At 43.5% G+C, this 57,671-nt stretch carries 58 protein-coding genes, 1 pseudogene and 1 other annotated feature; of the genes and pseudogenes, 4 read left to right on the plus strand and 55 right to left on the minus strand.

The features are described 5' to 3' along the window. Window positions 1-20 precede the first annotated feature (20 nt). The 26 genes from A6K76_RS16690 to hemW form a co-directional block, all read right to left on the minus strand. Complete coding sequence (locus tag A6K76_RS16690; RefSeq protein WP_169817967.1) at window positions 21-185, minus strand: hypothetical protein; 165 nt, start codon at window positions 183-185, stop codon at window positions 21-23. A gap of 229 nt (window positions 186-414) precedes the next feature. Then, window positions 415-1,002 (minus strand): anthranilate synthase component II, encoded by a 588-nt coding sequence (locus A6K76_RS00005; RefSeq protein ID WP_066460884.1) that lies wholly within the window; start codon window positions 1,000-1,002, stop codon window positions 415-417. Further along, window positions 999-2,381 carry an anthranilate synthase component I gene (trpE, locus tag A6K76_RS00010; protein WP_066460885.1) on the minus strand — a complete coding sequence of 461 codons (1,383 nt, stop codon included), beginning with the start codon at window positions 2,379-2,381 and terminating at the stop codon, window positions 999-1,001. The genes A6K76_RS00005 and trpE overlap by 4 nt, the downstream gene beginning before the upstream one ends. Window positions 2,382-2,434: 53 nt before the next feature. Next, window positions 2,435-2,643, minus strand: a binding site (T-box leader). 70 nt (window positions 2,644-2,713) lie between these two features. Further along, window positions 2,714-3,484, minus strand: coding sequence for a DNA repair protein RecO (gene recO / locus A6K76_RS00015; protein ID WP_066460887.1), 771 nt, complete (start codon window positions 3,482-3,484; stop codon window positions 2,714-2,716). Window positions 3,485-3,715: 231 nt separating this feature from the next. Continuing rightward, window positions 3,716-4,633: a GTPase Era gene (era, locus tag A6K76_RS00020; RefSeq protein WP_066460888.1), complete on the minus strand. Its 918-nt coding sequence runs from the start codon at window positions 4,631-4,633 to the stop codon at window positions 3,716-3,718. Then, window positions 4,633-5,028, minus strand: coding sequence for a cytidine deaminase (locus A6K76_RS00025; RefSeq protein ID WP_066460893.1), 396 nt, complete (start codon window positions 5,026-5,028; stop codon window positions 4,633-4,635). The genes era and A6K76_RS00025 overlap by 1 nt, the downstream gene beginning before the upstream one ends. A 14-nt stretch (window positions 5,029-5,042) precedes the next feature. Next, on the minus strand, window positions 5,043-5,393 hold the full coding sequence (locus A6K76_RS00030) for a diacylglycerol kinase family protein (RefSeq protein ID WP_066460894.1): 351 nt from the start codon (window positions 5,391-5,393) through the stop codon (window positions 5,043-5,045). Beyond that, window positions 5,380-5,865, minus strand: coding sequence for an rRNA maturation RNase YbeY (gene ybeY / locus A6K76_RS00035; RefSeq protein ID WP_066460895.1), 486 nt, complete (start codon window positions 5,863-5,865; stop codon window positions 5,380-5,382). The genes A6K76_RS00030 and ybeY overlap by 14 nt, the downstream gene beginning before the upstream one ends. 13 nt (window positions 5,866-5,878) lie before the next feature. Further along, the gene (locus A6K76_RS00040; protein ID WP_066460897.1) at window positions 5,879-7,981 is read right to left on the minus strand and encodes an HD family phosphohydrolase; all 2,103 of its coding nucleotides are present in this window, start codon (window positions 7,979-7,981) and stop codon (window positions 5,879-5,881) included. Between the two features lie 125 nt (window positions 7,982-8,106). Continuing rightward, a complete protein-coding gene (locus A6K76_RS00045; protein WP_066460899.1) occupies window positions 8,107-9,066 on the minus strand; it encodes a PhoH family protein in 960 nt (319 codons plus the stop codon). 492 nt (window positions 9,067-9,558) lie between these two features. Further along, complete coding sequence (locus A6K76_RS00050; protein WP_066460904.1) at window positions 9,559-10,002, minus strand: hypothetical protein; 444 nt, start codon at window positions 10,000-10,002, stop codon at window positions 9,559-9,561. Between the two features lie 30 nt (window positions 10,003-10,032). Beyond that, a complete protein-coding gene (gene floA, locus A6K76_RS00055; RefSeq protein WP_066460906.1) occupies window positions 10,033-11,016 on the minus strand; it encodes a flotillin-like protein FloA in 984 nt (327 codons plus the stop codon). 15 nt (window positions 11,017-11,031) lie between these two features. Then, window positions 11,032-12,345, minus strand: coding sequence for an NfeD family protein (locus tag A6K76_RS00060; protein WP_066460909.1), 1,314 nt, complete (start codon window positions 12,343-12,345; stop codon window positions 11,032-11,034). A gap of 241 nt (window positions 12,346-12,586) precedes the next feature. Beyond that, complete coding sequence (gene trpB, locus A6K76_RS00065; protein ID WP_066460910.1) at window positions 12,587-13,744, minus strand: tryptophan synthase subunit beta; 1,158 nt, start codon at window positions 13,742-13,744, stop codon at window positions 12,587-12,589. A 319-nt stretch (window positions 13,745-14,063) separates the two neighbouring features. Beyond that, window positions 14,064-14,237, minus strand: a complete 174-nt coding sequence (gene rpsU, locus A6K76_RS00070) for a 30S ribosomal protein S21 (protein WP_004227078.1) — start codon at window positions 14,235-14,237, stop codon at window positions 14,064-14,066. A 116-nt stretch (window positions 14,238-14,353) separates the two neighbouring features. After that, window positions 14,354-15,019, minus strand: coding sequence for a deoxyribose-phosphate aldolase (deoC, locus tag A6K76_RS00075; RefSeq protein WP_066460912.1), 666 nt, complete (start codon window positions 15,017-15,019; stop codon window positions 14,354-14,356). Window positions 15,020-15,111: 92 nt separating this feature from the next. Continuing rightward, the gene (locus tag A6K76_RS00080) at window positions 15,112-15,576 is read right to left on the minus strand and encodes a hypothetical protein (protein ID WP_066460914.1); all 465 of its coding nucleotides are present in this window, start codon (window positions 15,574-15,576) and stop codon (window positions 15,112-15,114) included. Window positions 15,577-16,033: 457 nt separating this feature from the next. Beyond that, complete coding sequence (mtaB, locus tag A6K76_RS00085; protein ID WP_066460915.1) at window positions 16,034-17,371, minus strand: tRNA (N(6)-L-threonylcarbamoyladenosine(37)-C(2))-methylthiotransferase MtaB; 1,338 nt, start codon at window positions 17,369-17,371, stop codon at window positions 16,034-16,036. A gap of 161 nt (window positions 17,372-17,532) precedes the next feature. Beyond that, window positions 17,533-18,270: a 16S rRNA (uracil(1498)-N(3))-methyltransferase gene (locus A6K76_RS00090; protein WP_066460916.1), complete on the minus strand. Its 738-nt coding sequence runs from the start codon at window positions 18,268-18,270 to the stop codon at window positions 17,533-17,535. Between the two features lie 60 nt (window positions 18,271-18,330). Continuing rightward, window positions 18,331-19,269, minus strand: coding sequence for a 50S ribosomal protein L11 methyltransferase (prmA, locus tag A6K76_RS00095; protein ID WP_066460918.1), 939 nt, complete (start codon window positions 19,267-19,269; stop codon window positions 18,331-18,333). Window positions 19,270-19,494: 225 nt separating this feature from the next. Next, window positions 19,495-20,412: a DnaJ C-terminal domain-containing protein gene (locus A6K76_RS00100; RefSeq protein WP_066460920.1), complete on the minus strand. Its 918-nt coding sequence runs from the start codon at window positions 20,410-20,412 to the stop codon at window positions 19,495-19,497. A 219-nt stretch (window positions 20,413-20,631) separates the two neighbouring features. After that, a complete protein-coding gene (gene dnaJ / locus A6K76_RS00105) occupies window positions 20,632-21,741 on the minus strand; it encodes a molecular chaperone DnaJ (protein WP_066460922.1) in 1,110 nt (369 codons plus the stop codon). 365 nt (window positions 21,742-22,106) lie between these two features. Continuing rightward, the gene (gene dnaK, locus A6K76_RS00110; RefSeq protein WP_066460923.1) at window positions 22,107-23,951 is read right to left on the minus strand and encodes a molecular chaperone DnaK; all 1,845 of its coding nucleotides are present in this window, start codon (window positions 23,949-23,951) and stop codon (window positions 22,107-22,109) included. A 188-nt stretch (window positions 23,952-24,139) separates the two neighbouring features. Beyond that, complete coding sequence (gene grpE / locus A6K76_RS00115; protein ID WP_245671925.1) at window positions 24,140-24,712, minus strand: nucleotide exchange factor GrpE; 573 nt, start codon at window positions 24,710-24,712, stop codon at window positions 24,140-24,142. A gap of 14 nt (window positions 24,713-24,726) precedes the next feature. Continuing rightward, window positions 24,727-25,755, minus strand: coding sequence for a heat-inducible transcriptional repressor HrcA (hrcA, locus tag A6K76_RS00120; RefSeq protein ID WP_066460925.1), 1,029 nt, complete (start codon window positions 25,753-25,755; stop codon window positions 24,727-24,729). 97 nt (window positions 25,756-25,852) lie between these two features. Further along, a complete protein-coding gene (hemW, locus tag A6K76_RS00125) occupies window positions 25,853-26,995 on the minus strand; it encodes a radical SAM family heme chaperone HemW (protein WP_066460926.1) in 1,143 nt (380 codons plus the stop codon). A 474-nt stretch (window positions 26,996-27,469) separates the two neighbouring features. Here hemW and A6K76_RS00130 point away from each other — a divergent pair, with 474 nt between their 5' ends. Continuing rightward, window positions 27,470-28,921: a tetratricopeptide repeat-containing diguanylate cyclase gene (locus tag A6K76_RS00130; RefSeq protein WP_066460928.1), complete on the plus strand. Its 1,452-nt coding sequence runs from the start codon at window positions 27,470-27,472 to the stop codon at window positions 28,919-28,921. A gap of 28 nt (window positions 28,922-28,949) precedes the next feature. On the opposite strand, the gene lepA is transcribed toward A6K76_RS00130, so the two are convergent. Continuing rightward, a complete protein-coding gene (gene lepA, locus A6K76_RS00135) occupies window positions 28,950-30,776 on the minus strand; it encodes a translation elongation factor 4 (RefSeq protein ID WP_066460929.1) in 1,827 nt (608 codons plus the stop codon). Between the two features lie 432 nt (window positions 30,777-31,208). Here lepA and rpsT point away from each other — a divergent pair, with 432 nt between their 5' ends. Continuing rightward, window positions 31,209-31,454: a 30S ribosomal protein S20 gene (gene rpsT / locus A6K76_RS00140; protein WP_066460931.1), complete on the plus strand. Its 246-nt coding sequence runs from the start codon at window positions 31,209-31,211 to the stop codon at window positions 31,452-31,454. A 370-nt stretch (window positions 31,455-31,824) separates the two neighbouring features. Here the strand turns inward: rpsT and holA are convergent, their stop codons facing one another. After that, entirely contained in the window at window positions 31,825-32,829 is a 1,005-nt protein-coding gene (gene holA, locus A6K76_RS00145; protein ID WP_066460934.1) for a DNA polymerase III subunit delta, read from the minus strand. Between the two features lie 178 nt (window positions 32,830-33,007). On the opposite strand from holA, the gene A6K76_RS16375 reads away from it, so the two are divergent. Beyond that, window positions 33,008-33,178, plus strand: coding sequence for a YqzM family protein (locus A6K76_RS16375; RefSeq protein ID WP_083995148.1), 171 nt, complete (start codon window positions 33,008-33,010; stop codon window positions 33,176-33,178). 44 nt (window positions 33,179-33,222) lie between these two features. Here A6K76_RS16375 and A6K76_RS00150 read toward each other — a convergent pair whose 3' ends face one another. The 12 genes from A6K76_RS00150 to A6K76_RS00205 form a co-directional block, all read right to left on the minus strand. Beyond that, window positions 33,223-35,502, minus strand: a complete 2,280-nt coding sequence (locus A6K76_RS00150; protein ID WP_083995150.1) for a DNA internalization-related competence protein ComEC/Rec2 — start codon at window positions 35,500-35,502, stop codon at window positions 33,223-33,225. Beyond that, entirely contained in the window at window positions 35,480-36,055 is a 576-nt protein-coding gene (locus A6K76_RS00155; protein WP_066460937.1) for a ComE operon protein 2, read from the minus strand. The genes A6K76_RS00150 and A6K76_RS00155 overlap by 23 nt, the downstream gene beginning before the upstream one ends. Window positions 36,056-36,117: 62 nt before the next feature. Beyond that, window positions 36,118-36,729 (minus strand): ComEA family DNA-binding protein, encoded by a 612-nt coding sequence (locus A6K76_RS00160; protein ID WP_066460939.1) that lies wholly within the window; start codon window positions 36,727-36,729, stop codon window positions 36,118-36,120. Between the two features lie 82 nt (window positions 36,730-36,811). Then, on the minus strand, window positions 36,812-37,549 hold the full coding sequence (locus A6K76_RS00165; RefSeq protein WP_066460941.1) for a class I SAM-dependent DNA methyltransferase: 738 nt from the start codon (window positions 37,547-37,549) through the stop codon (window positions 36,812-36,814). Window position 37,550: 1 nt separating this feature from the next. After that, window positions 37,551-37,898, minus strand: a complete 348-nt coding sequence (gene rsfS, locus A6K76_RS00170) for a ribosome silencing factor (protein ID WP_066460942.1) — start codon at window positions 37,896-37,898, stop codon at window positions 37,551-37,553. 3 nt (window positions 37,899-37,901) lie between these two features. Then, window positions 37,902-38,468, minus strand: coding sequence for a bis(5'-nucleosyl)-tetraphosphatase (symmetrical) YqeK (gene yqeK / locus A6K76_RS00175; protein WP_066460944.1), 567 nt, complete (start codon window positions 38,466-38,468; stop codon window positions 37,902-37,904). Then, complete coding sequence (locus A6K76_RS00180; protein ID WP_066460945.1) at window positions 38,455-39,027, minus strand: nicotinate-nucleotide adenylyltransferase; 573 nt, start codon at window positions 39,025-39,027, stop codon at window positions 38,455-38,457. The genes yqeK and A6K76_RS00180 overlap by 14 nt, the downstream gene beginning before the upstream one ends. An 18-nt stretch (window positions 39,028-39,045) precedes the next feature. Beyond that, window positions 39,046-39,348, minus strand: a complete 303-nt coding sequence (yhbY, locus tag A6K76_RS00185) for a ribosome assembly RNA-binding protein YhbY (RefSeq protein ID WP_066460946.1) — start codon at window positions 39,346-39,348, stop codon at window positions 39,046-39,048. Further along, window positions 39,349-40,179 (minus strand): shikimate dehydrogenase, encoded by an 831-nt coding sequence (aroE, locus tag A6K76_RS00190; RefSeq protein WP_066460948.1) that lies wholly within the window; start codon window positions 40,177-40,179, stop codon window positions 39,349-39,351. It abuts the gene before it with no gap. Between the two features lie 75 nt (window positions 40,180-40,254). Then, window positions 40,255-41,358, minus strand: a complete 1,104-nt coding sequence (yqeH, locus tag A6K76_RS00195; RefSeq protein ID WP_066460950.1) for a ribosome biogenesis GTPase YqeH — start codon at window positions 41,356-41,358, stop codon at window positions 40,255-40,257. Beyond that, window positions 41,355-41,876: a YqeG family HAD IIIA-type phosphatase gene (locus A6K76_RS00200; protein ID WP_066460951.1), complete on the minus strand. Its 522-nt coding sequence runs from the start codon at window positions 41,874-41,876 to the stop codon at window positions 41,355-41,357. Before A6K76_RS00200 ends, yqeH begins: the two co-directional genes overlap by 4 nt. A gap of 395 nt (window positions 41,877-42,271) precedes the next feature. Beyond that, on the minus strand, window positions 42,272-43,051 hold the full coding sequence (locus A6K76_RS00205; RefSeq protein ID WP_066460952.1) for a phosphatidylserine decarboxylase: 780 nt from the start codon (window positions 43,049-43,051) through the stop codon (window positions 42,272-42,274). A 188-nt stretch (window positions 43,052-43,239) separates the two neighbouring features. Between A6K76_RS00205 and pssA the strand changes: the two genes are divergently transcribed. Beyond that, complete coding sequence (gene pssA / locus A6K76_RS00210; protein WP_066460953.1) at window positions 43,240-43,779, plus strand: CDP-diacylglycerol--serine O-phosphatidyltransferase; 540 nt, start codon at window positions 43,240-43,242, stop codon at window positions 43,777-43,779. Between the two features lie 202 nt (window positions 43,780-43,981). Here pssA and mtnN read toward each other — a convergent pair whose 3' ends face one another. The 15 genes and pseudogenes from mtnN to A6K76_RS00280 form a co-directional block, all read right to left on the minus strand. Next, window positions 43,982-44,674 carry a 5'-methylthioadenosine/S-adenosylhomocysteine nucleosidase gene (mtnN, locus tag A6K76_RS00215; RefSeq protein WP_066460956.1) on the minus strand — a complete coding sequence of 231 codons (693 nt, stop codon included), beginning with the start codon at window positions 44,672-44,674 and terminating at the stop codon, window positions 43,982-43,984. A gap of 76 nt (window positions 44,675-44,750) precedes the next feature. Next, window positions 44,751-45,221, minus strand: coding sequence for a GreA/GreB family elongation factor (locus A6K76_RS00220; RefSeq protein ID WP_066461079.1), 471 nt, complete (start codon window positions 45,219-45,221; stop codon window positions 44,751-44,753). After that, window positions 45,213-45,437 (minus strand): annotated as a pseudogene (locus tag A6K76_RS17245) (GreA/GreB family elongation factor); the annotation flags it as partial. The pseudogene A6K76_RS17245 and the gene A6K76_RS00220, both read right to left, overlap by 9 nt. Before the next feature lie 199 nt (window positions 45,438-45,636). After that, complete coding sequence (udk, locus tag A6K76_RS00225) at window positions 45,637-46,260, minus strand: uridine kinase (RefSeq protein ID WP_066460958.1); 624 nt, start codon at window positions 46,258-46,260, stop codon at window positions 45,637-45,639. Continuing rightward, the gene (locus A6K76_RS00230) at window positions 46,257-47,546 is read right to left on the minus strand and encodes a peptidase U32 family protein (RefSeq protein ID WP_066460961.1); all 1,290 of its coding nucleotides are present in this window, start codon (window positions 47,544-47,546) and stop codon (window positions 46,257-46,259) included. Before A6K76_RS00230 ends, udk begins: the two co-directional genes overlap by 4 nt. Window positions 47,547-47,566: 20 nt before the next feature. Further along, entirely contained in the window at window positions 47,567-48,499 is a 933-nt protein-coding gene (locus tag A6K76_RS00235; protein ID WP_066460962.1) for a peptidase U32 family protein, read from the minus strand. Window positions 48,500-48,504: 5 nt separating this feature from the next. Beyond that, on the minus strand, window positions 48,505-49,137 hold the full coding sequence (locus A6K76_RS00240) for an O-methyltransferase (protein ID WP_066460963.1): 633 nt from the start codon (window positions 49,135-49,137) through the stop codon (window positions 48,505-48,507). Window positions 49,138-49,442: 305 nt separating this feature from the next. Then, the gene (gene mltG / locus A6K76_RS00245; RefSeq protein WP_211271711.1) at window positions 49,443-50,579 is read right to left on the minus strand and encodes an endolytic transglycosylase MltG; all 1,137 of its coding nucleotides are present in this window, start codon (window positions 50,577-50,579) and stop codon (window positions 49,443-49,445) included. Window positions 50,580-50,758: 179 nt separating this feature from the next. Further along, window positions 50,759-51,094, minus strand: a complete 336-nt coding sequence (locus A6K76_RS00250; RefSeq protein WP_066460966.1) for a zinc ribbon domain-containing protein YjdM — start codon at window positions 51,092-51,094, stop codon at window positions 50,759-50,761. Window positions 51,095-51,107: 13 nt separating this feature from the next. Then, window positions 51,108-51,626 carry a DUF1292 domain-containing protein gene (locus A6K76_RS00255; RefSeq protein ID WP_066460967.1) on the minus strand — a complete coding sequence of 173 codons (519 nt, stop codon included), beginning with the start codon at window positions 51,624-51,626 and terminating at the stop codon, window positions 51,108-51,110. A gap of 83 nt (window positions 51,627-51,709) precedes the next feature. Further along, the gene (locus A6K76_RS00260; protein WP_066460968.1) at window positions 51,710-52,048 is read right to left on the minus strand and encodes a DUF1292 domain-containing protein; all 339 of its coding nucleotides are present in this window, start codon (window positions 52,046-52,048) and stop codon (window positions 51,710-51,712) included. A 134-nt stretch (window positions 52,049-52,182) separates the two neighbouring features. Further along, complete coding sequence (gene ruvX / locus A6K76_RS00265; RefSeq protein WP_066460970.1) at window positions 52,183-52,599, minus strand: Holliday junction resolvase RuvX; 417 nt, start codon at window positions 52,597-52,599, stop codon at window positions 52,183-52,185. Beyond that, the gene (locus A6K76_RS00270; RefSeq protein ID WP_066461081.1) at window positions 52,596-52,865 is read right to left on the minus strand and encodes an IreB family regulatory phosphoprotein; all 270 of its coding nucleotides are present in this window, start codon (window positions 52,863-52,865) and stop codon (window positions 52,596-52,598) included. The genes ruvX and A6K76_RS00270 overlap by 4 nt, the downstream gene beginning before the upstream one ends. Before the next feature lie 241 nt (window positions 52,866-53,106). Further along, window positions 53,107-55,764 (minus strand): alanine--tRNA ligase, encoded by a 2,658-nt coding sequence (gene alaS / locus A6K76_RS00275; RefSeq protein ID WP_066460972.1) that lies wholly within the window; start codon window positions 55,762-55,764, stop codon window positions 53,107-53,109. Window positions 55,765-56,222: 458 nt separating this feature from the next. Further along, on the minus strand, window positions 56,223-57,434 hold the full coding sequence (locus A6K76_RS00280; RefSeq protein ID WP_066460974.1) for a NupC/NupG family nucleoside CNT transporter: 1,212 nt from the start codon (window positions 57,432-57,434) through the stop codon (window positions 56,223-56,225). Window positions 57,435-57,671 lie beyond the last annotated feature (237 nt).

A 57,671-nucleotide genomic window follows, 5' to 3' on the forward strand; every position in this document is an offset into this window, starting at 1 on the left:
ATAGTCTTTTTTCAAAGTGTCTATCGTATAGGGTACATTTTAAAGCTCGAAATGCCAATGCCTGTTTTTTTATGCAGCTTCGTCAACGTTAACCGCGGCTCGTCCTCGCTAAATGCGCGCAAAATAACGCCTACTTTATGTACTGATTGCATCGTGTAATTTTTTTGAAACGTTGCCTCATCCATTTGTCCACCACCTGTCTTCCTTCACCATGATACGTCCATTGTAATAATTAACCGCATCAAAATCAACCACTTTATTTATTAAAAATACGCATTTTCGATAAATTATTTTACACAAAGTAGAAAACAACTCGATGTCACGACATGCTACTGAAGGCGTTACACCGTTATTTCATCCAAAAAAAATGACGCTAGCAAATGAAATTGCTAACGTCAATTTAATTAAATTACATTATACTACTATTTTTTGTGCCGCCGCTTGTAGGAAGTTTTCAATCATTTTACTGCCGTCTGGTGTGCCGATTGACTCTGGGTGGAACTGTAAGCCAAATAACAAATGATCGCGATGTCGAATCGCCATAATTTCACCATCATCAGTCGTCTTCGCTTGCACAACGAACTCGACTGGCAACGTATCCTCTGCAATAACGAGCGAATGGTAACGCATAATTTCGACGTCCTCTGGCAGTGACACAAATAAATCCGTGCCGCTATGAGCGATGTTTGACATTTTGCCGTGCACGATGTTTTCTGCGCGCACGACCGATGCACCGAACGCTTCACCGATTGCCTGATGCCCTAAGCAAATGCCGAGAATCGGGTATTTCGTGTGCAGCTGCTGAATAATCGCAACCGTATTCCCTGCATCGCGCGGATGACCTGGACCAGGTGATAAAATAATTGCTTCTGGTGCAAGCGCATCAATTTGTTCAATCGTTAACGCATCATTGCGCACAACTTGCACGTCTTTTCCTAATGCCCCAACTTGTTGGTATAAGTTATACGTAAATGAATCGTAATTATCAATTAATAAAATCATACGCGCACCTCCAGTAATGCTTTTGCTTTATTTAATGTTTCCTCATATTCGCTCTCTGGCACCGAATCATATACGACACCAGCACCTGCTTGCACGTGCGCTTTGCCATCTTTTACGACCATCGTGCGAATTGCTAGCGCTAAGTCCATATCGCCGCTTACTGAAATGTAACCGACCGCACCTGCATATACGCCGCGCTTTACGTGCTCTTGCTCATTAATAATTTGCATCGCACGAATTTTCGGCGCACCAGATACCGTCCCTGCTGGCAATGCAGAAATGAGCGCATCAATTGCATTGTATTCGCTACGCAGCTTACCAGTTACTTCTGAAACGATGTGCATCACATGCTTGTAATACTCAATCGTCATATATTTCGTCACTTCAACCGAACCGATTTCTGAAATTTTGCCGATGTCGTTACGTCCTAAATCAACGAGCATGCGATGTTCCGCGATTTCCTTCTCGTCTGCTAGTAACGCCTTTGCAGTTTGCTCGTCCTCTTCCTTCGTCTTGCCGCGCTTTTTCGTCCCAGCAATCGGGTTCGTCGTCACAAAGCCGTCCTTTACTTTAATTAAGCTCTCTGGTGACGTCCCTAAAATTGTGTAGTCATCGTACGCCATGTAAAACATGTACGGTGATGCATTTGACGTACGCAGCTTGCGATATAGCGAAAACGGATTGCCGCTAAAGTCCGACGTAAAGCGCTGCGATAAAACAACTTGGAAAATATCGCCGTTACGAATATGTTCCTTCGCTTCCTCAACCATGTCAATAAAGCGTGATTTCTCAATCGTCGGTGCGAATTGTACGTGCGCATCACTTTCTTCTGTAAACGCCTTGCCGCTATGAATGTGCTGCTCCATTTGCGCCACTTGTGCTTGTAGCTGCTCGTTCGTCTTATCGTCGAATAAGTCAATTGCTGCAAGTGTTACGGTTTGATGTAAATGGTCAAAAATGATAAACGTATCATAAAAGAAGACGTTCACATCTGGCATGTTTAGCTCATCATGTAAAGACTCACCAATGTTTTCAAAGTAAAACGCTGTATCGTACGCGAAGTGACCGATCGCCCCGCCGAAAAAGCTAAACGGTAAATGTTCATGCGTTGCTGGCATGATGCTGCGTAAATACGTAATCGCATTTTCGTTATGCGTCGTCGCCTCGCCACCTTTTGTGAACGTGCACGACTGCCCTGTCCCAACTAGCTGTGCGACTGGGTTAATAGCGATAAATGAATAACGACCGCTTTCTTCATGCTTTGCTGAAGATTCAAACAGCATTTTATTGTTGCCTTCTAGTGCGCTATAAAGTGAAATCGGTGTTAATGTGTCGCCTGCTAATTGCTTTGTTACATATTGTCTCGTCTGAACTGTCATCTAATCTCCTCTTTCTCTGCTCGTCTCGTAACACAAAAAAGGCCCCCCGTCACAAAAAGGACGAGAGACCGTGGTGCCACCTTTATTGATTACAAAATGTAATCGTCTACTAGCTTGCGTAACGTGCGCTACCCCGCCTTAGCATTATCCGCATAAGGAGCTCCAAAGTCCATTCACAACTGCACTTATGCTGATTCGCACCGACCATCAGCTCTCTACAATAAGCGATTCAATTGCTACTACTCTTTTTCACAGCTTCATTTATTACGTTTATTATAAATTAAATTTTTCGAATATTCAATTCTTATTTCAAAAAAACAATTGTAAACATATTACGGCTGTTGCACGCGCGGCTGAAGTTGTGGCGTGCGCTCGAGCTGCTCAATAAACGAGCGCGTCTTAAAGCGCAGCCCTCCCTGCTCCTCATATAGCGTCGACACAATTTTACGAATAAAATATTTCGTTTCCTTCTTTAGCTCGAGCTTGCCAACTTGCTCAATCGGCATTTCGTAAAACATGCGAATGAGCTTCAGCTGCGTCGGCGTTAAGCGAATGATGTACGGATCGACATGGAAGCAGCGATGACAAATGAAGCCACCCTCCCCAAACGAAAATGCAAACTCGCCTTCTGTTGCACCACATGCAGCACATTCATGTAAAATCGGTTGCACCCCGATAAGCGGCAACATTTTCCATTCAACGAACAAGCTAATTGCCTCTGGGTCATATTCTTCCTCAATCGCTTGCATCGCCTGGTGTAATACCTCGTACACGTACGGCTGCGTCTGCCCTTCTTCGACGACGCGGTCAATAAGCTCTAAAATAAAGCTCGCATGCGCAGTCGCCACGATATCTTGATGAATGTGACGCATCGTTTGAATGTGCTCACCTTGTTGAAGTGTACCCATACCAGACGTATGATGCACCATGAAGCTACCGATTGTAAATGGTTGCGTCACCGCTGCTAAACGGCTGCGCGGCTTTTTCGCACCACGCGCCATGACCGCTACTTTCCCTGCCTCGCGTGTCATGAGTATGACGATTTTATTTGATTCTCCGTATGCTCGAACTTTTATGACAATGCCTTCCCATTTATGAAGCATGCGGAACGACACATCCTCTCATTTTGAATGATTCACAAATTTATTGATCTACTTGAACATATGTGTTGATTAGCTAATAATTGACTGTTCCCCTAGGAGTCTCGTCGCCCACGCTCAACCATGATAATGTTGTACTTGATTAAAGTTAGGCAACAGAACAACCGTTTAGCTGTATCTATACACAACAAAGGGCTATGCGAACGTGTCGCATAGCCCTTTTATTATACCATATTAATACTCGTCTTCACGGAATCCGAAATCGCGTAAATGCGTCGATTTGTTGCGCCAATCTTTTTGCACTTTCACCCAAAGCTCTAAGTATACTTTTGAACCTAAAAGCATTTCGATATCTTTACGTGCACGTGTGCCGACTTCTTTTAATAAAGCACCGCGCTTACCGATGACGATTCCTTTTTGTGAATCGCGCTCAACCATAATTGTCGCCTGTACGCGAATCATATTTTCTTTCTCTTCGTCTGGTTTAATTTTATCGATCACTACAGCGATTGAATGTGGAATCTCCTCGCGTGTTAAGTGCAGTACCTTTTCACGAATAAGCTCAGAAATGATGAAACGCTCTGGATGATCCGTCACCTGGTCCGCTGGGTAATATTGCGGTCCTTCTGGTAAATACTTTTCAATCGTTTCTAGCAAACTTTCTACATTGTTACCTTGTAGCGCAGAGATTGGCATAATTTCTGCAAACTCATAGCGCTCTTTATAGCCTTCGATAATTGATAACAATGAGTCTGGGTGCACTTGGTCGATTTTATTAATGACTAAAAAGACAGGCGTTTTCGTACCTTCAAGTAGCTCCATAATGAATTCGTCGCCTTTACCTAGCTGCTGCTCAGCGTTGACCATAAACATAATTAAGTCGACTTCACGCAGCGTATTTTTCGCTGTTTTTAACATGAACTCGCCTAGCTTATGCTTTGGCTTATGAATACCTGGTGTGTCAATGAAAATCATTTGGCTTTCCGGGTTCGTTAATACACCTTGTACTTTGTTACGCGTCGTTTGCGGTTTGTCTGACATGATCGCAATTTTTTGTCCGATGACACGGTTTAACAATGTCGATTTCCCTACGTTTGGACGTCCAATAATTGAAATGAAGCCCGATTTAAATCCTTGTCGTTGTTCTAACATTATAATAAATCCTCCGGTGTGAAGGCGCCTGGTAGTAGCTGTTCAACTGTCGTTTCTACTACGTCGCCTTTTAAATTTGTTAAATAAACTGGCATTGTCGGTGCGCAAAATTCTGCGATGACTTGACGGCATGCTCCACATGGCGCACACGGACCTTCCGTATCTGCCACGATTGCAATGGCCGCGAATTCACGCACGTTTTGTGATACTGCTTTAAAAATGGCTGTACGCTCTGCGCAGTTCGTTAAGCCGTAGCTTGCATTTTCGATGTTACAGCCGTCATACACTGTGCCGTCCTTTGCAAGCAGTGCAGCACCAACTTTAAATTTTGAATACGGTACGTACGCATTTTCGCGTGCAACTTTTGACTGCGCTAATAGTTGTTCTTTATTCATAATGATGTGCTCCCTTATAGCCATTTTGGTAAAAAAATGAGTACTCCGATTATAACACTCGCAATCGAAAATACCAACACAGCGCCTGCTGCGATATCTTTTGCCGCTTTTGCGAGTTCGTGATGCTCCGGTGATGCTAAATCAACAACGCGCTCGATCGCACTGTTGATCATCTCAACTGTAAACATGCCGAACACGACGAGCACAATGATGCACCATTCCATTATGCTTACTTTTGTGAGCATACTAGCTATAAAGACAACAAGAGCCGCTAGCACGTGAAAGCGCAAATTTTGCTCCTTCAGTGCAGCGACAATTCCTTCTGTAGCATAGCCAAATGAGCGCAGCAGTTTACGCGCGTTCATTACGGTCACGCTCTAAGCCGTATGACAGTAAAATTTCGTCTTGCTTGCCGAACATTTTTTTCTCATCGACGTCATTCATATGATCGTAGCCGAGTAAATGTAGAAAGCCGTGCACCGCTAAAAATCCTAGCTCGCGCTCAAATGTATGTCCGAAATCGTCCGCTTGCTCGCGCGTGCGGTCAATCGAAATGATGATGTCACCGAGCATGCGTGGCATTCCTTCGATCACGACTTCCATTTCGCCGTCACCAAGCTCTTCCATTGCAAATGAAATAACATCTGTCGGCTGGTCTTTATCGCGGTATTCGCGGTTAATTTCTTGAATCGCGTCGTTCGTCACAAACGTCACTGATACTTCTGTGCCGTCTTCAATGCTTTCAATTGTTGCGGCGTGCTGTAGTAACGACTCAACAAGCTCAACATGCGCCTGCTGTACTTCATTCGTTTCATCTAAAAAATCAATGTGTAACATATTGTCCCTACTTTCAATCTTTTGGATACTCAATACGTGAGTGAAAAATGCCATTTAACGTTTCACAAAATGCTAGTTCCATTTGCTTTAATTCTTTCACCGAAATGTCACACTCATCAAATTGATGGTCGAGTAAACGATCTTTCGTAATACTTTGAATGAGCGTGCGAATTTTTTCCGGCGTTGGATCTTTTAACGAGCGTACCGCAGCTTCTACGCTGTCCGCTACACTAATAATAGCAGCTTCTTTCGTTTGCGGCTTCGATCCGGGGTAACGGAATTGTCCATCTGCTACTTCTATACCCAATTCCTTCGCCTTATGCACAAAAAATTTCAACTCGCTCGTGCCGTGATGCTGCAACGCGATGTCGATAATTTCCTGTGGCATTTTATATTCCGCTAATAGCTGTGCCCCGTAAGTCGTATGCTCAATAATAATACGTGCGCTTTCGTCTGGTGGCAAGTCGTCGTGCGGGTTTTTCCCCATTTGATTTTCAATAAAATACGCTGGGCGCTTCGTTTTTCCAATATCGTGATAATAGCAGCCAACGCGCGCGAGCAATCCGTCCGCACCAATCGCTTCACAGGCCGTCTCCGCTAAGTTCGCCACCATAATGCTATGATGATAAGTCCCCGGCGTTTCCGTTAAAATTTTCTTTAATAACGGATGATTCGGATTTGATAGTTCGATCAAACGCATCGTTGACAAAATGCCAAATCCTGACTCAAAAAACGGCAATAGTCCAAGCGTTAGCATCCCAGAAAGCATACCTGACACGAGCGCTGCCGATGCGTAAAAAACAAGCTCCTCTACTGTGTACGTCGTTTGTGTCATAATGATGTAAAAGAAAATATACAGCGCATTCATCGTTGACACGAGCGCGCATGCTTTTAAAACGTGCGATGTTTTTTCACCTGTTCGTAAATATAATAGCGCCGTCACACTACCAAATAGCACGTACAGTACAACTTCTGCACTCATGACCGCTCCGTACTGCGTATTCATCATCACACCTGCTGTAGCCGCCATTAAAACACTCGTAATCAGTGCGACTTTTTCGTTAATCAGTAGACGTAACAACATTGCCGTCAATGCCGTTGGAAATAAAAACGCAATATGCACGGTAAATTCATCTGCTACGAAGCTTAAAATTTTAAGCAATGCAAGCCCTAGTACATAAACGAAAAACACCATCGTCACCGCATTTTGCTTGCGGGCATTCGTCGCGCCCCACTGATTAAATAGCATATATAACACACACATTTGCAAAATCGTCACAACACTTAAACCGATCCCCATACGAATGTTTGACTCATCATTTAACAAACCGAGCAATTCGAGTTGACGATAAATATCTTTCGTTACACGCTCTCCCTCTTGCACAATAATTTGCCCTTGCAAAATACGCGTTTCCTCGACTAAATTCTTCGCCTGCTGCCTGCGTGCATCGGTCATATCCTCGTTGTATGTTTCCGTCTCAACAATCGAGCTGCGTGCCATCACAACGATAATATTTACAAGCTCTGCTGGAAACACGCTTTGCATACGCACCGTTTGCTCAATGCGACTTTGAATCGATGCAATATCGTCCTCACGAATCGCCTTCGTTAACATTTGCCCTACCGTTTTTGATAATAACGCACGCGATGCCTCTAAATCGGTCACTTGCTGGCTAAGCAGTAGCTTTAACTGCTCATCGGTAAAGCGAAATGGAAACTGCTTCTCATCGATGCTACTTAAACGCTTTTTGAGCTGCTCAAGCTTGTCGTCTAGCGTATCTCCATCTTTACTACTTGTTAGCGTATCGGTCACATAACCAAAAAACGAATCAATCATCGCTGCTTGATTTTTTGCCATGCTTTCATTAAATGTATACACCGGCTCAACTTGCTCAGCTGCAAGCAAACGATCCTGCTCGGTTTTTGCTTCGTCGACAATCGTTTTTGGTGAACGAATCGTCTCCGGTGCGAGTTGCAACTCCTCTACTGTATATGTATATTCTTGAATATTACTATGCATGAATAAAAATTGAACGAGTCCTGTTAACGCTAATACAATTAATAAAAAGTAACGAAATCCAATATAATCGCTAATTTTTTTCACTTTCTTTTGCAATACGCCACCTCCACATCTGCCCTTCTATCATATCAACTAGCAATAAAAACATCGAGCTGAAATATTTTTCTCCAAAAACAAAAGGTGACTTCTGCGCTTGCGCTTCCATCACCTTGCTCGCCCATTTATTTCGCTTCTGCGTTTGAGTATGCCTCAATGACTTTTGCGACGATTGGATGGCGCACAACATCGCCTTGCTCGAAGTATAAAAAGCGAATATCTTCTACGTGACGTAACGTGCGCTCTGCAATAATTAAGCCACTTTCCGTATTTTTCGGTAAATCGATTTGTGTTTTATCGCCTGTAATGACCATTTTCGAACCGAAGCCTAATCGCGTTAAAAACATTTTCATTTGCTGATGCGTCGTATTTTGTGCTTCGTCTAAAATAACGAATGCATCATCTAACGTACGTCCACGCATATATGCAAGCGGCGCAATTTCAATTGTGCCACGCTCGATTAAACGCTCCGTTTGCTCAGCTCCGTACATGTCGTTTAACGCGTCATATAACGGGCGTAAATACGGGTCGACCTTTTCCTTCAAATCCCCTGGTAAAAAGCCGAGCGACTCGCCTGCTTCAACAGCTGGACGCGTCAGTACAATGCGCTTTACTTGACCCGTTTTTAATGCTTGCGTTGCCATGACGACCGCTAAATAAGTCTTCCCTGTACCAGCTGGGCCGATACCAAATACTAAATCATTATGGCGAATTGCTTGAATGTATGCACGTTGCCCCATCGTTTTTGCACGAATCGGCTTGCCCTTCGTCGTACGTGCGATTTCTACATCATATAGCTCCGCAAAATATTCAATCGTTCCTTTATTCGTCATTTCAATAGCCGTTGCAACGTCGCGCGTGTCGATGTTAATGCCTTTACGCACAACTTGTAACAACGCCAGTAGCAGCTCGGTTACTTGGCTACGCGCATCTTCTTCTCCAACAAGGTGAATCGTTTCACCACGCGTGATCATTTGCACGTGAAATGCTTCTTCAATCAACTTTAAATTTTGGTCAGACATGCCAAGTAACATGACTGCTTCTGCTGGGTTATCTAATAATAACGGCGAAATATTTTCTGTCATTCACTCAATCTCCCTTACATGTTCACAAAATGTTATGTATCCTCTAACTGTATCATAATTCTTTTCGATACGTCGTTCTCTTATTGTAACGTTTTTGTATCATTTACGCTATCGACACGTCGCTTTCGTTTGTTTTTAACAAAAGAAAAGAGGCTATATACATTGAACTGAATATTGTACCATTCTTTTGTTTCGGCGGACGCTTTTCGCGAAGGGCAACATGATGTTGGTCACAAAGGTTCACGCCACGCCCGCGGAAAGCCTGCCTCGATGTGAAGAGCCGACTAACACATTCACCGTCTATATAAGTTCGAAACTAGCACTGTAGCTAAACAGCCGAGTAACACAACTCGAAAATGTATTCACTGCTTATATAAAATAGAAAACAAAAAAAAGCGTTATCGGAAAAGTTCATTTTCCGATAACGCTCTTTTGCTGTTTAACTACACTTCGTTTCGCGAACGCTTGACGTTCACTTCTGTTCCAAACTAGTTATGCACGCTGCTTTGCTTTCGGTTTGCCTAGCACCTCTGCCATAATGATCGCCTGCTGCATTTGCGTATAACTTGTTGGAAATTCAAGTGCATCGCTACGTGCTTCAACGGCGCGTACCGCTTGCTGACGATCTTTCATCCGCTCTTCAAGTGACTGGCGCAATTCCATCGTATCCGTCTGCTTTGGAGCTAGCGGTGCTGCTTGCTCCTTCGTTGACAGCTGTGTCATGACATCACGGGCGAAATCATCTAGCGACTTCGTTTCGATTTTTGGACGCGCTGACTTACGAGGTGCTAATTTCCCTTGCGCCTGTGTCGTCTCAACTGGTGGCAACTCTTTTTGTGGTATGAACGGCTTCGTCGGGCTTGCTTTTTTATCTTCCTTTTTGTTCATGAACGATGTCAAAACCCCGATTAAAAGCGCTATTAATAATCCTTCCACGTCAGCGTCACATCCTTTCTACGCGTTCACTTACTTTTTGTCCTTTTCAATCGATACATTCGCAATTGAATCGCGCATTGACGTGTCTGCCTCTAAGTTGCGGTAGTTCATATAATCCATAATACCAAGATTGCCTGAACGTAGTGCCTCTGCCATCGCCATTGGAACTTCCGCTTCTGCTTCAACTACTTTTGCTTTCATTTCCTGTACTTTTGCAATCATTTCCTGCTCGCTTGCTACGGCCATCGCACGGCGTTCCTCTGCCTTTGCTTGCGCGATGTTTTTATCCGCTTCTGCTTGCTCGATTTGTAGTTCAGCACCGATATTTTTACCGACATCTACATCCGCGATATCAATCGATAAAATTTCAAACGCTGTACCAGAATCTAACCCTTTTGCAAGCACTGTTTGTGAAATCATATCTGGATTTTCCAACACCTTTGCATGCGAGTCAACCGAACCGATCGTTGAGACAATCCCCTCACCGACACGGGCCACAATTGTTTCCTCACCAGCACCACCGACTAAGCGGTCAAGGTTTGCACGCACCGTAATACGCGCCTTCGCTTTTACTTCAATCCCGTTCATCGCAACACCGGCAATAAATGGCGTTTCGATTACTTTTGGGTTTACCGACATTTGTACCGCTTCTAATACGTCACGACCGGCTAAATCGATTGCAGCTGCACGCTCAAACGTTAATTCGATGTTTGCGCGCTGTGCAGCGATTAACGCGTTCACAACGCGGTCTACGTTACCACCTGCTAAATAATGTGACTCTAAATGATTAATACGTGCATCTACCCCTGCTTTATGCGCTTTAATTAATGGGTTCACGATGCGGTTCGGAATAACGCGACGTAAGCGCATTCCGATTAACGTCATAATGCTTACTTTTACACCCGCTGCGATTGCACTAATCCATAGCGCTACTGGGACGAATGTGAAGAAAATCGCCAGCACGATAAAAACAAGTACAATGGCAAAAATTAAGCCAACTGAAGCAATTTCCATGTGTAAATCCCCCTTTTAGTCTACCTCTCGCACAACAATGCGTGAGCCTTCTACTTTCATAATTTCAACTTCTCGCCCTTTTTCAATAAAGCGTCCGTCCGATACGACATCGAGACGCTCCTTTTCAATATCCATCACACCAGCTGGTCGAAGTGGTGTCTCAGTAATACCACGACGTCCAATTAAATCGATGCGATTAATATTAGAAACGTAGCCTTCCTCTGTCGTCGTTGCATCATGCAGCACAAGCTTGTTTAACATGTGCAGCTTTTTGCCAAAAAATTTCATTGTAATCACCATTCCAATCGCTGCAACGAACATTGCAACTAAAATAGAATATGCCATATGCGTCACGTTTGCACCAGCTCCTAACAAGCCGGTAATAACGAGCCCTCCTCCGACAATTCCAACAATGCCTCCGGGTAGGAACATTTCAGCAATAAGGAGGATAAAACCAATGACGAACAATAAAATCGATTCATATCCGGCAAAGCCTGCCACCGTATGTCCAAAGAAAAATAAAACGAGGGCGGTAATTCCGACAGCACCTGGTACGCCGAAGCCTGGTGAATACAACTCCATTACTAACCCTAAGCTCGCAAGCGATAATAAAAGCGGCACGATAATTGGATTTGTAATAAAGCGTGCTAAATCTTCTGCAAATGTCGTTTGCATCGACACAATTGTCGGATCGCTGTAGCCTTTTTGCGCTAATATACTATCGATGTTTGGTGCAATCCCTTCCGCATAACCAACTTTTATCGCCTCTTTTGCCGATAACGTTAACAGCGCATTTTCACCTGCACGATATTCCGGCAAATTAAGCGTCACATCTGCCATCGCTTGTGCATATTGTGGGTCGCGGTCATGAAGCTCTGCGGCACTACGCATTTGCGCAATCCATGCACTGTTCACCTTTTGCGCCGCCGCATTTCCCGCTTGATCAATAACAGCTGCTGCGCCCATTGTGCCGTCACCTGTCATATAAATTTCATCTGCATGTAACGCAATTAGTGCTCCTGCTGAATGCGCTTTCGTATTGACGTACGCAACTGTTTCAATCGGCTGCGCATCAATCAATTTCGCAATATCCGCAGCAGCTGCAATTTCGCCACCTGGTGTATGCACATCAAGAACAATTAAATTCGCTTCTTTTTGCTGTGCCTCTTCAAATGCTCGCTCTAAAAAGGCATATAACCCTCGTTCAACATTATCATGAATCGGTATAGTATACACAATTTCATTCGACGTCGCAGTAAAGGAAGGGACAAAAAACAAGCTAGAAATGAACAACACCCATATATAGCTAATGAGCTTTACGTTTCGCATTGCTTTCCTCCTCTCTCATTTCTATTGTATACCGTTTTTACGTACACAATTGCAAAAAGTTTCATTTTCTTCAAACGTTTTATAAAAAATGTAGCTCCTCATTGCTGCGTCGCGTTTATACTATGTCAAATGCCGTACGTTTTCCATTAACGTACGCCTCTCACTTCGAGCAACCTTTAATTCCAGCACGCAAAAAAAACTGTGCTACAAGTCCCTTCACTTGTAACACAGCTTTTTCATTTTATGCTTTTTTTAATAGCTCAAATACTTGCTCTACGTCTTTGTCACCGCGACCTGATACAGTAACAATGATTGACTCATCTGCCGGTAATGTTGCCGCTAGCTCCATCGCGTATGATACGGCATGCGCACTTTCTAACGCTGGAATAATTCCTTCTGATTTACTTAATAGTTGGAATGCCGCTAGCGCCTGCTCTGCCGTGACATTCACATATTCAGCGCGACCTGTATGCTTTAAGTAACTATGCTCTGGACCAACACCCGGATAATCAAGACCCGCTGCGATTGAGTAAGTTGGCTGCGGATTACCCTCTTCATCTAGTAACACGTAACATTTGAAGCCGTGTAATTCTGCTGGCACACCGTCACGCATTGTCGGTGCTTCATGTGGCTCAACGCCGATCAAGCGCACACCTTCATCTGTAATGTAATTCGCGAACGAGCCGATTGCATTACTACCACCACCGATGCACGCGACAACCGCTGCCGGAAGCTTGCCTTCTTTTTGTAAAATTTGCTCGCGACTTTCCTCGCTAATAACTGATTGGAAATGCTTGACGATTGTTGGGAATGGATGTGGTCCTACTGCTGAGCCGAGTAAGTAAAACGTCGTCTCATAGTTTTCTACTAAATCTGCAAACGCCTCGTCTACTGCATCTTTTAAACGACCTTGCCCTTTATCGACTGCGACAACTTTCGCACCGAGTAGCTCCATACGGAATACGTTTAACGCCTGACGCTTCGTATCCTCTAAGCCCATGTAAACGACGCACTCCATACCGAACATCGCACATGCTGTCGCCGTCGCAACACCGTGCTGCCCTGCACCTGTTTCTGCGATGACACGTTTTGCGCCCATATGCTTTGCAAGTAAAATTTGCCCAAGCACATTATTAATTTTATGTGAGCCTGTATGGTTTAAATCTTCACGCTTTAAGTAAATTTTTGCACCGCCTGCTTGCTTCGTTAAATTTTCAGCGAAATAAAGTGGTGATTGACGCCCGATGTACTCCTTGTAGTAGTACGCTAACTCCGCTTTAAACGCTGCGTCATCTTTTAAACGTTCAAACTCTTCGTCTAAACGTGTTAATACTTGTTGTAATGCTGGGGGCACGAAACTACCACCAAATTGTCCGAAATAGCCTTTTGTTTCTGTCATACTATTCTCTCCTCTGCTCTACTACATAAACATGCCACCATTTTACTTGCTTTTGTCAGAAAACACAATGAACTTTTTCTCGGTGCTCTCCACTTCCGAGGCACGCTTTTCCCGCTGGAGTCCGCCTCTCGTTACGAGCAACAAAGATTTTCTTTTCCTAACACGCGCTTCTGAAATATAAAAATCGTTATTTGGCGACTATTTTAAAAAATCCACAAACAAAAACAAGGCTAGTGCAAGTTGCACTAGCCTTGTGTTCATTTGTCTGTTCAGTGAATCATAGAATTGCGTGTTTTGAACGTAGGGATGATTTAGGAAATTACCACTTACGTTTACGTGCAGCTTCTGATTTCTTCTTACGTTTTACGCTAGGTTTCTCGTAGAACTCGCGCTTTCTAACTTCTTGAATTGTACCTGATTTTGATACAGTACGTTTGAAGCGGCGAAGAGCATCTTCAAGCGATTCGTTTTTGCGAACAACAGTTTTTGACATCTCTCTTTCCCTCCCTCCGAACACACGTCAGTACTCGATATTAGCGTTTCCAATATCGTGTACTAAAACAGTATAACGTATGATGCTGTATAGGTCAACTATCTCATACAAAATATTTAATAATTTGATTCAGATGTTAAGCCGTTCATAATCGCTACACCTGATGATGCGCCAATGCGTGTTGCGCCGTTATCAATCATCGCTTGCATATCCTCTAAGCTGCGCACGCCACCTGATGCTTTTACGCCAATATTTGGACCAACTGTTTGACGCATTAACGCGATATCTTCCTTCGTCGCACCGCCTGTTGAGAAGCCAGTTGACGTCTTTACGAAGTCCGCGCCCGCTGCTACTGCTAACTCACACGCTTTTACTTTTTCGTCGTCTGTTAATAAGCACGTTTCGATAATAACTTTTACTAATGTGCCGTTAGCTGCGTTTACAACCGCCTCGATATCTTTTTGTACGTAGTCAAAGTTGCCGTCCTTTAATTCACCTACGTTAATGACCATATCGATTTCTGTTGCGCCTTTTTCGATCGCATCGCGCGTTTCGAATGCTTTTACCGCTGAAGTTGATGCACCTAATGGGAAGCCGATTACTGTACATACTTTTACGTCTGTTCCTTGTAGTAAAGAAGCAGCTAGTTCAATCCATGTCGGGTTTACACATACGGATGCGAATACGTACTGCTTTGCCTCCGCACAAATTTGTTCGATTTGCGCCTTCGTTGCGTCTTGCTTTAATAATGTATGATCAATCATTGCTGCGTAGTTTGTCATGAAAATCTTCCTTTACTTTTTAGTTGTCCGTACATCTGTTTATAATAGCATTTTTTCAATTGCAATTCTATTTATCAGAATTAACAAAATAATTATGGATACTGTATTTGCCCTAGCTGTGCATTCGTTTCCACATCGATATATTCAAACGTGATAGATGGTGTCAATCCTTTATAAAGCTGATAGTACATCGCATCAATAACAAGCTCCGTTTCGTTAATCGCTAAAAAGCCACAATTAAAATATTGCTCTGCGGTTACGTAACAACGAATGATGCGATAATGCTCATCGTAGTCAATTTTCTCATACGCACCATATAACAAATCGATTTCCCCTACATCTACCTGCTGCTGAAATAATGTTAAGTATGATTCAAACTCGGCAATTGCTTGTTCTCGATGTTCCTTTGTCATATACAAATGCACTTCATCACCGATAATTTCGACGTGCTGAATCCGCTTTGGATCATGATTTTTATATTGTGCAGACGTTCCGAAAATGCCATTTGGAATCGTCACCGTAACATATAGTAATGTCATCTGTTCATTTTTGCCCATGTTTTCCACCTCAACTTTACTTCATTACTTTTTTATACCCACTCTCAAACGAACTATTCGTGTACAATATTAATTCAATCCGTTAGGCGCACCGTTTTCTTTATTCACACACTTAAAACGCAAAATCAATACTATATACCTAAAAAAATTCTATTGTTGCGCAACATCTATTCCAGAATCGGCGCTTGCTATATGTGAATGTGTTTCTGAAATGGAGGCGGTGACTTCTGCGGGACAAGCAAAAATCTTTTCTGTCTCGAGTAACCGCAGAGGCCGCGGAACAAAGGCTACGTTCGTCGCGTCCATGCGACAACGCCTTCGTAACAGACATCGTGTCACCCTCCGCGAAAAGCGTCTGCCGAAATGAAAGAACAATGAAGAACAGATTTTGGTCGAAAGCCGTTGCGCAAAAAAAATGGACAATCACTTCTATGTGACTGTCCATTCGTTCATCATTTTACGCTTGCACTTCGTCAAGTACACGCACAAATTGACCTTCGTTATAAGGGTAACCTGCTTTTGTAATTTTTACTTTCGTTAACTGTCCAATCATGTCTTCTGTACCTTCAAACACGATTTTTAAGTAGTTTGATGTGTAACCAACATATAAGTTTTCGTTATCCGCATCTTTAAAGCGCTCTTCTGGAATCACTTCTAATACGTCGCCTTCAAAGCGAGATGCATATTGCTTCGCTAATTGATCATTTAATGAAATGAGGCGGTGCACGCGTTCATTTTTCACATCTTCTGCAACAAAAATATCCTCCATACGTGCAGCTGGTGTACCTGTACGTGGTGAGAATGGGAAAACGTGTAGCTCTGAGAACTGATGATCTTTAATGAAGTTGTACGTTTCCATAAACTCCTCTTCTGTCTCACCTGGGAAGCCAACGATAACGTCCGACGTTACCGCTAAATCTGGCAGCGCATCCTCTAGCTTACGTAGACGCTCTGAGAAAAATTCCATCGTATATTTACGACGCATGCGCTTTAACACCGTATCTGATCCTGATTGAATTGGAATGTGTAAATGGTTTACGACGATGTTTGATTCCTTTAACACTTCAATGACTTCATCTGTTAATTGAGACGCCTCAATTGATGAAATACGTAAACGCTTTAGCCCTTTTACTTGCGCTTCCATATCGCGAAGTAATTGCGCTAAATTGTAATCTTTAAAGTCTTGTCCGTAGCCGCCTGTATGAATACCTGTTAAGACGATTTCTAAGTATCCTGCATCAACTAGCTGCTGCGCTTGGCGAATTACTTCTTGCGGATCACGTGAACGCATTAAACCACGTGCCCAAGGAATGATACAAAACGTACAGAAGTTGTTGCAGCCTTCTTGAATTTTCAGCGATGCACGCGTACGGTCTGTAAACGCTGGTACGTCTAGCTCCTCATATACGCGGTTTTTCATAATGTTACGCACCGCATTAATCGGCTCGCGCTCTTCTTTATATTGCTCGATTAAGCCAAGTAATTTCGTGCGGTCTTGCGTGCCGACAACGATATCTACACCTGGAATGGCCATAATTTCTGCTGGTGACGTTTGCGCATAGCACCCTGTTACACAAATAACCGCGTCTGGATTTTGACGCACAGCTCGACGAATAACTTGACGCGACTTCTTATCGCCCGTATTCGTTACAGTACATGTATTAATGACATATACATCGGTTTGCTGATCAAACTCTTTACGCTCATAGCCATCCTCTTTAAACAATTGCCAAATCGCTTCTGTTTCATAATGGTTTACTTTACAACCTAATGTGTGAAAGCTCACGGTTTTCAATCTATTTCATCCTTTCAACTGTTACCCTATATAAATTCAACGTTCTTTATAATAGCATAAACTCATGCATTAATCCTACCATTTCACTTTATTTCAGCGCGTGAAATTTCGGTAAAAAACAAGCATCAGCTAAACATGTTGCCACCTTCAGCTGATGCCGTTTATTCAAACTCGTACGAAATAGCTGCTAATGCGTAAAGTGGTGCTGTTTCAGCGCGTAAAATACGCGGACCGAGCGACATCGTTTGTGCACCTGCTGCAAGTAACGCCTCGGATTCCGAACGGGCAATGCCACCTTCTGGACCGAAAATGCATAAAATCGACGTCGCCTCACCTGCTAGTGCGCGCAGCTTATCGGCAAATTTCGTGCGCTCGCTTTGCTTTGCATCTTCCTCGTCTGCGATAAATACCGCATCGTAATGACTAATCGTTGCGACGAGCTGCTTAAACGAAATCGGATTTTCAATGACCGGTACGTGCGTGCGATGCGACTGCTCTGCCGCTTCGAGTGCAATTTTTTGGAGGCGCTCCGTCTTTTTCTCGCCTTTTTTATCGTCCCACTTCACAATCGAGCGCTCCGCCTTGAACGGTTGCAAGCTAAACATACCGAGCTCCGTCCCTTTTTGTGTAATGAGCTCAAGCTTATCACCTTTTGGTAAGCCACACGCAATTGTGACGCGTACTGGCATTTCAGGTGATGCGACAGTGCGACCTGTTTGTGCGACTGTCACGTCCTGCTCGATGTTTGTAATAGTGCAAATATGTGCTACCCCTTCGCTCACGACGATCACTTCATCGCCAACGTTCATGCGCATTACTTTTGCAATATGCTTCGCGCTGTCTCCTGTTAATGTCGCCTGCTCGTTCGTAAATGGTTGTTCATTAAAATAACGCTGCATGTCGTTTTCTCCTTTATGACAAAAAGGTGCCCAACAAACGGACACCTTCGTACTTTATTGTTACGCTTTACGTGCAATGATCGCAACCCAGTCTTCCATTTCAAGCACTTCTTCAATTGTGAAGCCTGATGCTTGTAATGCCGCTTTTACTTGGTCACGTTTTGCACCGATAATACCAGACGTTACGAATACGCCACCGTCTTTTACGATTGAGTACGCATCGTCTGTAAACGTCATAATAATTTCAGCTAAAATGTTTGCGACTACTACGTCTGCCGGTGCTTTTACTGTATCAAGTAAGTTGCCGTGATGCACATCGACAATATGATTTACTTTATTTAACTCAATGTTCTCGCGTGCCGAACGAACCGCCACCTCATCTAAGTCAAGCGCATGTACTGCTTTTGCGCCAAGAAGTGCCGCACCAATTGATAGCACGCCTGAGCCTGTTCCAACATCGACTACATCATCGCCCGCCTTTACAACTTTCTCAAGCGCCTGTAAACACATGACCGTCGTCGGATGCGTCCCTGTACCGAACGCCATACCTGGGTCAAGCTCGATAATTAGCTCGTCTGTTGCCACTGGTTTGTAATCTTCCCACGTTGGCACAACTGTAAAACGATTTGAAATTTTTACTGGGTGGTAATATTGCTTCCACGCTGTCGCCCAATCTTCTTCGTTTACTTCTGCCATCGTCACTGTATTGTCGCCGATATCGATGTTGAAATCTTTTAATGCGTCAATTGATAAGCGAATGCCTTCTACCGTTTCCGCAATAAAGCTTGATTCGGATAAATATGCTTTAATGATAACGCCTTGCATCGGGAAATCCTCTTGCTTTAATGCGTAAATTTCGCCAAATTGATCGGCGCGCTCTTTATCGAAATCGATTGAATCTTCAATCACGACACCACTTGCACCTGCTTCATGTAAAATATTTGATACAGCCTCAACTGCTTCGTTTGTTGTGTGGATTGATACTTCTGTCCATTTCACGATTCCCACTCCTATTCTATTGTTTCATGTGTGATCTATTTTACATACGTTGCTCTCCACATTGAGGCAAGCTTTCCATCGACGCAAATGCGTTATCAAAATGAAGATGATGCTGCAGCGCTGACCACCTTCCTTGAACGTCTTTACGACTAACTATTCCGACTGGAGTCCGCCTCTTGTTTCAAGCGGCAATGTCGAACAAAAATGATTGATCACTACATCGATTTATCCTTCTAATTGTGCAAGCTGTTCAAATAATTCGCGTTGTTTGGCACTAAGTTTGTCAGGCGTTTTCACTTGAATGACGACGTAATGGTCACCAATTTCTTGCTTTTTCGCAATGCCTTTTTGCTTTAATCGTAGCTTTGCGCCACTTTGCACACCGGCTGGTACGTTTAATGTGACTTCGCCCGTTAGTGTTTTCACCTTAATTTTCGTGCCGAGCGCCGCCTGTGAAAACGTCAGCGGTGCATCTGTATAAATGTCGAGCCCTTCACGACGAAACGTAGCGTGTGGACGAATGCTGCACGTAATCATAACGTCACCTCTCGCTCCACCATTTGTACCTTCGTAGCCTTGGTTCGCTAGACGTATTTTTTGTCCATCCTCAATACCTGCTGGAATGCTCACTTGCAATTGCTTACCGTTAATCGCAATCGTCGTTTTTTTACCAAGTGCGGCGTCTAAAAAGTCGATTACAAGCGTGTATGCATAATCGCGCCCTTTTTTTGGACGTGGCTGCGTGCGTGCATTGCCACCACCGAAGCTTGCATTATTGCCGAAAAATTGGCTAAAAATATCGCCCATCATATCGTCCATATTGCCAAAGCCGCCAAAATCATCGGCATCGTCAAACGTTGTACTGCGACCGAAGCCACCGCCAAATCCACCACCAAAATCAGAGCCTGCGCTAGAGCGACGGCCGAATGGAGATTCCTGCGTATAATCGTATTGCTCACGTTTTTTTGGATCACTTAATGTGTCGTACGCTTCGTTAATTTCTTTAAACTTGTCATTTGCGTCTGCTGCTTTATTTACATCAGGATGATATTTTTTAGATAGCTTACGAAATGCACTTTTAATTTCATCAGCCGTCGCTGTTTTCGATACACCTAATACGTCATAATAGTTTCGTTTTGCCATACATGTACGCCTCGCTTTGTCGTTGGAATCGTTACATTTTAAGCATGTTGGTTAACCAGTAAGGCTGCACGCGCTCTGCCTCTACAATACAGCATCGATTTCCTTTTTGCAGTTAAAGAACAAATGATTCAGCTATATAAAATGGCTAATCAACAGACCTGTTATCATACATTTCTTCGCGCTCTTTACAGGCTTTCAACAGGCATCATATTCGTCTTTTTACTCACCTTTAATGCGCTTTTTAATGCGGTCAAACAATGAGCTGCCGTGTTCTTCTGGAATGTCACCGCTAATTTCGGCAAACTCGCGCAGTAGCTCTTTTTGACGCTCGCTTAAATCTTGAGGTGTTTGCACTTTAATGATGACGTGTTGATCGCCTTGACCGTAGCCGTGTACGTTTTTAACCCCTTTGCCTTTTAAGCGCATTTGTGTATTTGATTGCGTACCTGCTGGAATGCGTAGCTTCACTTTGCCGTGTACAGTTGGCACTTCTAGCTCATCACCGAGTGCAGCTTGCGCAAACGTAATGTGTAGCTCGTAGTAAATATCGTCGCCGTCACGCTCGAAATGCTCGTGATTGCTTACGCGGAACACGATGTATAAATCACCTGATGGGCCACCGTTAAAGCCTGGCTCCCCTTGTCCTGATACGCGTAATTGTTGCCCATCATCGACACCAGCTGGAATCGATACTTTAATTTTTTTGCGCACTTTTACTTTACCAGCGCCGTGACATGTCGTACATTTGTCTTTAATAATTTTTCCTTCACCGCGACAAGTGCGACACGTCGTACGGTTCATCATGCGCCCAAATGGCGTATCAACAGCTTGGTTTACTTCACCAACACCGCCGCACGTACCACATGTCGTTACGTCTGAGCCAGGTTTTGCGCCTGTTCCGCTACATGTTGTACAGTTTTCTTCTTTTGGAATTTCAATTTCTGTTTCTTTACCGAATACTGCGTCCATGAAGCTAATGTTCATGCGGTATTGTAGGTCATCCCCTTTACGTGGTGCATTCGGGTCACGTCGACCACCGCCGCCAAAGAACGAGCTGAAAATATCGTCGAAGCCGCCAAATCCGCCTCCACCACCGAAGCCGCCAGCACCTGGGTCTTGATGTCCGAATTGGTCATAGCGCGATTTCTTTTGTGGGTCTGATAATACTTCATATGCTTCTGCAATTTCTTTAAACTTTTCATCCGCACCCGCTTCTTTATTAATGTCTGGGTGGTATTGCTTTGATAGCTTACGATAAGCTTTTTTAATTTCGTCGGCTGACGCTGATTTTGTTACGCCAAGCACTTCATAATAATCACGTTTACTCATTGTTCACTCTCCGCCTCTTTAACATAAAGGTTATTGTATCATGTACGCGTCGTTACAACACGCATTTTATCTGGAAATTGCTGTACTCAAAGCGAATACTATACTACGTTCGTTTTACATAGATGGTGAATGAAGGGCTTGCGAAATGAAACGGCTCTCCATCTGTATAAACACCTCACGAAAAAGCCAAAGCCGTTAATACCGGTCTTTGGCTTTCGTGTCGTGCATTATTTAACGATTTTCGCCTTGCTTTCTAAGGTCGAGGCAGTCTTTTCCGCGGGCGTGGTGCGAGCCTCCTCGCTACGCTGTCGGGTCTTTCACTCACGCTTTTCCCGCTGGAGTCCGCCTCTTGTTTCAAGCAACGATTACTTGTCGTCTTTTACTTCCTCAAACTCAGCGTCTACAATGCCGTCGTCTTTTTTATCAGCTTCTTGTGCGCCGTTGAAACCTTCGCCGCCTTGTGCTGCTTGTTGAGCTGCTGCTGCTTGCTCATACATTTTTACGATTAATGGCTGTAAAATGCCTTCTAATTTTTCTTTGCCAGCTTTAATTGCTTCGATGTCGTCGCCTTCTAACGCTTTTTTCAGCTCATCGCGTGCATCTTCTACTGATTTTTTCTCTTCTTCGTTAATGTTTTCGCCTAAGTCAGCAACTGTTTTGTCCACTTGGAATGCAAGTTGGTCTGCTTCGTTGCGCACTTCTGCTTCTTCTTTACGCTTCGCATCTGCTTCTGCGTTTGCTTCTGCGTCTTTTACCATTTTTTCGATCTCTTCTTCTGTTAAACCAGAATCAGATTGGATGACGATCGTTTGCTCTTTGTTTGTACCTAAGTCTTTTGCTTTAACTGATACGATACCGTTTTTGTCGATGTCGAACGTTACTTCGATTTGTGGTACGCCACGTGGTGCTGGTGGAATATCAGATAATTGGAAGCGACCTAATGTTTTGTTGTCTGCTGACATCGGACGCTCACCTTGTAATACGTGAATGTCTACTGCTGGTTGGTTATCCGCTGCTGTAGAGAATACTTGTGATTTAGACGTTGGGATCGTTGTGTTGCGCTCGATTAATTTCGTGAACACGCCGCCCATTGTCTCAATACCAAGTGATAACGGTGTTACGTCAAGTAATACGACACCTTCTACGTCACCAGTTAATACGCCACCTTGTACTGCTGCACCCATCGCTACTACTTCGTCTGGGTTTACGCCGCGGTGTGGGTCTTGGTTTGTTTCTTTTTTGATTGCTTCTTGTACTGCTGGAATACGAGTAGAACCACCAACTAAAATCACTTTGTCTAAGTCAGAAGCTGAAAGACCAGCATCTTTTAATGCTTGGCGAGTTGGGATGATTGTACGCTCTACAAGATCGCGTGTAATGTCATCGAATTTCGCACGAGATAAAGTTGTTTCTAGGTGTAATGGACCTGCTTCTCCAGCTGTGATGAACGGTAATGAAATTTGAGTTGTCGTTACACCTGATAAGTCTTTTTTCGCTTTTTCAGCTGCATCTTTTAAACGTTGCATCGCCATTTTGTCTTTTGATAAGTCGATGCCGTTTTCTTTTTTGAATTCTTCTACTAAGAAATCGATAATTTTCGCGTCGAAGTCGTCACCACCAAGTTTGTTGTCACCTGCTGTTGCTAATACTTCGAATACGCCATCACCTAATTCAAGAATTGATACGTCGAACGTACCGCCACCTAAGTCGAATACTAAGATTTTTTGGTCAACGTCTTGTTTATCTAAACCGTATGCTAACGCTGCTGCTGTTGGTTCGTTAATGATACGCTCTACTTCAAGACCTGCGATTTTACCAGCGTCTTTTGTTGCTTGACGTTGTGCATCGTTGAAGTAAGCTGGTACAGTAATGACTGCTTTCGTTACTTTTTCGCCTAAGTAATCTTCAGCGTAGCCTTTTAAGTATTGTAAAATCATTGCTGATACTTCTTGTGGTGTGTACTCTTTATCTTCAGCTTTCACTTTTTCAGAAGTACCCATTAATGATTTAACTGAAATGATTGTGTTTGGGTTTGTTACTGCTTGACGCTTTGCTACTTCCCCGACTTGTTTTTCACCGTTTTTGAATGCTACAACAGATGGCGTTGTACGGTTACCTTCTGGGTTTGGAATTACGACTGGCTCGCCGCCTTCTAATACAGATACACAAGAGTTTGTTGTCCCTAAGTCAATACCGATAATTTTGCTCATAATTGAAAAATCCTCCTAAGTTTGTGTGTTAATCTATTCGTTTCACTGTCAGCTGTTCACATCGTGCGGCTCGCGTTCCTGGGGCTCGGCTCAAGCCTCCTCACCGCGAGCGGTTGCGGGGTCTTGAGTCACGAGCTTTTCCCCTAGGAGTCTCGCCGCACGCTCACAGCCTTTACTTTACTAAACAATTACTCATTTACAGATACCATTGACGGGCGTAATACGCGGTCTTTTAGTTGGTAGCCTTTTTGTAACTCTTTTAAGACGATGCCAGAAGCTTGCTCTGGATCGCTTTCTTGCATCACTGCTTGGTGTACATTTGGATCGAATTCTGCGCCAACCGCCGGGATAATGCTTAATCCTTCTTGTTCGGTTGCGGCGATTAACGTTTTGTAAACCATTTCGACACCTTTATATAAAGCTTGTGCATCTTCAGAAGATACGTCTACTTGCATTGCACGCTCAAAGTTATCTAATACTGGAAGAAGCTCTGTTAATAACGCTTGTGCGCGGTATTTTTCAGCCGCTTGACGGTCTTGTACAGCGCGGCGACGTTGATTGTCGAAATCTGCTCGTAAACGTAAGTAGCGGTTTTCTTCTTCTTCTAGTTTTGCTTTTAATTCATCAATTTCAGCTTGAAGTTTTTGCTCCTCTGTAAGCTCGACTGCTTCTTCTGTTGCCTGTTCTTCAGCTGCTGGCGCTACATCTTCTGCTACTTGTGCTTCTTGATTTTGCGCTTCATTTTTCATTTCCTCTGACACAGTTCATCCTCCTCTTATACATTTGGCCCTAAATAATTTCTTGAAAGCTCTTGTCTCATAAAATCAAGTAGTGCCACAACACGTTGGTAATCCATCCGTGTAGGACCGATAATAGCAATCGCTCCTTCTTCATGCTCACCTGTCATAAACGACGCGGTGATGATGCTGCAATCCTCCATCGCAAAATGATTATTTTCTGTACCGATGCGAATTTCGATATTGCTGTTTGCTGGACGAATGATCGATGGCACTTCATTGCTTGCTTCATCCATCATGTCCATTAAGGAACGAATTTTTTCTAAATCATGAAACTCCGGCTGATTTAAAATATTCAACTTGCCACCATATACGAGTTTACCGTTTGACACATCATCCGACTGCTTAAAGAAACTACGAATGAAATGCTCGATATTTCCTACATGCTTGCTTACTAAATGCATCACTTCAGTTTCCATTTTTTTATGCACGTCCGAAAGCGGAATGCCGACGAGACGTTCATTTAAAATATTGACCATTTTCTCAAGCTCATGTGCTGCGAGCTCTGCTGGTAACGACACAAGTCGATTTTCAACATGCCCGTTGTCCGTCACAATAATTGCAACTCCATTTGTTGCTGTGAGCGGTACGAGTGAGAATTTTTTTACGCGATGCGAGCTACTTGATGGTCCAAGCAATATCGATGTATATGACGTCAACTCCGATAAAATCGTGGCAGTTTTACGAATGACCTGTTCCATTTCCATCATCTGGTCTGAAAAGATTGATTGGATTTGGCGAATGTCTTCTGCTGTAATTACTTGTGGCTTCAACAGATGGTCGACATAAAAGCGATACCCTTTTTGAGAAGGTACACGACCTGAAGACGTATGTGTTTTTTCTAAAAACCCGAGTTCTTCAAGGTCTGCCATTTCATTTCGAATTGTAGCAGGACTAAATGTAATGTCTGCACGCTTCGAGATTTGTCGAGAGCCAACTGGCTGAGCTGACGTAATAAAATCATCTACAATTACTTGCAAAATCTGTAACTGTCGACTTGATAGCATATTCATCACCTCTGTTAGCACTCATCTATATGGAGTGCTAATACTGTTTTTAATTTACCAAAGGGATGTGAAACTGTCAACGAAATCGACACACTTTTTATAATAAAAATTGTTGGAATACTTCATTGCCGATAAAACGACCACGTCTCGTTAAACGCACACCGTCTTCATCGTGAATTAAACGCTCCAACTCCACTTCCGACGCGATGACGTCACCGAACACGTCGATCATCGGCACGCCAAACTTTCGCATAAATTCGTCATGTGTCACGCCGTCCGTTTTGCGCAGCCCTAAAAACATTTGCTCCTCTAAACGTTCGTCACGCGTCACCGTATGCTCGTGAATCACTGGCTTTTGTCCGCTAGCAACAGCATCCATATATTTTTTGATTGGGCCATGATTCGAATAGCGCACGCCGTCTACATAACCGTGAGCCCCTGCGCCAAAGCCTGCGTATTCATCGTTGTCCCAATAAATTTTATTATGAACCGATGCGTAGCCGTCCTTAGCGAAGTTGCTAATTTCGTACTGCTTTAAGCCGTGGCGCTCCATCTCGTCAATTAAATGCCCATACATCGTCGCCTCTAAATCCTCTGTCGGCAGCGCGAGCTTTCCTTTATTGTATTGAATGTAAAATACCGTCTTTGGCTCGACAAGTAGCGAGTACGCCGAAAAATGCGGCAAATTGAGCGTCATCGCCGTTTGTAGCGTATGTTGCCACTGTTCAAGCGTTTGGTTTGGCAAGCCGTACATTAAATCGATGCTAATGTTTGTAAAGCCTACTTCTTTTGCAAGCGCCACTGTTTGAAACACGTGCTCGTTGCTATGTGTGCGCCCAATTTTTTTTAGCAACCCTTCATCAAATGACTGCACGCCCATGCTTAAACGATTGACGCCGCCAGCAAAGAGCGCCTCTAGCTTGTCTCGGCTTAGCTCATCTGGATTAGCTTCTGACGTAAACTCGACGACTGTCTGTTGCGGAATGTACGTACGCACAAGCTCAAGCAGTCGCGTAATTTGCGCTGCTGTTAATGCAGTCGGTGTGCCACCACCTAAAAAGATCGTCTCGACATCGTTAAAGCGACCTGGCTGCTCCGTCGCATACAGGCGCAGCTCCTCGCCGACACTCTCAATATATGCATCAACCGGTTGATTTTTAAAAAACACTTTATTGAAGTCACAATAATTACAAATTTGATGACAAAATGGTATATGGATGTATACTCCACGAATCCCCATATGTTGTTTCCCTACTTTCTTTCACACATTGCTCTAAGTTTAACATTGTCGCTTCGTTTCAGCACGAAATGCCTCTTGTAGACTTTTTTACTACCATTTGTTCCTTTTACATAATTATAAACATCTACTATACTGAAAATAGCTGAAAAGTTTCGTCCTTTTTAAGATTATGCATAGTCTTTTTCGGGCATTAATACAATAAGTTTTATCAGGTCTGTTGATTAGCTATTTTTATACAGCTGAATTGCTTGTTTTTAGTAGCAAGACGGAGATGAACGCTGCATTTTTGTGGCATGGAGCGGGTGGCGAGACTCCTTGGGGAATAGCTCGTGCCTCAAGACCCCGTAAGCCTCGACATAGGAGAGGCGCGGAGGCTTGAGCCGAGCCCCAGGAAAGCGAGCCACCATACGCGAAATGCCAGTTGAACGGCTAATCAACACGCTTGAAGTTTTATTTTAGTAAAGGAGGTGTGGTATGGACGCGACGTCAATTCCATCACCGTATGAGCAAATAAAAAAAACGGTCGACACTGCACATTTATTATCCAATGAAGGACGCTATGAGGAGAGTATTCCAATGCTGCGAGTAGCAAAGATGGATTTCGAGGCAATAGGCTGCTATATCGACGTATTGCATTGCCATATCATGCTTGCAAAAGATTTTTTTCATATCGGTGATTTAAAAAGTGCTTTTCAGCTTGTCAATGAGTACGAGCCGCTTTGTGCTCGACACCAAGTAACACCAGATTACGCAAAGCTTTATCCGATGCTCGGACTACTTTATGCCAATCGCCAGCAATACGAAAAAGCTAAAAACTATTTCCGCGAGTCGTATTTGCTTGGTTTTAAAGAGCAGGACTATGCAACAGCGGCGCATAGCTTAAATTTATACGCAAGCTTAACGTTTAACGAAAAGCAATTCGACGAAACACTCGCGGCTGTAGATTTAGCAATTGAATGCATTGATCGTGCAACCTTATCGCTGCCAGTTGAACTTTGCTGTGCGAAAAATTTAAAAATTCGTGCACTTCTTGCTCAGCATCGACTGGCTGATGCAAAGCATGTGTTTGATTCGATTAACGGGCGCGACTTTTATCACTCCGCCGCAAAGGAGCTTGCAAACACGTATAATTTATATGCGTTGTATTACACGCTTTTAGAAGAATTTGAACAAGCTTTCCGTATGCAAAAGCAGGCGGTGCGACTATTCCGTGAGCATCAAATTAAAGACTACCAGCTGCTAGCGACGATGCTTGAGCAGCAGCTAACGATTGCGAAAAAACTAAACAATATCGACAAAGTGCTCATTACGTATGAAGAATATGTCGAGGCATTAAAAGCACTTATCGAATATAACGCCAATGAGGAATTTGCACTCGCCTCAGCGAATCAGCAAATGGTCGAAATTAAAGAGCAAGCGGAGCGCGATTCGTTAACAGGCATTTACAACCGCCGCTATTTAGAAGATACTGCGAGCCAGTGGATTGAAAAAGCGCATGAAACGAACGACAACGTGACGATTGCGCTATTTGATATCGATAAGTTCAAGCGTATTAATGATACGTACGGGCATTTAGCGGGCGATCACGTCATTCAATATTTAGCGATGAAATGCAAAAAAAATGTCGTAGAAGAAACGACGATTGTAGCACGCTACGGCGGCGATGAATTTGTCGTCGTCTTCAAACAGCTCACACCGCTTGAAGGGCTAGAGCGCGCAGAAAATTTATTTACTTTGCTATCGTCACTCGTCGTCGATTTTGAAAAAATCAAAATTCCGATTTCTGTTAGTATGGGAGTTGCCCATACGCAAGTGCATAACGTGCATACGTTTAAACAAGCGTTACAAGCAGCTGATGAAGCGCTCTATGCTTCGAAGCAAAACGGACGCGGTCGCTTAACGGTGGCGCAAAAAAAAGAGGTGTAACGAAAATTCGTTACACCTCTTTCAACATTTATTTTGAATCGTCCATTTTCAGCACTGCCATGAATGCTTCCTGTGGTACTTCTACTGAGCCGACTTGCTTCATACGCTTCTTACCTGCTTTTTGCTTATCAAGTAATTTACGCTTACGTGAAATGTCACCGCCGTAACATTTTGCAAGTACGTTTTTACCCATCGATTTAATCGTTGAACGCGCAATAATTTTTTGTCCAATTGCTGCTTGTACCGGCACTTCGAATTGCTGACGTGGAATTAATTCTTTTAACTTTTCTACAATTACTTTGCCACGCTCGTATGCAAAGTCACGGTGTACGATAAAGCTTAATGCATCGACTTGCTCACCGTTTAATAAAATGTCCATCTTGTTTAACTTCGATGGTTTATAGCCGATTAGCTCGTAGTCAAATGACGCATAGCCTTTCGTGTTCGACTTTAAGAAGTCAAAGAAGTCATAAACGATTTCTGCAAGTGGCATTTCGTACACGATTTTTACGCGCGTATCGTCGATGTAGTCCATTCCTGAGAAGTTACCGCGTTTCTTTTGACAAAGCTCCATTACTGCCCCAACGTAATCATTTGGCACCATAATTGTCGCCTTTACGTATGGCTCTTCAATTTGGTCAATTTTTTGTGGGTCGGGCATCATTGACGGGTTATCGACGTTTAATACGCTGCCATCTGTTTTCGTTACTTGGTAAATTACAGATGGTGCCGTCGTAATTAAGTCGATGTTAAACTCACGCTCAATACGCTCTTGAATAATTTCCATGTGTAATAAGCCTAAAAATCCACAACGGAAGCCGAAGCCTAGCGCCTGTGATGTTTCAGGCTCATATTGCAATGCTGAGTCGTTTAACTCTAGCTTTTCTAACGCTTCACGTAAATCGTTATATTTCGCTGTGTCGATTGGATACAAACCGCAATATACCATAGGATTCAGCTTACGGTAGCCTGGTAGCGCCTCTGCTGCTGGATTGTTCGCAAGCGTCACCGTATCCCCTACACGCGTATCTTGTACATTTTTAATCGATGCTGTTAAATAGCCTACGTCACCAACTGTTAACTCTGCTTGTGGCACAACTTTTGGCGTGTGAATACCGACTTCGATTACTTCAAACTCCGCGCCTGTAGCCATCATACGAATCGTATCGCCCGCTTTAACTGTACCGTTGACGATACGAATTGAAATGATAACCCCTTTGTACGGGTCGTATACTGAGTCGAAAATTAACGCTTGTAGCGGCGCATCTGGGTCTCCCTCTGGCGCTGGTACTTTTTCAACGATTTGCTCTAAAATATCTTCAATGCCGATGCCTGCTTTTGCAGAAGCAAGAACCGCCTCTGATGCATCTAAGCCGATTACGTCCTCTACTTCTCCACGCACACGCTCTGGATCTGCTGCTGGCAAGTCAATTTTATTAATAACCGGTAAAATTTCTAAGTTGTTATCAAGCGCTAAATAAACGTTTGCTAACGTTTGCGCTTCAATTCCTTGCGCTGCGTCAACAACTAAAATCGCGCCTTCACATGCTGCTAATGAACGTGATACTTCATACGTGAAATCGACGTGCCCTGGCGTGTCGATTAAGTGGAACGTATAAATTTCGCCGTCCTTTGCTTTATACTTTAACTGTACGGCATTTAATTTAATTGTAATACCGCGTTCACGCTCTAAATCCATCGAATCTAGTAATTGTGATTTCATTTCACGCTGCGTTACCGTTTGTGTTTTTTCTAATAAACGGTCAGCTAGCGTCGATTTTCCGTGGTCAATATGCGCGATAATCGAGAAGTTACGGATGTTCTCTTGGCGCTTTAAGCGATCTTGTCGATTCATGTATTTTCACTCCTGCTTTAAACTAAATTGAATTATACTATGGATTTTATACGTACGACAACAAGCGACATGCACAAATATCCGTTGCCCGCCCATTGTAACTAACCTTATTATTATAACGGTTTCTGTACGAACAAGCGACTACTATGTCAAACTTTTTCATCATGAAAGAAAGTTACGAAAATTCTTACTATACTTTTCTTAAGAAATTATAGTAGCAAAACGGCGACATTTCGTTTAGAATTAACAACAATTACTATTGATGAGCGAACAGCGCTTATGTTAGTATACATTTTGCGTGTCAAGTAAATATTCTTTGCGTTTATGTATTGCAATTATGTTCTACGTTTGGTAGAATGATTTTTGTTGTATTGACACATGAAATAAAAATGAGAAGAAATCATCTCGTACCTATTTTAGGAGGTGAAAGTTATGCCAAACATTAAATCTGCTATTAAACGTGTAAAAGTTGCTGAGAAAGCACAAGCTGCAAATGCACATGCTAAATCTACAATGCGTTCTACAGTGAAAAAAGCTGAGCAAGCATTAGTTGCTGGTGCTGAAAACGCGCCACAATTAGTTGCTGCTGCTTCTAAAGCACTTGATAAAGCTGCTTCTAAAGGTCTTATTCACAAAAACGCTGCAGCTCGTAAAAAATCACGTCTTGCTACTAAATAAGCATCATGTGTAAGAGACAATCCATCTGGGTTGTCTCTTTTTCGTTGTTTGAGAGAGTTGCTCTACACTACCGAGGCAGGCTTTCCGCGGGCATGGCCTGAACCTGTAGTCTCAAGCTCATGCTTTTCCCGCTGGAGTCCACCTCGTTTGTTACGAGCAACTACTCCTACTCCGCGCTCTTGCATGTTGATACACCTTTCAATTGGCAGTCGCGGTTTGCCAATACAATGCAGCATCAATATCAGTTTTACTGCTACAAACAAGCCATTCAGCTGAATTAAGATGGCGTATCATCAGAGCGGGCATAATCATTCATCAAAAAAAATATCACTCGAAACAAGTTAGTCTCGAATGATACTCCTTTTATTATTTATAACGGCTGAATTAAAAACAGCTCTAAATGTCGCTCCCTGTTGCCGCCGGTCGTCTTCAGCTTTAAATCAACTTCTGCTAAGCGATGTAAAGCCTTCAGTAAGCGCTCCTCGGTCGGACGTTTGCGATTTTCGACCATGAGCTTCACACGGTACGGATGAAGCTTCAGCTGCTTCGCAATTTGCTGTGGATGATAGCCCTTTTGTTCTAAATAATACACATGATTCATCGTTCGAATATTAGATGCGAGCAACCCAACAAGCATAATAGGCTCTTCCTTTTGGCGCAATAAATCGTGATAAATCGTCACCGCAGTTATAATGTCGCGCGCTAAATAGGCGTTTAATAGTTTAAACGCATCGTGCTCTAACGTTTTAGCGACTAAGTTCTCGACGACTTGTGCGTCAATGACATCGCCTTCTACAAACAATAATAGCTTTTCTATTTCAAGTCGAAGCTGCAGCATATTCGCACCGACCATATCAATGAGCTTACCGACTGCATCATCAGTAATGCGTCCTTGCTGCGCTGCAATTTCTTGCTGAATCCACACCGCCAAATCGTTCTCCTTTAGCTGTGTTGCTTCTAAAAGGATGGCGTGCTTTTTCATCAGCTTCGTCACTTTTTTTCGTTCATCTAATTTTTCATACGGAGCTACAAAAACGGTTACACATTGCTCTGTCGGATGTTCTAGCCATGCTTCTAAGCGAGATAAGTCGTGTTCAATCTTCTCTTTTCCCTTTTCTGTTGCACGCAAAAAACTCGCATTGCGCGCAACGACAAGCTTACGATCCGAGAAAAATGGAATGGTGTCCGCTTCGTCGATCACAAAATCCACAGGCTGCTCCGCGCAATCAAATTGTGCGTATTCGCCGTCTTCTCCACCTAGTGCTGCTCGTAGCTTCGAAATTGTCTCATCGACATAGTACGCTTCTTCGCCGACAAGTAAATAGACAGGAGCGATGTTGCCTTTTTGAATGTCGCGCCAAACTTTTGAAAACATTTGTCCACCTTCACTTTCTGTCTATCGTATTATACCGCTTGCATCGTTTTTTGCCTACCTCAAATTAACGGTAGCTTTTTACATTTAACTATTTTATACTTTAAGCAATGAGTTTGCTCGAAAAACCATTTTTCCTATTCATATCGCGCAAACCAATTACCGTGAAGGAGGAATGAGCATGGCACAACAACATGAACCATTACCTGAAACACACAATCCATTTGAACGTGAAAACATCAACTGTAACCGTAACGATGCGATCGATGCAGGTATGGGCTTCGTCGTCTCGTTTGGTTTCTTTTCAACAATGTTCATTATCGCAACCATTATTCAATTCATCAACGCATAAAAAAAGGCATGAAGTGGTCAATTCCGCTTCATGCCCTTTTCGTATTAGTGTCGCTGTAGTCGCAGCTCGTCTCCAAGTGTTATTTTCAGCGTGCCGTCTATACCTGTTTGCCACATATATGACTGAGACGCCTTAAATCGCGCTACAACGTCTTCGTGTGGATGATTGTACCGATTGTTCTCTCCTGCTGTAAAAACGACGAGGCGCGGCGCTACCGTCTCGACAAATGATGGATGGCTCGACGTTTTACTGCCGTGATGCCCCGCTTTTAATACTGTAACGTTTTGCAGTAGCTCATCGTGCGCCTGCAACATGTCAAGCTCACCTGCCTCCTCGACGTCACCTGTTAATAAAACGCGGTGATTATTTGCCTCCATAAGCAGCACGAGCGACGAATTGTTGCCTTCATACTGCGCATTTTGTGGCCACATGTACGTAAATGACACATCGCCGTGCTGCCACACATCCCCTGCCATTTTCTCCTCTACTGGAATACGCTGCTTCATTACCTCTCCTACTACGTCTGCCATCGATGCATCATGTACGCTGTTTGGCGGTACGTGAATGCGTTTTACCCGCAACTCTTGCAACACTTCCTCCGCACCTTCTACGTGATCGGCATCGGCATGCGTTAAAACGAGCGCATCGATTTTACTAATACCTAGCCCTTTCATATACGGCACGACAATATCCCGTCCGACCTCAAACACATTCCCCTGCTTCCATTCCTCTTCGCTAAATCGTAGTAATCCCCCTGTATCGATGAGCATGACATGGCGCCTGTACGGCATTTCAATTAACGTCGCATCCCCTTGCCCAACGTTAATAAAATGCACAGTCGGCTCGCGCACCGACAATATGCTGACCGCTTCAATTAATACGACCGGCATCAATAAAAGCGGCACGACACGCGACCAATGCACTCGACGCTCAAAGCAAATAAACGTTGCGACAATGCAGACGTACGCCACAATGCAGCACCAAATCGGCGGCTGACCACTTACCCATTGCTGATATGGCAGTTCCCCTAGCCAATAAATAAATTGTTGTAGCGTCACGCGCATCGGCTCGTACAGCTTCATGAGCGGCGCGCCAATCTGTGTAGGCAAAACAAATAAAATGACGTTGATTGGCAAAATGATGAATGAAAATAGCGGAACGAACACGACGTTCGCAAAAAAGGAGGAAATCGATAGCGTATAAAAATGATATAGTAGTAGCGGATACGTTAACAGCTGACAAACGACCGTCACGATAAACGACTGCATCCAAAAATTGTCGTAACGCGCTAATAGACGAGCAGACATAATGAGCGCAAGTGACGCTAAATACGACAACTGAAAACCGACTTGAAATAGCGTGCCCGGATTGATGCATAAATACGCTAAACAACTTGCCGCAATAATTGTAAGTAACGGCAGCGGCTTGCGGAAAAACTGCGCGATTAACGCTATTTCAACAAAGCTCACCGCACGCCATACAGACGGCGCCCCCCCTGCAAGCACCCCGTATACTGGTAGTGCAATAAGCAGTATACTTTGCGCTACCTCTTTTCGTACACGACATATGATCATCGCCTCGTATAATAGCCACGCAAGTAACGCAATATGCAGCCCGGAAATGGCAAACAAATGCGTAATGCCGAGCGCTAAATATGCGCGTTGTGCCTCCTCCTCCGTCTCCTGCTGATCACCAAATAATAGCGCCTTCGCTTCTGGTGCAATGCTTTCTGGAAAGATGCGGTCAATGCGCTCATTTAGCTGAAAGCGCCACTTTGCTAAAAATGTCGCAATGGAATGCTTTGACGATTGCTCGTACCACGACGTGATTTCATAAATACCTTGCGCACGGTGCGAGCGAATGTAATCGATCATCTGAAAACTATACATATGGTTCGGCGTGCGCGGTGCAACGAGCTCACCTGTTGCAACGAACGTGCGCCCAGCTAAACTTATTGCTTGTAACTGCGCTTTTTCGTCCTCACTTTTCATTTCATATGTGACGTACAGCTTTTGACCACCTGCTGTTTTGACGAAGCCGCGCACTGTATCGCCGCGTATTGTATGGCGATCTGTCCACGTAATGACTTGCTGCTTTGCGACTTCATTCGTTAACGTATGCTGCACGTATTCGCTGTACGCAAAAAAGAGCAGCATGACGCCACATGTGACGACGTATTGCACGCGCGGATACTTTTTATAATATAACCAACATAAAATGAGCACATAGCTGCATAGCGCCGCCACATGCTCATAGCTTCCAACTACCCCGATGACTGCACTCAAAGTGGCAATAAACGTTTTATACGGATACTTGTTGTGCAAATAACTGTTTCACCCTTTGTTCATATGAGCTCAACGTTTCAGCACTCGCCCCTTCTGCACGTAACGCATTAAGTAGCTCGACGTACAGCTTTAGCTTGTCGTCTTGCAAAAAGTCAATTTTGCGCTCGTCAAACGGCACGTGTACAACGTCTACACCTGCACGTTCAAGCAACTGCTGGGCATATTCGTTATTTTTATAGTCGTTCGCATAAAAAATACGGCGAATACCGGCTTGAATGAGCGATTTCGTACACGGCAAACACGGAAAATGCGTCACATACACTGTCGCCTCATTCGTCGGTGTGCCATATTTCGCGCATTGCAGCAGCGCGTTCATTTCCGCATGAATCGTACGCACGCAATGATTGTCAACGACGTAGCACCCTTCATCGATGCAATGCTCATCGCCTGAAATCGAGCCGTTATAGCCCCCTGCGATAACACGATTATCGCGCACAACGATTGCTCCTACTGCTAAACGCGTACATGTGCTGCGCAGTGCTAGCAAGTGACTTTGTGCCATAAAAAATTGATCCCACGTAATACGTTCCATATAACAACCTCCACTTTTTCGTTCGTTATTAGTGTAGACGATTCAGAATTGTTTCACTAGTATTATTTCACCGTAATTAAATCCGCAAGCTGCTCAAATGTTTTATCACCAATACCTGTAACGTCCGTTAGCTGCTCAGGTGAAGTAAATGCACCGTTTTCCTCGCGGTGGCGAATAATTGCTTGTGCCTTCGACGGACCGATGCCCGGTAGCGTTTGTAAATCACTGTCGCTTGCAGTATTAATATTGATAAGCGAGCTTGTCGCATTTGATGAAGCGCTCGATGTAAATGTTGCTGCACTCGCAATGACCGGCATTTCTTCGCCTTCAAGCGGCACGTAAATGACGAGCGCATCCGTTAGCTTTTCGGCATGATTAATGAGCGTGCTATCGGCGCCATCTACATAGCCACCTGCTGCGTTAATCGCATCGATCACACGCTGCTCGTCCGTTAATGTATACACACCTGGACTGCGAACAGCACCTTTTACATCGACGACAATCGACGCAGGCTGCGGTACTTCTTCTTGAACGTCTTGTTCGATTGGTTGTTGTTCTGCTTGCTGTAATGGTAAGGTTGTGTCGGTCGGCTCACTGCGACCTGTGAAGAAAAAAATGAGGAATAGTAAAAGGGCGGCTGCTGGTATGGCCGCATATTTCATCCATTGTTGCATCGCGTCCTCCTTTTACGAAAAAAGAGGAATCGTTATATGGAGACAACTCCAATATAAACGATTCCTCTAAAAATTTAAAGGGCTATTTCACCGCTCGAATAAAAATTCGCTCGCTGTCGTCTGACGGTGCTTCGTTTGACCAATCGGCTGTCACCGAAATGTGTTTGTAGCCGAGCTCCGTTAGCCACGCGACGTATTGTGCAACGTCGTACGTACGCTGATAGTGCTCCTCGTCAAAGCGCTCGAACAAATCATCTTCGGTGCGCACGAAAAACGTAATGTTTGATGCGACCGCGTGCGGCTCATCAGTCGGCTCTGTATGCCAGACGTACGTAATGTCACCATCATCGTACGTAAACGGTCCGTCTAAAAAGATGTCGTCTGTTTTAAACGTGCTGTGCACATCGAATAACAGCTGACCACCTTCACGCAATGCATCGTAAATGCGCGCAAACGTTTGTTTCACTGCTTCTGTCTCACGCACGTAGTTGATCGAATCAATTGGAATAACGGCTACGTCAATATCGCTAAAGCCGTCTAACTCGTCCATCGACATCGCATATAGTGGAATGTGTAAACCGATCGCACTAAAACGCTCCTGTGCAACCGCAAGCATATCCTCTGATAAGTCGATGCCTGCTACGTCATAGCCAGCTTGTGCAAACATTGCGGCAAGAACGCCTGTACCACAGCCAATATCGAGTAACTTTTTGTGCGTTTCACACGGCGCAAGCTGCATGACCCATTCAACGTACTCATCATACGGAATGTCGGTCATCAGCTCATCATACACATGCGCAAAACGCTCATAGCTACGCATATTAGTTCGCTGGAGCGTCTACGTGTAATTGCGGAGCATCTCCCCATAGGCGCTCTAAATTATAATATGCACGCTCATCTTTATGGAATACGTGTGCAACAACGTCACCCATATCCACTAAAACCCAACGTGATGACTCTAAACCTTCTACGCGTTTTACGTCGATGCCTTCTTCACGTGCTTTTTCAACCATTTCACGTGCGATCGCTTCTACTTGACGTTCTGAGTTACCTTCACAAATTACGAAATAATCCGCAAGTAATGAAATGCCTTGCATGTTCAGTACAACGATATCCTCCGCACGTTTATCATCTGCTGCTTGATATACTACATTTACTAAGTTTGACATTGATTAATTCCTTTCTGACGACATCATGTCGTTATAGCATTCAATTGATTGAGGAAATACCGCAATCCCGCTTGAAATTAAGTGAATGAGTGCATGCTTCACACACGCTTCAAATACTTCATTTAGTCCATCATACATCATTTGACGTAAATCATCGACTCCGGGGAATTGGCGGTTCGGCTCAAGCATATCCGCTACATATATAATTTTCTCTAAATGGCTCATATTCGCGCGTCCCGTTGTATGATAGCGCATCGCATTTAATACGTCCTCATGCGTCACGTCCAACTCATGCTCAGCAATCCATGCGCCAACTGGACCGTGTAGCAACTCACTGCCCCAACCAATTAAACGCGCGTCTAAGCCGTAGTCACGCACAATTTGCTCCATCCACGCAACGTTCGCATATTTGGCGACGTCGTGTAAAATCGCAGCAGTCTCAGCATGCGCTACGTTTTGTCCGTAATGCGCCGCGAGCTTTTTCGCCGTCTCCTCTACACCGAGCGTATGAATGTAGCGCTTATTTGGCATGCGCTCTTTCACATATGCTAAATACTCAATTCGCTCCATACAATCGTTCCTTTCGAATATAAGCTTCTACCTGTTTTGGTAATAAATAATTTACGGTGTAACCTTTTGCTAAACGTTCGCGTAAAAGAGTGGACGACACATCGATTTGTGGCGTTTGTAGCAGTGTCACCGCATACGTGGACACACCTTGACTACCAGGGCGCAGTATGCCAACGAACGTCACGAGCTGCATAAGCGCATCAATTTCTTTCCATGTGTGCAACGTATCGATTGAATCGCCGCCAATGATGAAATAAAACGCAGTATGTGGCTCACGAGACGTTAACGCTCGCATCGTATCAATTGTATACGACGTGCCTCCACGCTCGATTTCATAAGGCTCAATCGTAAATGCTGCCTCTTCATCGATCAAGCATTGCAGCAAATCAAGCCGCTGTGCATCACGTGGCATGTAGTTTACTTGCTTATGTGGTGGAATCGCATTTGGCATAAAGCGTACCTCATCAAGTGATAACGCATGCAGCGCCTCGTTTGCCATCAGTAAATGCCCAACATGCGGCGGATTAAATGTACCACCTAAAATGCCGACCTTTTTCACGAGTGCCTCGACTCCTTTTTACTTCGCTGCTTTTGGTAACACGATTTTTTTGTTTTCGCGTGACTCTTTATATAATACAACTGTTAAGCCGATTAATTGAACGAGCTCTGCACGCGCACCTGTTGCTAACGCTTTTGCTACGTCATTTTTATCCTCTTCACAGTTGTCTAAAATACGTACTTTAATTAATTCGCGCGCTTCTAATACGTCACGAATACTTTTGATCATTTCACCATTTACGCCGCCTTTACCTACTTGAAAAATCGGTGTTAAATGATGTGCTTCTGCGCGTAAAAAACGCTTTTGTTTACCTGTTAACATTTATTTAGTTCCTCCTAATTGCTCCATTAAACGGGCAATCATTGCATTTGTATTTGGTGTTTTTTGTAGCCAATGCTCATACGCAATGGCACCTTGATGCACGAACATGCCAACACCTGTGACGATGCGCGCGCCTTGTTGCTGTGCTGCTGCTAAAAACGGCGTAATGAGTGGGTTGTATACGATATCCGCAACGATTGCATCTGCTTTTAAGTTCGTTAGTGGAAACGGCATGCTAAATGCATCGTTTAACCCTGCTGACGTCGTTTGCACTAAAATATCATAGTCCGCTAAGCGTTCGCCTGCTTGCTGTAAGCTAATTGCATCGCCTGTACCTATCTCACTCACAATTGCCTCTGCCTTTTCAACCGTACGATTCGCAACGGTCATATTTGTGTAACCTGATGCTTGTAGCGCAAACGCAATACCGCGCGCTGCTCCACCTGCTCCGATAACGAGAACGCGGTCTGCTTTTTGCTTCGAGCCAATTGCTTCCTCTAATGAACGTACAAAACCTAAGCCATCTGTATTATACCCTTTTAGCGTACCATCTGCTTGACGAACGACAGTGTTTACCGCACCCATCTTTTTCGCCTGCTCATCTAGCTCATCTAAATATGGGATAATCGTTTCTTTATGCGGAATTGTAACGTTCCAGCCGCTCGTGCCAAGAAGCTTCATCGACTGCACCGCTTGCCCAAGCTGCTCTGGTGCAACGTGAATTGGCACGTACGCTGCGTCCTCTCCCATATCCTCATACCAAAAATGATGCATTTCTGGTGACTTTGAATGTTTAATTGGATCCCCGATTACTGCAAACCATTTCTTCATCAAAAAAACAACCTCAGCTCTCTACAAATAGTCAAATGTGAAAATGATGCTTTTTCATCGCTCTCAGCTAATTATTTAAATTAGTGACGGACGGATAAATACTTCTACCCCTTTAGGTGCATATGCGGCAATGACAACGTTCGCGTGCTGCACTGTAATCCAACCTAAGCCTGAAAATACGACGTCTGTTTTTGCTTCTTTAATTGAAAACTCGTGACGCACAAGTGGTGGTAATTTCTCAATATGCTCCGCTGTTGGTGGTGCAAGCAGCTCCCCGCGGTGGTTCGCATATAAATCATCTGCCTTTTCTAACTTCGTACGGTGGATTGGTAAGTCATTTGCGATATGCACCGTAAATGCTGAACGCTCACCTTGAATGAAGTCAAAGCGGGCAAGTGCGCCGACAAATAACGTTTGCCCTGCGTTTTGCTGATACACTTTTGGCTTAATTTCTTTTTTCGGCATAATGTATTTTAATTCTGATGCATCTAAATAATGCGCCATTTGATGATGGTTAATGATGCCTGGTGTATCAAATAACGCCGAGCCATCATCTAGCGGAATGCCGATCATATCAAGCGTTGTTCCTGGGAAGTGAGATGTCGTAATGACTTCACCTTCACCTGTTGCTTGCTTAATAATGCGGTTAATGAACGTTGATTTCCCAACGTTCGTACAGCCTACTACGTAAACATCTTTCTTTTTGCGATAGTCCTCAATCGCTTCAATCACTTCAGCCATGCCGATCCCTTTATGCGCTGACACGAGCTTCACGTCAATTGCGTTTAAGCCAAGTGCTTTCGCTTCACGACGTAACCAATTGATTACTTTATTGTGCTTCACTGATTTCGGTAATAAATCGACTTTGTTTGCGACAAGCAGCACTGGATTTTTTCCGACAAAGCGGTGTAATCCTGGTAACCAGCTGCCGTTAAAGTCAAAAATGTCTACGATTTTCACGATTAAGCCGTCCTGCTCACCTAAACCATTTAAAATGCGTAAAAAGTCGTCATCCGTTAAGCTTACTGGTTGAATTTCGTTATAGTTTTTTAAACGAAAACAACGCTGACAAATAATAACTTCCTTTTCTAAAGATGATGCCGGTGCATAGCCTACAGCGGTTTTATCCTCTGTTTGAATCGCTACGCCGCACCCGACACATTGTAATGCTTCACTCATGCTTCGTCCTCCCAAGTTCGTATTCCTTTTCGTTGTAAATCATTAAAGACGCGACGTTCCACAAAGCGGTTAAAACGTGTAACAAAGCCGTCTGACTGCGCCACTGGACGCACTAAAAACGTATAGAGCTTTAAGCGCTTGCCACCCATCACGTCCGTTAATAGCTGATCGCCTACCATCGCCACTTCCTCAGGGCGTAATTTTAATCGTACGAGCGCACGGTAATACGCGCCGCCGAGCGGTTTACGCGCTTTAAAAATATATGGAATGCCAATCGGTTCGGCAAAATGCTTTACACGCGCTTCGTTATTGTTTGACGCGATAATAATACGGATGCCCGCTTCCTTCATTTGCAAAAGCCACGTTTGTAGCTCCTCTGTTGCATTAGGACGGTCCCATTCTACTAACGTATTGTCTAAGTCTGTAATAATACCGCGAATCCCTAAAGCCGCAAGCTTCTCCGGTGTAATCGCAAAAATATTATTGACATATTCATTTGGCAATAAAAAATTGTACACTGTGTAGCCACCTTTTTCGATGATAGTTGTTCGCAAAATATACGACATGTCATGTATTGAGTAGCTGTTCATTCGTCTGCTTATGAACGTTGCTTTCCACGTCGAGGCAGGCTTTCCGCGGGCGTGGGGGCGAACACGATGTTTGTTCTGAAGGCAGTGCCACATGGACGTGGCGCTTACTGTCTTCCTTGAGCCTCCTCGCTCCGCTGTGGGGTCTCAAGGCTCACGCTATTCCCGCTGGAGTCCGCCTCTCGTTCCAAGCAACATACGTACGTGATGCTTAAAAAACTCACTACGAAGATTTCACTAATCAACACATTTTATACGACACAATAAAATGAATTCACGCACAACACGTGAATTCATGTAAACGTCTGTTGAAATTAACTAAACTATTATAACACATTTGCAAACGATGTACCCATTTGAATCATCGCTCCTTGCGTCACATTTTCGTTAAATTGCACCGTTTCCTGTTCAAACAGCATGACAACAGTCGAACCAAATGTGAAATAACCGACTTCCTCGCCACGACGCCACACATCAGTCGTGTTCGTTAGCGCAATTGAATTGACAAACATCGCTCCAACTTTAATGAATTCCATATGCATACCGCCTGCCATTTCAAGCTGCGTCACCATGCGATAATTATGCGATAGCGGCTTCTTTCCGTACGTTAAACCCATTTGATTAACTGGATAGGAATGCTGACCGAGCACATACTGACGCACGACACGCGCATCGACTGGGCTATGCATACGATGATAATCAGCTGGGCTTAAATAAAAGACGATGTACTGACCGTTTTTATATGCTGCTGCACGCTCCTGACTGCCGAGTAAATGCTCAAGCAAATACGGCTTGCCCTTTACCGTAAACGTCATCCCGTTTGTAATAGCTCCGAACGATTCGATTTTTGCATCAACCGGACTCGTCAATACATTGCCTTTTGCGACTACGCGACTACCACTCACAAGTGTACGCGTAAAAAAATCATGTAACGACGTAAATTCGTCCAATGATTTTGAAACTTCTTGTACGTTAATGTCGTATACTTTACTATAAGATGGTATGAAATACTTGCTAATTGGTGACTGCACAACACGCTTTAACAAAGCAGATGACCATCTTTTATTCGTTAACTCTATGCAGTTTTGAAAAATTTTCTCAATCATAAATATGCCTCGCTTAAATTCGACCTTACATTTTCGCGCAGTTCGAAGTATAATAAAAAAATATATGTGCTCTTTTCATTTAAACATGTCTAACTTTAGAACACAATGCACATCTGAATTGTTTTTTGATTGTGAGCAGCGCAAATTTGGACTTATTCTACGCCATATTCTAAAAGGAGTGTTTCCCCATGTTTATTCTACATATGGTGGATACCACGGTTAAAAAATTAAAATCGCAAGCTGCAAATATTTTAACAATCGCAAATATGTCGTTCGGGGGCGCCTCAGTTATGGCAACGCTCGAAGGCTACTATAGCTATGCGGTCTTATTTATTTTTATTGCAGCGTTACTTGACCGCTATGACGGAAAAGTTGCTCGTAAGCTTCAACAAGAGTCCGAGCTTGGTAAGCAGCTCGATTCGATGAGTGATGTCATCTCATTCGGTGTCGCACCAGCTCTTTTAATGTACGAAGCAGTGCTTCAAGATTTTAGCACAGCGGGTATGTTCATGACCGTGTTATATATCGTTTGCGGCGCTTTACGTTTAGCACGCTTTAATGTATCTGAAGCGAACGGTTACTTTACAGGTCTTCCGATTACAGCCGCTGGATCTTTACTAACATTTACATTTTTCTTCATTCAAGTAGCAAGCCCGGTGTTTTATATGTTTTTAACGCCGATCTTGGCGATTTTAATGATTAGTACGTTTACAATGAAAAAAGTGTAATCTGCGCGAGGCAGATTACACTTTTTTTATTGATTACGATATCTATTGATCGGCCGTGCGCGTTATACAGCTCGCGTTGTCTCTGCGATTACTCGAGACAGAAAAAACATGTGCTCCTGCGATTGCTCGTCGCACATAAATTTCTGAAGCTGTGCCACTACAATTTCACTGTATAAAGATGGCGTATCAACACGCTTAATTTTTACAGCATTTCAATCACTTTTAACACAACTTGTGTTGAATGCTTCGCTGCTACTGGTAAAAACTCATCAAAGCTAATGTTTGACTGCTTGCCCGCAATGTCCGATAATGCGCGAATGACAACGAATGGTGTACCAAATTGGTAACATACTTGTGCAACAGCTGCTGCTTCCATTTCTACAGCCTTCATTGTAGGGAACTGACTGCGCACTAGTTCAACGCGCTCTGGGTCGCTCATAAATACGTCACCTGAGCAAATTAAGCCTACACCGTATTCATGTTCACCAACCGCTTCTACTGCGTCTTTTGCTACTTGAATTAATTTTGTGTCTGATTTAAACGCAGCTGGCATTTGCGGTACTTGACCGATTTCATAGCCAAATACACGCGCATCAACGTCATGATGACGCACTTCATCCGAAATGACGATTGCCCCAACTTTTAACGTCGGGTCATAGCCGCCTGCTGATCCCGTGTTAATGACAACAGTTGGCTTGAAACGATCTAGTAAAATCGCCGTTGACATCGATGCACTTACTTTACCGATGCCACTTTTCATTAACACAACGTCTTGCCCTTCATGCGTGCCTGTTGTATATTCCGTACCTGCTATTTTTTCTGTTTGTACGTTTTGTAACGCTTCACGTAATAATTGTACTTCTTCTTCCATTGCACCAATTACCGCAATTTTCATATTGGTTCCTCCTTGAAAAAGAAGCCTGCAACCGCAAGCTTCTTTCCTCTTTTATTACATGTGTTATCGACATGTATTATTGAATTTTAATAATTTCGACTTCCATATCGCCACCTGGAGTTGCGATTTTTACTTTGTCGCCTACTTTTTTACCTAGTAAGCCTTTTGCGATTGGTGAGTCATTTGAAATTTTACCTTCAAGTGGATCCGCCTCTGCTGACCCAACGATTGTGTATTCTTCCTCGTCATCTTCACCGATTTCGATAAACGTAACAGTTTTACCGATCGTTACGTCTTCGCTTGATTTTTTCGCCGCTGTTACAATTACTGTGTTTAATAACTCTTGTACTTTATCTGCATACCATTTTTCAAGCTTTACTTTTTCTTCTAATAAAAGCGCTTCTTCTTTTGCATTGTTTGCTTTTGCTGCTTCTACGCCTTCTACATACTCTACTACTTTCGCTTGGGCTTCTTCTAACTGCACTTCTAACTTCGCCTTTTCCTCTACAGAAATTGTATCATCAATAATTTCTACAAAGCGTAGCATCGTATTAATTGTTGCGATGCGTCCTTCTAAAATCGATTGCTCTTCCTTCGCTGCATGGTACTCAGCGTTTTCCGATAAATCGCCTAGCTCGCGTGCTTCTTTAATGCGTGCAACGATTTCAGGACGGTTAATTTTAATTAACTGCTCCATTTCACGCTCTTTTTCTAATTTCCCTAGAATTGTCATAGGGTATGTTTTTTCGTTAGACAACTTCATTCACTCCTTAAAATTTTGCGCTTATATTAAAGCGATTACAAAATAGAAAAACTCGACCATACAGAGAATTTTCTCTAAATGGTCGATTTTGTATAAGCATTTATATAGCGTCAATTGTAATGTATAAAGGAAAATATTTCAATAGTTCTTTAGATGAACCGCTGTTCATACTTTCCCTATCATATTACATAACATGTCATCATTCAACAATTGTTTTAATTTTCGTAATAAGTAGGTCGATTGCTACTTCATTGTCGCCGCCCTCTGGAATGATGACGTGCGCATGACGCTTCGTCGGCTCGATAAATAAGTTATGCATCGGGCGCACCGCTGATAAATATTGCTCAATGACCGAATCTGCTGTACGACCACGCTCTTTAATGTCGCGCTGAATACGACGAATAATGCGTAAATCCGCATCTGTATCGACGAAAATTTTAATGTCCATTAAATCGCGTAAACGCGCATCCTCTAATACTAAAATACCTTCGACGATAATTACGTCTACTGGCTCTACTGGAATGACTTCGGCCGCACGCGTATGATGCACGTAATCGTACACCGGCTTTTCAATTGCTTGGCGCTTTAGTAACGTGTTAATGTGCTCGATCAATAAATCATTATCAAACGCAAAAGGATGATCGTAGTTCGTTTTCAGACGCTCTTCAAACGTTAAATGCGCCTGGTCTTTATAATAATAATCTTGCTCAATAATTACGACTGAATGGTCCTTAAACACTTCAGAAATAGCACGTGTTACACTCGTTTTCCCTGAACAAGAGCCACCTGCAATGCCAATTACGACTGGACGCTTTGTCATCATTTTTTTAGCTCCTTACGCATCATGTTGTTTGGATATACTGGCTGCTCTACTTTAAAGCGCACTGTTGATAATGGGTGACGCGCTGCATCTAAACTTTCGCCTTGCTCGTTAAAAATGTCGCCAACCGTCATTTGGAAGCTCGTAATTTCTGGACCGAAAAACTCGATCGTATCGCCTGGGCGGAAGAAGTTACGTTGCTGTAATGTTACCATTTGTGTGTCTGCATCGTAATCAAGCACAAGTCCTGCGAAGTCCCATGCCGCATTTTTCGTGCGTGCCGCTTCTGCACCGAACATTTGCTGCTCATGCCCTGGCTCGTCTAGGAAGAACGATGACGCTGTTTCGCGGTTCGCACAGCGGTCTAACTCTTCTAACCACTCACGCTTAATTTTGAAGTTTTCTGGATCTGCACAATATGCATCGATGACTTTACGGTATACCGAAATAACAGTTGCTACGTAATGAATCGACTTCATGCGCCCTTCTACTTTTAACGAATCAATCCCTAGCTCAATCATATGCGGAATCGATTCAATTAATTTTAAATCTTTCGGGCTCATCGCAAACGGTGCGTCCGTCTCGCCAAATAACGCTACTTCTTCGCCGCCATTTTCTTCATATAAGTCGTAATCCCAACGACATGATTGACAGCACCCACCACGGTTTGAATCACGCGCTGTCATATGGTTTGATAATACGCATCGACCAGAGTAAGCGATACACATTGCACCGTGCACGAACGCCTCGATTTCAATGTCCACTTCCTCTTTCATTTTGCGCATTTCCTCGCCACCTACTTCACGTGCAAGCACGACGCGGTGTAACCCTTCGCTCTTCCAATACTTTACCGCTTTCCAGTTCGATAACGACTGCTGCGTTGATAAATGAATTTCAAGCTTCGGCGCGACGTTGCGACACGTTTCGATAATGAGTGGGTCCGCTACAATAATGCCGCGCACGCCTGCTCCTTCGATTGCCTGTAAATACTCCTCTAAGCCGTCCATATTTTCGTTATGCGCGAAAATGTTCGTCGTGACATAAATAACAGCGCCGTACTTGTTCGCAAACTCGACTCCTTCACGCATTTCGTCAATCGTGAAGTTGCCTGCATTTGAACGAAGACCAAACTCTTGACCACCGATAAATACTGCGTCTGCGCCGTAATGTACAGCGACTTTTAATTTTTCTAAACTACCTGCAGGAGCCAATAACTCTGGCTTTTTCGTAATGACCGTCTTGCCATCGACTACGCTGCGAATTTTTTCGTTTTGAATTAATTGTAACATCGTCGTGTTCCCCCCTCGCCTTAGTACACCGTTTCTTTAAAAATAAACCCTGTGTCTAACGGGCGTAATGCTGGCTGAATTGCCTCAATTTGCGCTAATAAGTCGTCCTTTATGTCCTCGTATGCGTCTTCACCTTCATCAAAGTACGCATCGATTGCTTGACGGTAAAGGTTTGTCACTTTCACTGTGTAGTCAAAGTCTTGTAGCACCGCATCGAATTTTAACGAATCGATGCCTGCTTCAAATAGCTCGCCAAGTTCGTCAATAATGCAAATGTCGTTCGGTGAGAAAATGTGCGTGCCGTTTACATCTTCATAAATTGGGTATTTGTTTTTACGCTCTTTGTCGTGTAAAAACATGTTGCGATTTTGCTTGCGGTTTTCAACTTCCATCACTTCATCGCGGAATAAGAAGTAGTTGCCAAGCAATGAACGCTTCGACTGGAACATACATGTCATGCCGTGTACTTGCACTTCAATTTCCACTTTCGCGTTTTCTTTACATTCGATTACTTCATCAAGTGATAGCTCGCGCGCTAATACAGCACGTGTTGCGCCGCGCTCCCCCCAGTAGTTTGCTTGGAACCAGTTCGTCGCGATCGTTTCTGGGCTCCAATGTAGCGGAATCGTAATGCCTAGTTCACGTACAGCTACAACGACTGCTGGATCACCGAATAATAACGCGTCCACACCGATTTGTTGCATGTGCTGTAAATAAACGTCTAGTGCATCTAAACGGTCGTTATGGAAAATCGCATTTACTGCGACGTATACTTTTTTCCCTGCTGCGTGAATAAGCGCTGTCGCTTCACGTACTTCGTCTACTGTAAAGTCTCCTGCTAAACGTAGACCGAACTGCTGCTCTCCAATGACAAATGCGTCTGCACCTGCTTCAATTAATGCTTTTACATGCTCCACTGATTGTGGTGTTACTAATAATTCTGGTTTTGTCACGTTGCTCACCTCTTTAAACAAATTAAAATGCCATCTCCAATGGGGAAGAATGCTGATGTGTACTCCTCATGGCTTAAAATCCAATCTGAAAACGTCTTTAAGTTCCGAATCATCGTACGTTTTCTGCGCGGTACGTCTTTAATATCTAAATCCGATAATCCGTGCATGTACATGTTGTCGATATATAAAATACCACCACTTGGTACGAGCGGCGAATACTTTTCAAAAAACTTTTGGTATTGTCCTTTTGCCGCGTCGATAAAAATCGCATCGTATTGCGGTAGTAGCTCTGCGTTATCAACTTCAAGCGCATCGCCTTCAATGACGCGAATTTGCGATGCGACGTCTGAGCGCGAAATAAAGTGACGCGCTTTGTCGACGCGAGCTATGTCGCGCTCAATTGTCGTAATGTGCGTATTCGGTAACGCTTCTGCCATACGAATTGCCGAGTAGCCAATTGCTGTACCAATTTCTAAAATGCTTGTTGGCTGCTGAATACGTAGTAGCTGTGCTAACGCCTCAATGCCCGCTAGCTGCATAATCGGTACGTGGTGTTCATCTGCATAACGCTCCATCTCGAGTAAAAGCTCACTTCGCTCATGAATAAACGTCGCAATATAGTGATCCGATAATTCCATGTTGCCTTCTCCTTACTTTGTTGAAGAGTCAGTATACAAACGGCTATGCTCGTTCATTAGAAACGCCGCACTTCATCAACAGTCGCGCATAAGTGATCGCTTACAGGGCGAAATGCTTACGTGGATTATTGCTCGGCTCGTCGTTCAAAATGGACGTTTACACAGAAAAAAGGAGAGCAGCACTCGCGCCCACCTTCTACGTATTTTTGCTCATTCAACATTCGTTAAACATCAAAAAATCACAATCTATAATAACATGAAAATTGGAGGAAAGCGAATGTTCTTTCCTCCAATCGATCGTTCTTTTAATTGTATTGTGTGTTAATGTACTTCGCTACGTTTGCTTGATGCTCTGCGTATGTCTCTGCGAAGTGGTTTTTGCCATCTTTATCCGCTAAGAAATATAAGTAGCTCGTTTTCGACGGGCTTAATGCCGCTTCAAATGATGTCGCCCCTGCTGTTGCAATCGGCCCTGGTGGCAGCCCTGCATTTTGATACGTGTTATACGGGTCTTGTACTTCTAAATCTTTGTATAGCACGCGGTCTTTGTGCTCCCCTAGCGCATATAGCACAGTCGGGTCCGTTTGTAGCGGCATCGGCTCTGCTAAACGGTTAAAGAATACCGATGCAATCGTCGCGCGGTCTGTCGTGCCTGTCGCTTCTTTTTCAAGCAGTGACGAGAACGTTAAAAATTTATGCGGTGTGTTAATCCATTTGTTTGCTGCAATCGCATCTTGATACTGCACGACATATTTATTTGTCTCCTCGATCATTTGCTCAATGATCAGCGTTAACGGTGGGTTTTCCTCGAAGTAAGGATATGTCGCTGGGTATAAATAGCCTTCTAGCGGATATTTTACGTTTTCTGCAAGCATTTCCTCTGGGTTAATAAGCGTCGGGAATTTCGCTGCAAGCTCTTGAATGTATGATGGGTCGTTTACTTTTGCTAAAAACGCTGCTGCTGTATGCGTAGTTTTCTCTTCAACGCGCACTGCAATTTGCTCAAGTGTCCAGCCTTCATTGTATGTGACAGTAAACACTGGTTCGCGGTAAACGGTACCTGTTTTTAAGCTTTCAATCAACTCGTCTAACGTCATCGATTTCATTAGCTCATACTCACCTGCTTGGAACTGCGATTCATTTTTAAACTTCGCATAGTATTTAAACACTTTCGCATTTTGCACAAGTCCATTTTCCTGTAAAATGTTCGCAATCGTCGTCACACCTGAGCCAAGCGGTACTTCGATTTTGACGATTTCCTCTGATGTTTCGTCCACTGGCTCAAGCGCGCTCGTGACGAATATGTACGCGTAAATCCCTAAGCCGAGTACAATTGCAAATAAAATCCCTGTAATGATGAGGAATATTTTGCGCATTTTTTTTCTTTCTGCTGCACGCTGTTCGATTTTTTCGAGCATGCGCTGTTTTTTCTCTGGATCCATCACAAAACGACCCCTCCTAGTTATTTCTCTAAATAATGATACAAGATTATGCTATGCGTGACAAACAAAACTGTATTGTTTTTACGAGCTGTTCGCTCCATGCACATTTCCTATTTCATCATCATAGCAAAAAGGACTATGCTTTAGCCTTTTGACGTTAGCACAGCCCTTTATGTTCATTAAATTTTTTTGACGAACTCTGATTTTAAGCCCATTGCACCGAAGCCATCGATTTTGCAGTCGATGTCATGACCATCTGTTGCATCCGGCACTAAGCGAATGTTTTTCACTTTCGTTCCTTGCTTCACGGCACTTGAACTACCTTTTACTTTTAAATCTTTAATAACCGTTACTGTATCGCCGTCTTGCAGCACGTTGCCGTTTGCGTCTTTAATCACAACGACTTCTTCTACTTCGCCAGCTGTTGGCCATTCGTGTGCGCACTCTGGACATACGTAGTTCACGCCATCTTCATACGTGTAAGATGAATTACATTTTGGACAATTTGGATACATTTCTCTCGCTCCTTTAGTTTTGACCTTGCAGCATTTGTAGTACTGTTTCAACAAATGCCCACTCGTCGTTTGATTCAATCGGTAATAAGTCGATTACTTCGCCTTGTGCGCCTGCAACGTACGCTGAAGCGAACACTTCTGTTACGATACCGTTTTCGTCTAAGTCGCCGTAAAATAAATAATCTTTATTCGTTTCTGGATGTTGGAAGCGGTGTAAAATTTGATATTCTACGTCGTCGCCTTCTGCATTCGTTACGGTAATGAAGTTTTGTTGGTCTTGTGAAAACTCGTCAACTAACGTGTTCATCACTTCTTCAACCATCGCCCACTCTTCGTCCGTTTCGATGTCTTCAAAGTCTGACACTTCGCCCGCGTCGTTTAACACGTAGCGCAGCGCTGATAGTTGTCCTGAGTCGTCGCCGTCCATCGTAAATAATACGTATGAGCGCTCCTCTGCGTCAAATGTAAACACAACGCGACATGTAACAGCCTCGCCTGCTTCGTTTTGGATTGTAAATGTTTGCTCTTCCATATGAATCGCTCCTTTATATTTACAGAAAAAGAGGAGAAGACAAATTGCCTCCTCCTGTTTTTCATTTGTTATTGAAACGAAAATTACTTCACTTGACCTTTATTTGGTTGGTCATCTTCGTCTTCTTCGTCTTCTAACGCGTTAATTTGGTCTTCTAATTCTTCCATTTTTGACTCAACGAATTCCCACTCTTCATCTGTTTCAATTGGGAAAATGTCGCCGCCTTCACCTGTTTCATCTTCTACGTAAGAATATGCGTGAATTTCTACACAGCCATCTTCGTCTTCTTCTGCACCTACTTCAGAAATGAATACGTATGATTTGCCTGTTTCTTCGTTTTTGAATGTTTCAAGTACTTCGAATAACGTTTCGTTACCTTCTGCGTCTACTAATGTAATATGACGCTCTTGTTGTTCTGTCATGTGAGTTCCTCTTTTCATCGTTAAATTTAAAAATTACAAAAGCTCTTCGCTATCGAAGCAAGCTTACTGCGGGCGTCCGCCTCTTGCTTCGAGCCAAACGACTCGATCGTTACATTTGCATTTTTATCATAACATTAATTTTTGCTATCTAAATAGCCTTGTAAAATCATAACTGCCGCCATTTTGTCAATGACTTGCTTACGCTTTTTACGGCTAACATCTGCATCAATGAGCATACGTTCTGCCGCCATCGTTGTCAAGCGTTCGTCCCACAATTTCACAGGTAGCCCGAAACGTTCCTCTAGCATCGCCTTATAATGCTCCGATGCTTCACCGCGCGGACCGATTGAGTTGTTCATGTTTTTCGGGTAACCAACGACAATTTCTGTCACTGTATATTCTTTAATGAGCTCGGCTAAACGATCTAAACCAAATACTTGCTCATCTTCGTTAATTTTCACCGTTTCAATGCCTTGTGCTGTCCACCCAAGCGCGTCGCTAATTGCCACTCCGACTGTGCGTGAACCAACGTCTAATCCCATAATTCTCATTTCGTATCCTCGTTATGCTTCATATAAAATTTTACGAGTTCCTCTAATATTTCATCACGTTCTAGTTTTCGAATTAAATTACGAGCATCCTGATGACGAGGAATGTATGCCGGATCGCCAGATAATAAATAACCTACAATTTGATTAATTGGGTTATAGCCTTTCTCCTCTAAAGAGGCATGCACCTTCAACATTACTTGCTTCACTTCCTGCTCCATCGATTCGTCTGAAAAACTGAACTTCATCGTGTGATCGAATGAATCCATACCCAGCACCTCGCTTTCAGAAATAAAGAGATGCAAAAAGCGCATCTCCTTTTTTCTCAGTATACATGATTTCACAAGTAGTATAAATGAATTTGTCTTAATTCATTTTCCTTCTCGCCCTTCGCATCGAGGCTCGCTTTCCGCATGCGCGGCTCAAACCCCGTTATCGCGAACAATTGCGAAGTATTCATTGTCGCTAACATTCGCCTTTTACTACGAGCAATTAGCTACCGAACAACGATTAAGCAAACACTGGTAACTCGTATACAGATGCTAATGCTGCTTCTAGCTTGTCTGCATCTTTTGCACCAGCCATCGCCATATCTGGACGACCGCCGCCTTTACCGCCACATTGCTCTGCTACGTGCTTCACGATGTTACCAGCATGGTAGTCACTACCAGCGATGTCTTTCGTTACACCTGCACAAAGCATGACTTTGTCGCCGTCTGTTGCGCCAAGTACGATGACTGCTTTATCCATTTTCGATTTTAAGTCGTCCATCATTTGACGTAATTGATTGTTATCTTTTGCATCGACAACTGTTGAAAGCACCGTTACATCACCGAATTTTTTCGCTGCATCTAATACAGCGCCAGCTTGAGCGTTCGCCATTTTTTGTGATAACGAATCGTTTTCACGCTGCAATTCTTTGTAGTCTGCTTGAAGCGATGCGACGCGTGTTGCAACGTCTTTTGGATTTGCTTTTAATAACGCTGCTGCTTCTGCTAACACCGCTTCTTCTTCCTTGATCGCCTCATACGCCGCTTTACCTGTTACCGCCTCGATACGTCGTGTACCTGCACCGATACCGCCTTCAGAAACGATTTTGAACATGCCGATTTCAGATGAGCGTGATACGTGTAAACCACCGCAAAGCTCGATTGAATAATCAGATACAGCAACGACGCGTACAACATCGCCGTATTTCTCGCCGAATAATGCCATTGCGCCCATCGCTTTTGCTGAATCGATATCCATTTCTTGAATGACCACTTCGATATCTGCCCAAATTTGCTCGTTTACCGCACGCTCCACTTGTGCAAGCTCTTCTTTCGTTGCTGCGCCGAAGTGAGAGAAGTCAAAGCGTAAACGGTCTGGACCTACGTAAGAACCTGCTTGTGCTACGTGGTCACCTAAAACATCTTTTAATGCGCGGTGCATTAAGTGTGTCGCTGTATGGTTCTTTAAAATGTATTTACGTTTCTCTTCGTCAACTTTTGCTACTGCTGCGTCGCCTACGTTCATTTCACCAGACTCGATCACAACTGTATGAAGTGGTTGACCGTTTGGCGCTTTTTGTACGTCTTTAACGATCGCTTTAAACGTATCTGCTTCGATGACACCTGTATCGGCAATTTGTCCACCCATTTCTGCGTAGAACGGTGTTTCACTTAAAATAACTAACGCTTCTTCGCCTTCAGAAGCTTTGTTTGTCTCTTGACCGTTGACAACGATTGCCGCAACTGTCGTTTTTTCTTCATATGCATCGTAAATGAACGTAGAGCTTTGCGTTAAATTTGATAACACTTCGCTTTGCACTTGCATTGAGTCAACGTCTGCACGAGCGTTACGAGCACGCTCACGTTGTTCGTTCATCGATACTTCAAAGCCTGCATGGTCAACTGTCATGCCCGCTTCTTCTGCGTATTCCTCTGTTAATTCAACAGGGAAGCCGTACGTATCGTATAGCTTGAATGCGATTTCGCCTGGAATAACAAGCTCATTTTTCGCTTTTTGCGCTTCGATTACATCTGATAAAATCGATAAGCCGCCGTCAAGTGTTTCGTGGAAGCGATCCTCTTCGTTTTTAATAACGCGCGCGATAAACTCTGCTTTTTCTGTTACTTCTGGGTAGAAGTCTTGCATAATTGCGCCGACTGTTGGCACAAGTTTGTACATAAACGGCTTGTCGATACCGATTTGTTTTGCGTAACGTACAGCACGACGTAATAAACGACGTAATACGTAGCCACGACCTTCGTTTGATGGTAATGCGCCGTCACCGATTGCGAACGCCACGGTACGAATGTGGTCTGCGATTACTTTAAATGGTGTGTTAATGTCTTCAGCTGAGCCGAAAATTTCTTTTAAGTCTACTTCGTGTGGACGTTTGTACGTACGGTTTGCGAACTGTTCTACGTTTTCAATAATTGGCATGAACAAGTCTGTATCGAAGTTCGTTGGCACGTTTTGGACAACCGATACGATACGCTCTAAGCCCATCCCTGTATCGATGTTCTGCTTCGGTAGTGGTGTGTACGTATGGTCTGGGTTATGGTTAAACTGAGAGAATACAAGGTTCCAAATTTCTAAGTAACGCTCATTCTCACCACCTGGGTACATTTCTTCCTCTGGTGCACCGAATCCGTACACTTCACCGCGGTCATAGAAAATTTCAGAGTTCGGACCAGATGGACCTTCACCGATATCCCAGAAGTTCCCTTCGATACGAATTAAACGCTCTTCCGGAATGCCGATTTCGTTTGCCCATACGTTATACGCTTCTTCGTCTTCTGGGTGTAACGTAATTGATAATTTTTCTTTTTCAAAGCCCATCCATTTTGGGTCTGTTAAAAACTCCCATGCATAATGAATTGATTCTTTTTTGAAGTAATCACCGATCGAGAAGTTCCCAAGCATTTCAAAGAACGTATGGTGACGCGCTGTTTTCCCTACGTTTTCAATATCGTTTGTACGAATTGATTTTTGTGCGTTCGTAATACGTGGGTTGTCTGGAATGATACGTCCGTCAAAGTATGGCTTTAACGTCGCAACGCCTGAGTTGATCCATAGTAATGATGGGTCGTTAATTGGCACAAGTGGCGCTGATGGTTCAAGGTGATGCCCTTTTTCTTTAAAAAACTCTAAATAAAGGCGACGAATGTCTGTAGCTTTCATAATGGAAATTCCTCCTAATAATAATGTTTGAATACGTGCGCATAAAAAAAGCCCCCATCCCCAAAAAAGGGACGAGGACTGTTCGCTCGTGGTACCACCCTAGTTCACATAAATACATTGATTTATGCATCTCTAGCACTTTAACGCAGTGAACGGCAGGAATTAGCTGCACTCAGGAGTAGCGGTTCGGTTTACTTGTGTGGAAGCTCTTACAGCCAAAGGAACTTCTTTCTAGTCATCACGTATGTAAACGTACTGTCTCCGTCAACGTATTCATTATTCAGTATAAAGTAAATTATATGAATGAAATGCGCTTCTGTCAATGTGGAAGCGGGCGTTTTATAGCGTAAATTTGCGCGTACGTACAAATTTACGCGTCCATTTCGTCAATTGACTTACGATCACGACTGTTGCATACAAAAAAGCTGTCCAAGCAAACGCTTGAACAGCTCCTTCTATTACATAAACATACCAGCAATTGCCGCACTCAACAGTGAAGCGAGCGTACCTGCTATAACTGCTTTCACAGCTAAGCTTGCAATGACGGATCGACGCTCTGGTGCCATCGAGCCTAAACCACCGATTAAAATCGCCATCGAGCTTAAGTTCGCAAAGCCACATAGCGCAAACGAAATAATCATCGCTGTTTTATCCGATAAGCTCGGAATTTCTGGACCGAAGTTTGAGTACGCTACAAATTCATTTAACACTAATTTTTGACCGATAAATGAGCCTGCACGAACTGCTTCTTCCCACGGTACACCGATGATAAATGCAATCGGCGCAAATACGTAACCTAAAATACCTTCTATTGTAACGCCTTCTACACCGAACAAGCCGAACGCACCGCCAAGCAAGCCGTTTAGTAGCGCGATGAGGGCAATGAACGCAAGCAGCATCCCACCGACGTTTAACGCAAGCTGTAGGCCGTCTCCAGCACCTCGAGCTGCCGCGTCAATAACGTTCGTTGACGACGTGTCTTTTTCCATTTTGAAGTTTGATGAATCCACTTGCTCTGTTTCTGGCAATAATAATTTTGCCATTACTAACCCAGCTGGTGCAGCCATAAAGCTTGCTGCAATTAAATATTCAAGCGGCACACCCATTAATGAGTAGCCGACAAGCACTGAACCGGATACAGATGCTAAGCCACCTGTCATAACGGCAAACAATTCCGAGCGCGTCATTTTCCCTAAAAACGGACGAATAACTAACGGCGCTTCGGTTTGCCCGACGAAAATGTTTGCCGCCGCATTCACTGATTCCGCCTGGCTCGTACCTAATAGCTTCGATAAAATGCCGCCGATGAATTTAATAATGATTTGCATAATGCCTAAATAATACAGCACAGAAATAAGTGACGAGAAGAAAATGATAATCGTCAACACATTAATCGCAAACACGAAACCGACTGACTCGCTGCTCGCTAAGCCACCGAATACGAAAGCGATCCCTTCATTTGCATAGCTAATTAAATTTTGTACTGCATCTGATACAGCCATTAACGCTTTACGTCCTTGCTCCCACTCTAATACGATAAATGCAAACGTTAGCTGCACGGCTAAGCCTGCTAAAATTGTGCGCCATTTAATACTTGAACGTGCGCTTGATAATAAGTAACCGATTACAGTAATCGCTAAAATGCCGGCGATCCCCCATAAAATATTCATACTACACCTTCTCCGTTTAATTTTAAAATTGCATACGTATAACATTTCGTTGTTTGATGTAAGAAGTCATACATCAAAACGCTAAAAAAATAGTAGCATTGAAAAATGAAAAGGTTAAATTAATAATATATTCCGATTTTTCAACATGTTTCTTCACAAATGCATCAAAAAATTAACAAGTGTATTCCACCTTACATTTTCGCTATAAATGATTAAAATACGAATGTTAAGACGTTA

The sequence above is a fragment of the Caryophanon latum genome (assembly GCF_001700325.1).
In the GTDB taxonomy this organism is placed as follows: Bacteria; Bacillota; Bacilli; order Bacillales_A; family Planococcaceae; genus Caryophanon; species Caryophanon latum.

Coding starts and splice junctions, on each gene's coding strand:
- A6K76_RS16690 (WP_169817967.1), bottom strand. CDS start 185: ATGGATGAGGCAACGTTTCAAAAAAATTACACGATGCAATCAGTACAT.
- A6K76_RS00005 (WP_066460884.1), bottom strand. CDS start 1,002: ATGATTTTATTAATTGATAATTACGATTCATTTACGTATAACTTATAC.
- trpE (WP_066460885.1), bottom strand. CDS start 2,381: ATGACAGTTCAGACGAGACAATATGTAACAAAGCAATTAGCAGGCGAC.
- recO (WP_066460887.1), bottom strand. CDS start 3,484: ATGCTTCATAAATGGGAAGGCATTGTCATAAAAGTTCGAGCATACGGA.
- era (WP_066460888.1), bottom strand. CDS start 4,633: ATGTTAGAACAACGACAAGGATTTAAATCGGGCTTCATTTCAATTATT.
- A6K76_RS00025 (WP_066460893.1), bottom strand. CDS start 5,028: ATGAATAAAGAACAACTATTAGCGCAGTCAAAAGTTGCACGCGAAAAT.
- A6K76_RS00030 (WP_066460894.1), bottom strand. CDS start 5,393: ATGAACGCGCGTAAACTGCTGCGCTCATTTGGCTATGCTACAGAAGGA.
- ybeY (WP_066460895.1), bottom strand. CDS start 5,865: ATGTTACACATTGATTTTTTAGATGAAACGAATGAAGTACAGCAGGCG.
- A6K76_RS00045 (WP_066460899.1), bottom strand. CDS start 9,066: ATGACAGAAAATATTTCGCCGTTATTATTAGATAACCCAGCAGAAGCA.
- floA (WP_066460906.1), bottom strand. CDS start 11,016: ATGGAAATTGCTTCAGTTGGCTTAATTTTTGCCATTGTACTTGTTTTT.
- A6K76_RS00060 (WP_066460909.1), bottom strand. CDS start 12,345: ATGCGAAACGTAAAGCTCATTAGCTATATATGGGTGTTGTTCATTTCT.
- trpB (WP_066460910.1), bottom strand. CDS start 13,744: ATGACAGAAACAAAAGGCTATTTCGGACAATTTGGTGGTAGTTTCGTG.
- rpsU (WP_004227078.1), bottom strand. CDS start 14,237: ATGTCAAAAACTGTTGTTCGCAAAAACGAATCGCTTGAAGATGCTCTT.
- deoC (WP_066460912.1), bottom strand. CDS start 15,019: ATGACAAACTACGCAGCAATGATTGATCATACATTATTAAAGCAAGAC.
- A6K76_RS00080 (WP_066460914.1), bottom strand. CDS start 15,576: ATGGGCAAAAATGAACAGATGACATTACTATATGTTACGGTGACGATT.
- A6K76_RS00090 (WP_066460916.1), bottom strand. CDS start 18,270: ATGCAGCGTTATTTTAATGAACAACCATTTACGAACGAGCAGGCGACA.
- A6K76_RS00100 (WP_066460920.1), bottom strand. CDS start 20,412: ATGGCAAAACGAAACTATTATGACGTATTAGGTGTATCGAAAACAGCG.
- dnaJ (WP_066460922.1), bottom strand. CDS start 21,741: ATGAGTAAACGTGATTATTATGAAGTGCTTGGCGTAACAAAATCAGCG.
- dnaK (WP_066460923.1), bottom strand. CDS start 23,951: ATGAGCAAAATTATCGGTATTGACTTAGGGACAACAAACTCTTGTGTA.
- hrcA (WP_066460925.1), bottom strand. CDS start 25,755: ATGCTATCAAGTCGACAGTTACAGATTTTGCAAGTAATTGTAGATGAT.
- hemW (WP_066460926.1), bottom strand. CDS start 26,995: ATGGGGATTCGTGGAGTATACATCCATATACCATTTTGTCATCAAATT.
- A6K76_RS00130 (WP_066460928.1), top strand. CDS start 27,470: ATGGACGCGACGTCAATTCCATCACCGTATGAGCAAATAAAAAAAACG.
- lepA (WP_066460929.1), bottom strand. CDS start 30,776: ATGAATCGACAAGATCGCTTAAAGCGCCAAGAGAACATCCGTAACTTC.
- rpsT (WP_066460931.1), top strand. CDS start 31,209: ATGCCAAACATTAAATCTGCTATTAAACGTGTAAAAGTTGCTGAGAAA.
- holA (WP_066460934.1), bottom strand. CDS start 32,829: ATGTTTTCAAAAGTTTGGCGCGACATTCAAAAAGGCAACATCGCTCCT.
- A6K76_RS16375 (WP_083995148.1), top strand. CDS start 33,008: ATGGCACAACAACATGAACCATTACCTGAAACACACAATCCATTTGAA.
- A6K76_RS00155 (WP_066460937.1), bottom strand. CDS start 36,055: ATGGAACGTATTACGTGGGATCAATTTTTTATGGCACAAAGTCACTTG.
- A6K76_RS00160 (WP_066460939.1), bottom strand. CDS start 36,729: ATGCAACAATGGATGAAATATGCGGCCATACCAGCAGCCGCCCTTTTA.
- A6K76_RS00165 (WP_066460941.1), bottom strand. CDS start 37,549: ATGCGTAGCTATGAGCGTTTTGCGCATGTGTATGATGAGCTGATGACC.
- rsfS (WP_066460942.1), bottom strand. CDS start 37,898: ATGTCAAACTTAGTAAATGTAGTATATCAAGCAGCAGATGATAAACGT.
- yqeK (WP_066460944.1), bottom strand. CDS start 38,468: ATGGAGCGAATTGAGTATTTAGCATATGTGAAAGAGCGCATGCCAAAT.
- yhbY (WP_066460946.1), bottom strand. CDS start 39,348: ATGTTAACAGGTAAACAAAAGCGTTTTTTACGCGCAGAAGCACATCAT.
- aroE (WP_066460948.1), bottom strand. CDS start 40,179: ATGAAGAAATGGTTTGCAGTAATCGGGGATCCAATTAAACATTCAAAG.
- yqeH (WP_066460950.1), bottom strand. CDS start 41,358: ATGAGTGAAGCATTACAATGTGTCGGGTGCGGCGTAGCGATTCAAACA.
- A6K76_RS00205 (WP_066460952.1), bottom strand. CDS start 43,051: ATGATTGAGAAAATTTTTCAAAACTGCATAGAGTTAACGAATAAAAGA.
- pssA (WP_066460953.1), top strand. CDS start 43,240: ATGTTTATTCTACATATGGTGGATACCACGGTTAAAAAATTAAAATCG.
- mtnN (WP_066460956.1), bottom strand. CDS start 44,674: ATGAAAATTGCGGTAATTGGTGCAATGGAAGAAGAAGTACAATTATTA.
- A6K76_RS00220 (WP_066461079.1), bottom strand. CDS start 45,221: ATGCTACGCTTTGTAGAAATTATTGATGATACAATTTCTGTAGAGGAA.
- udk (WP_066460958.1), bottom strand. CDS start 46,260: ATGATGACAAAGCGTCCAGTCGTAATTGGCATTGCAGGTGGCTCTTGT.
- A6K76_RS00230 (WP_066460961.1), bottom strand. CDS start 47,546: ATGTTACAATTAATTCAAAACGAAAAAATTCGCAGCGTAGTCGATGGC.
- A6K76_RS00240 (WP_066460963.1), bottom strand. CDS start 49,137: ATGGAATTATCGGATCACTATATTGCGACGTTTATTCATGAGCGAAGT.
- mltG (WP_211271711.1), bottom strand. CDS start 50,579: ATGGATCCAGAGAAAAAACAGCGCATGCTCGAAAAAATCGAACAGCGT.
- A6K76_RS00250 (WP_066460966.1), bottom strand. CDS start 51,094: ATGTATCCAAATTGTCCAAAATGTAATTCATCTTACACGTATGAAGAT.
- A6K76_RS00255 (WP_066460967.1), bottom strand. CDS start 51,626: ATGGAAGAGCAAACATTTACAATCCAAAACGAAGCAGGCGAGGCTGTT.
- A6K76_RS00260 (WP_066460968.1), bottom strand. CDS start 52,048: ATGACAGAACAACAAGAGCGTCATATTACATTAGTAGACGCAGAAGGT.
- ruvX (WP_066460970.1), bottom strand. CDS start 52,599: ATGAGAATTATGGGATTAGACGTTGGTTCACGCACAGTCGGAGTGGCA.
- A6K76_RS00270 (WP_066461081.1), bottom strand. CDS start 52,865: ATGGATTCATTCGATCACACGATGAAGTTCAGTTTTTCAGACGAATCG.
- alaS (WP_066460972.1), bottom strand. CDS start 55,764: ATGAAAGCTACAGACATTCGTCGCCTTTATTTAGAGTTTTTTAAAGAA.
- A6K76_RS00280 (WP_066460974.1), bottom strand. CDS start 57,434: ATGAATATTTTATGGGGGATCGCCGGCATTTTAGCGATTACTGTAATC.